Source organism: Saccharopolyspora elongata (assembly GCF_004348985.1).
GTDB lineage: Bacteria > Actinomycetota > Actinomycetes > Mycobacteriales > Pseudonocardiaceae > Saccharopolyspora > Saccharopolyspora elongata.
Genome location: NZ_SMKW01000012.1, coordinates 1 through 57,410 on the forward strand (window position 1 = coordinate 1; position 57,410 = coordinate 57,410).

General features: G+C 71.9%; 54 protein-coding genes (1 of these 54 running past the window's edge). 31 read left to right on the top strand and 23 right to left on the bottom strand.

Going from position 1 to position 57,410, the window contains the following annotated elements; genetic code table 11:
- Positions 1–334 precede the first annotated feature (334 nt).
- Entirely contained in the window at positions 335–793 is a 459-nt protein-coding gene (locus E1288_RS11515; protein WP_132484152.1) for a MaoC family dehydratase N-terminal domain-containing protein, read from the top strand.
- Here the strand turns inward: E1288_RS11515 and E1288_RS11520 are convergent, their stop codons facing one another.
- Positions 794–2,131, bottom strand: coding sequence for a carboxypeptidase regulatory-like domain-containing protein (locus tag E1288_RS11520; RefSeq protein WP_207954300.1), 1,338 nt, complete (start codon positions 2,129–2,131; stop codon positions 794–796).
- A 212-nt stretch (positions 2,132–2,343) separates the two neighbouring features.
- Here E1288_RS11520 and E1288_RS11525 point away from each other — a divergent pair, with 212 nt between their 5' ends.
- The 15 genes from E1288_RS11525 (at position 2,344) to E1288_RS11595 (ending at position 15,652) form a co-directional block, all read left to right on the top strand.
- A complete protein-coding gene (locus E1288_RS11525) occupies positions 2,344–2,970 on the top strand; it encodes a TetR/AcrR family transcriptional regulator (protein ID WP_132484154.1) in 627 nt (208 codons plus the stop codon).
- A gap of 37 nt (positions 2,971–3,007) precedes the next feature.
- Complete coding sequence (locus E1288_RS11530; protein WP_132484156.1) at positions 3,008–3,640, top strand: NUDIX hydrolase; 633 nt, start codon at positions 3,008–3,010, stop codon at positions 3,638–3,640.
- Between the two features lie 70 nt (positions 3,641–3,710).
- Complete coding sequence (locus E1288_RS11535; RefSeq protein WP_132484158.1) at positions 3,711–4,688, top strand: DUF3048 domain-containing protein; 978 nt, start codon at positions 3,711–3,713, stop codon at positions 4,686–4,688.
- 5 nt (positions 4,689–4,693) lie between these two features.
- On the top strand, positions 4,694–5,794 hold the full coding sequence (locus E1288_RS11540) for a CapA family protein (protein WP_132484373.1): 1,101 nt from the start codon (positions 4,694–4,696) through the stop codon (positions 5,792–5,794).
- Positions 5,795–5,885: 91 nt separating this feature from the next.
- The gene (locus E1288_RS11545; RefSeq protein WP_132484160.1) at positions 5,886–6,338 is read left to right on the top strand and encodes a TSCPD domain-containing protein; all 453 of its coding nucleotides are present in this window, start codon (positions 5,886–5,888) and stop codon (positions 6,336–6,338) included.
- A gap of 106 nt (positions 6,339–6,444) precedes the next feature.
- Entirely contained in the window at positions 6,445–8,523 is a 2,079-nt protein-coding gene (locus tag E1288_RS11550; protein WP_132484161.1) for a M28 family peptidase, read from the top strand.
- 145 nt (positions 8,524–8,668) lie between these two features.
- Positions 8,669–9,154 carry an NUDIX domain-containing protein gene (locus tag E1288_RS11555; RefSeq protein WP_132484162.1) on the top strand — a complete coding sequence of 162 codons (486 nt, stop codon included), beginning with the start codon at positions 8,669–8,671 and terminating at the stop codon, positions 9,152–9,154.
- A 216-nt stretch (positions 9,155–9,370) separates the two neighbouring features.
- On the top strand, positions 9,371–10,192 hold the full coding sequence (locus tag E1288_RS11560; protein WP_132484163.1) for a CoA transferase subunit A: 822 nt from the start codon (positions 9,371–9,373) through the stop codon (positions 10,190–10,192).
- Positions 10,189–10,959, top strand: coding sequence for a CoA-transferase subunit beta (locus E1288_RS11565; protein ID WP_132484164.1), 771 nt, complete (start codon positions 10,189–10,191; stop codon positions 10,957–10,959). The genes E1288_RS11560 and E1288_RS11565 overlap by 4 nt, the downstream gene beginning before the upstream one ends.
- A gap of 69 nt (positions 10,960–11,028) precedes the next feature.
- A complete protein-coding gene (pcaH, locus tag E1288_RS11570; RefSeq protein ID WP_132484165.1) occupies positions 11,029–11,781 on the top strand; it encodes a protocatechuate 3,4-dioxygenase subunit beta in 753 nt (250 codons plus the stop codon).
- A complete protein-coding gene (gene pcaG / locus E1288_RS11575) occupies positions 11,781–12,353 on the top strand; it encodes a protocatechuate 3,4-dioxygenase subunit alpha (protein WP_132484166.1) in 573 nt (190 codons plus the stop codon). Before pcaH ends, pcaG begins: the two co-directional genes overlap by 1 nt.
- A complete protein-coding gene (pcaB, locus tag E1288_RS11580) occupies positions 12,325–13,683 on the top strand; it encodes a 3-carboxy-cis,cis-muconate cycloisomerase (RefSeq protein ID WP_235883495.1) in 1,359 nt (452 codons plus the stop codon). The genes pcaG and pcaB overlap by 29 nt, the downstream gene beginning before the upstream one ends.
- Entirely contained in the window at positions 13,680–14,441 is a 762-nt protein-coding gene (gene pcaD / locus E1288_RS11585; RefSeq protein ID WP_132484168.1) for a 3-oxoadipate enol-lactonase, read from the top strand. The genes pcaB and pcaD overlap by 4 nt, the downstream gene beginning before the upstream one ends.
- Positions 14,441–14,836, top strand: a complete 396-nt coding sequence (pcaC, locus tag E1288_RS11590; protein WP_132484170.1) for a 4-carboxymuconolactone decarboxylase — start codon at positions 14,441–14,443, stop codon at positions 14,834–14,836. Before pcaD ends, pcaC begins: the two co-directional genes overlap by 1 nt.
- 15 nt (positions 14,837–14,851) lie before the next feature.
- The gene (locus E1288_RS11595) at positions 14,852–15,652 is read left to right on the top strand and encodes an IclR family transcriptional regulator (RefSeq protein ID WP_132484172.1); all 801 of its coding nucleotides are present in this window, start codon (positions 14,852–14,854) and stop codon (positions 15,650–15,652) included.
- 10 nt (positions 15,653–15,662) lie between these two features.
- Here E1288_RS11595 and E1288_RS11600 read toward each other — a convergent pair whose 3' ends face one another.
- Positions 15,663–16,412: a FadR/GntR family transcriptional regulator gene (locus tag E1288_RS11600; protein ID WP_132484174.1), complete on the bottom strand. Its 750-nt coding sequence runs from the start codon at positions 16,410–16,412 to the stop codon at positions 15,663–15,665.
- A gap of 96 nt (positions 16,413–16,508) precedes the next feature.
- Here E1288_RS11600 and E1288_RS11605 point away from each other — a divergent pair, with 96 nt between their 5' ends.
- The 6 genes from E1288_RS11605 to E1288_RS11630 all read left to right on the top strand — a co-directional run bounded on the left by E1288_RS11605 (position 16,509) and on the right by E1288_RS11630 (position 22,587).
- Complete coding sequence (locus tag E1288_RS11605) at positions 16,509–18,140, top strand: L-lactate permease (RefSeq protein WP_132484176.1); 1,632 nt, start codon at positions 16,509–16,511, stop codon at positions 18,138–18,140.
- A gap of 29 nt (positions 18,141–18,169) precedes the next feature.
- A complete protein-coding gene (locus tag E1288_RS11610) occupies positions 18,170–18,904 on the top strand; it encodes a (Fe-S)-binding protein (protein WP_132484178.1) in 735 nt (244 codons plus the stop codon).
- A 17-nt stretch (positions 18,905–18,921) separates the two neighbouring features.
- Complete coding sequence (locus tag E1288_RS11615; RefSeq protein ID WP_132484377.1) at positions 18,922–20,349, top strand: LutB/LldF family L-lactate oxidation iron-sulfur protein; 1,428 nt, start codon at positions 18,922–18,924, stop codon at positions 20,347–20,349.
- Positions 20,346–20,987, top strand: coding sequence for a LutC/YkgG family protein (locus tag E1288_RS11620; RefSeq protein WP_132484180.1), 642 nt, complete (start codon positions 20,346–20,348; stop codon positions 20,985–20,987). Before E1288_RS11615 ends, E1288_RS11620 begins: the two co-directional genes overlap by 4 nt.
- A gap of 81 nt (positions 20,988–21,068) precedes the next feature.
- Positions 21,069–22,247 carry an acyl-CoA dehydrogenase family protein gene (locus E1288_RS11625; protein WP_132484182.1) on the top strand — a complete coding sequence of 393 codons (1,179 nt, stop codon included), beginning with the start codon at positions 21,069–21,071 and terminating at the stop codon, positions 22,245–22,247.
- 127 nt (positions 22,248–22,374) lie between these two features.
- Positions 22,375–22,587 (top strand): hypothetical protein, encoded by a 213-nt coding sequence (locus tag E1288_RS11630; RefSeq protein ID WP_132484184.1) that lies wholly within the window; start codon positions 22,375–22,377, stop codon positions 22,585–22,587.
- Between the two features lie 53 nt (positions 22,588–22,640).
- Here E1288_RS11630 and E1288_RS11635 read toward each other — a convergent pair whose 3' ends face one another.
- The gene (locus E1288_RS11635) at positions 22,641–23,618 is read right to left on the bottom strand and encodes an Lrp/AsnC family transcriptional regulator (protein ID WP_132484186.1); all 978 of its coding nucleotides are present in this window, start codon (positions 23,616–23,618) and stop codon (positions 22,641–22,643) included.
- A gap of 221 nt (positions 23,619–23,839) precedes the next feature.
- On the opposite strand from E1288_RS11635, the gene E1288_RS11640 reads away from it, so the two are divergent.
- Together E1288_RS11640 and E1288_RS11645 are read left to right on the top strand one after the other, a co-directional pair.
- Entirely contained in the window at positions 23,840–25,378 is a 1,539-nt protein-coding gene (locus E1288_RS11640) for an AbgT family transporter (protein ID WP_132484188.1), read from the top strand.
- A 128-nt stretch (positions 25,379–25,506) separates the two neighbouring features.
- The gene (locus E1288_RS11645) at positions 25,507–26,718 is read left to right on the top strand and encodes a metal-dependent hydrolase family protein (RefSeq protein WP_132484190.1); all 1,212 of its coding nucleotides are present in this window, start codon (positions 25,507–25,509) and stop codon (positions 26,716–26,718) included.
- Between the two features lie 9 nt (positions 26,719–26,727).
- Here E1288_RS11645 and E1288_RS11650 read toward each other — a convergent pair whose 3' ends face one another.
- The 3 genes from E1288_RS11650 to E1288_RS11660 are packed head-to-tail and all read right to left on the bottom strand — an operon-like array spanning position 26,728 to position 29,477.
- The gene (locus E1288_RS11650; protein ID WP_132484192.1) at positions 26,728–27,291 is read right to left on the bottom strand and encodes a GNAT family N-acetyltransferase; all 564 of its coding nucleotides are present in this window, start codon (positions 27,289–27,291) and stop codon (positions 26,728–26,730) included.
- Positions 27,281–28,759, bottom strand: a complete 1,479-nt coding sequence (locus tag E1288_RS11655) for an APC family permease (RefSeq protein ID WP_132484194.1) — start codon at positions 28,757–28,759, stop codon at positions 27,281–27,283. The genes E1288_RS11650 and E1288_RS11655 overlap by 11 nt, the downstream gene beginning before the upstream one ends.
- A gap of 19 nt (positions 28,760–28,778) precedes the next feature.
- Positions 28,779–29,477, bottom strand: coding sequence for a GPP34 family phosphoprotein (locus E1288_RS11660; RefSeq protein WP_235883496.1), 699 nt, complete (start codon positions 29,475–29,477; stop codon positions 28,779–28,781).
- Positions 29,478–29,746: 269 nt separating this feature from the next.
- On the opposite strand from E1288_RS11660, the gene E1288_RS11665 reads away from it, so the two are divergent.
- Entirely contained in the window at positions 29,747–31,624 is a 1,878-nt protein-coding gene (locus E1288_RS11665) for an ABC transporter ATP-binding protein (RefSeq protein WP_132484196.1), read from the top strand.
- A 6-nt stretch (positions 31,625–31,630) separates the two neighbouring features.
- On the opposite strand, the gene E1288_RS11670 is transcribed toward E1288_RS11665, so the two are convergent.
- Positions 31,631–32,122, bottom strand: coding sequence for a MarR family winged helix-turn-helix transcriptional regulator (locus tag E1288_RS11670; RefSeq protein WP_132484198.1), 492 nt, complete (start codon positions 32,120–32,122; stop codon positions 31,631–31,633).
- A gap of 91 nt (positions 32,123–32,213) precedes the next feature.
- The gene (locus tag E1288_RS11675; RefSeq protein ID WP_132484200.1) at positions 32,214–33,203 is read right to left on the bottom strand and encodes a PHP domain-containing protein; all 990 of its coding nucleotides are present in this window, start codon (positions 33,201–33,203) and stop codon (positions 32,214–32,216) included.
- 126 nt (positions 33,204–33,329) lie between these two features.
- On the opposite strand from E1288_RS11675, the gene E1288_RS11680 reads away from it, so the two are divergent.
- Positions 33,330–34,397: a tartrate dehydrogenase gene (locus E1288_RS11680; RefSeq protein ID WP_132484202.1), complete on the top strand. Its 1,068-nt coding sequence runs from the start codon at positions 33,330–33,332 to the stop codon at positions 34,395–34,397.
- Positions 34,398–34,463: 66 nt separating this feature from the next.
- Here E1288_RS11680 and E1288_RS11685 read toward each other — a convergent pair whose 3' ends face one another.
- The 10 genes from E1288_RS11685 to E1288_RS11730 all read right to left on the bottom strand — a co-directional run bounded on the left by E1288_RS11685 (position 34,464) and on the right by E1288_RS11730 (position 45,731).
- Positions 34,464–35,810, bottom strand: coding sequence for an amidase (locus E1288_RS11685; protein ID WP_132484204.1), 1,347 nt, complete (start codon positions 35,808–35,810; stop codon positions 34,464–34,466).
- Positions 35,811–35,893: 83 nt separating this feature from the next.
- Positions 35,894–37,507 carry a thiol reductant ABC exporter subunit CydC gene (gene cydC, locus E1288_RS11690; RefSeq protein WP_132484381.1) on the bottom strand — a complete coding sequence of 538 codons (1,614 nt, stop codon included), beginning with the start codon at positions 37,505–37,507 and terminating at the stop codon, positions 35,894–35,896.
- Between the two features lie 5 nt (positions 37,508–37,512).
- Positions 37,513–39,114, bottom strand: a complete 1,602-nt coding sequence (gene cydD / locus E1288_RS11695) for a thiol reductant ABC exporter subunit CydD (protein ID WP_165968076.1) — start codon at positions 39,112–39,114, stop codon at positions 37,513–37,515.
- Entirely contained in the window at positions 39,111–39,887 is a 777-nt protein-coding gene (locus E1288_RS11700) for a cytochrome d ubiquinol oxidase subunit II (RefSeq protein ID WP_132484208.1), read from the bottom strand. The genes cydD and E1288_RS11700 overlap by 4 nt, the downstream gene beginning before the upstream one ends.
- A gap of 11 nt (positions 39,888–39,898) precedes the next feature.
- Complete coding sequence (locus E1288_RS11705; RefSeq protein WP_132484210.1) at positions 39,899–41,170, bottom strand: cytochrome ubiquinol oxidase subunit I; 1,272 nt, start codon at positions 41,168–41,170, stop codon at positions 39,899–39,901.
- A gap of 109 nt (positions 41,171–41,279) precedes the next feature.
- Positions 41,280–41,945, bottom strand: coding sequence for a response regulator (locus E1288_RS11710; RefSeq protein WP_132484212.1), 666 nt, complete (start codon positions 41,943–41,945; stop codon positions 41,280–41,282).
- Complete coding sequence (locus tag E1288_RS11715; protein WP_132484214.1) at positions 41,942–43,102, bottom strand: sensor histidine kinase; 1,161 nt, start codon at positions 43,100–43,102, stop codon at positions 41,942–41,944. The genes E1288_RS11710 and E1288_RS11715 overlap by 4 nt, the downstream gene beginning before the upstream one ends.
- The gene (locus E1288_RS11720) at positions 43,099–43,866 is read right to left on the bottom strand and encodes an ABC transporter permease (protein ID WP_132484216.1); all 768 of its coding nucleotides are present in this window, start codon (positions 43,864–43,866) and stop codon (positions 43,099–43,101) included. The genes E1288_RS11715 and E1288_RS11720 overlap by 4 nt, the downstream gene beginning before the upstream one ends.
- Before the next feature lie 9 nt (positions 43,867–43,875).
- Positions 43,876–44,850: a S1C family serine protease gene (locus tag E1288_RS11725; RefSeq protein WP_132484218.1), complete on the bottom strand. Its 975-nt coding sequence runs from the start codon at positions 44,848–44,850 to the stop codon at positions 43,876–43,878.
- A 65-nt stretch (positions 44,851–44,915) separates the two neighbouring features.
- The gene (locus tag E1288_RS11730) at positions 44,916–45,731 is read right to left on the bottom strand and encodes a TerC family protein (RefSeq protein ID WP_132484220.1); all 816 of its coding nucleotides are present in this window, start codon (positions 45,729–45,731) and stop codon (positions 44,916–44,918) included.
- A gap of 292 nt (positions 45,732–46,023) precedes the next feature.
- Here E1288_RS11730 and E1288_RS11735 point away from each other — a divergent pair, with 292 nt between their 5' ends.
- Together E1288_RS11735 and E1288_RS11740 are read left to right on the top strand one after the other, a co-directional pair.
- A complete protein-coding gene (locus E1288_RS11735) occupies positions 46,024–46,710 on the top strand; it encodes a GntR family transcriptional regulator (protein WP_132484222.1) in 687 nt (228 codons plus the stop codon).
- 6 nt (positions 46,711–46,716) lie between these two features.
- Positions 46,717–47,613: a phosphotransferase family protein gene (locus E1288_RS11740; protein ID WP_132484224.1), complete on the top strand. Its 897-nt coding sequence runs from the start codon at positions 46,717–46,719 to the stop codon at positions 47,611–47,613.
- A gap of 16 nt (positions 47,614–47,629) precedes the next feature.
- On the opposite strand, the gene E1288_RS11745 is transcribed toward E1288_RS11740, so the two are convergent.
- A complete protein-coding gene (locus E1288_RS11745; RefSeq protein WP_132484226.1) occupies positions 47,630–48,463 on the bottom strand; it encodes a class I SAM-dependent methyltransferase in 834 nt (277 codons plus the stop codon).
- Positions 48,460–49,365 (bottom strand): NAD(P)/FAD-dependent oxidoreductase, encoded by a 906-nt coding sequence (locus E1288_RS11750; protein ID WP_408013267.1) that lies wholly within the window; start codon positions 49,363–49,365, stop codon positions 48,460–48,462. Before E1288_RS11750 ends, E1288_RS11745 begins: the two co-directional genes overlap by 4 nt.
- A 65-nt stretch (positions 49,366–49,430) precedes the next feature.
- Between E1288_RS11750 and E1288_RS11755 the strand changes: the two genes are divergently transcribed.
- A complete protein-coding gene (locus E1288_RS11755) occupies positions 49,431–49,997 on the top strand; it encodes a helix-turn-helix domain-containing protein (RefSeq protein ID WP_132484230.1) in 567 nt (188 codons plus the stop codon).
- 22 nt (positions 49,998–50,019) lie between these two features.
- On the opposite strand, the gene E1288_RS11760 is transcribed toward E1288_RS11755, so the two are convergent.
- From E1288_RS11760 to E1288_RS11770, 3 genes are read right to left on the bottom strand one after another with little or no spacing between them, the layout of a single operon-like run.
- Positions 50,020–50,961, bottom strand: a complete 942-nt coding sequence (locus E1288_RS11760) for a 2Fe-2S iron-sulfur cluster-binding protein (protein WP_132484232.1) — start codon at positions 50,959–50,961, stop codon at positions 50,020–50,022.
- A gap of 42 nt (positions 50,962–51,003) precedes the next feature.
- The gene (locus tag E1288_RS11765) at positions 51,004–52,821 is read right to left on the bottom strand and encodes an NAD(P)H-dependent oxidoreductase subunit E (RefSeq protein ID WP_132484234.1); all 1,818 of its coding nucleotides are present in this window, start codon (positions 52,819–52,821) and stop codon (positions 51,004–51,006) included.
- Positions 52,812–54,734: a molybdopterin oxidoreductase family protein gene (locus E1288_RS11770; protein ID WP_132484236.1), complete on the bottom strand. Its 1,923-nt coding sequence runs from the start codon at positions 54,732–54,734 to the stop codon at positions 52,812–52,814. The genes E1288_RS11765 and E1288_RS11770 overlap by 10 nt, the downstream gene beginning before the upstream one ends.
- Positions 54,735–55,179: 445 nt before the next feature.
- Between E1288_RS11770 and E1288_RS11775 the strand changes: the two genes are divergently transcribed.
- Both E1288_RS11775 and frc read left to right on the top strand, forming a co-directional pair.
- Positions 55,180–56,880, top strand: a complete 1,701-nt coding sequence (locus tag E1288_RS11775; RefSeq protein ID WP_132484238.1) for a thiamine pyrophosphate-binding protein — start codon at positions 55,180–55,182, stop codon at positions 56,878–56,880.
- 11 nt (positions 56,881–56,891) lie between these two features.
- Positions 56,892–57,410: the beginning of a formyl-CoA transferase gene (gene frc, locus E1288_RS11780; RefSeq protein ID WP_132484240.1), read on the top strand. The gene runs 708 nt beyond the window's last position; only the first 519 of its 1,227 coding nucleotides appear in the window; the start codon lies at positions 56,892–56,894; its stop codon lies off the right edge, out of view.

The window sequence follows — 57,410 nt, forward strand, 5'->3', positions numbered from 1 at the left end:
CGGCCACCCCGCAACGCAAGCCGCCACCCCGCCAGCCCACTCCGGGCCATCCCCGCGATACAAAGCCGCCCCGGGGCTGCGGGTCGGATGTCAAGGCTGAAACCCCGAAGGGGCGGCCGCTAGGCCGGGCTTGACCTCCGGCCCGCAGCCCCACGATCCACCCATCGCGGGGATGGCCCCAAAACACACCAAACCTCTAAAAGTCCCAACCCCGCCCCACCTCCAACCAAAACCCCAGCAAAACCCCAACCCCTCCAAAGGCCCGAACCCCCCAACCCCCAAACCCCCCGTACGATCCCAACCCCAACCCCACCCAGCAAAGGACGCCCAAAAGATGGCGATCGATCCAGCGGTGATCGGCAAGCGCCTCCCGGAGATCGAGGCAGAGATAGAACCGGGCCGCCTCCAACAGTTCGCGGCAGCGATAGGCGAAACGGACCCGATCTACACCGACCGCTCCGCCGCCCGAGCCGCCGGTCACCCAGATCTCCCGGTACCGCCGACGTTCCTGTTCGGCCTAACCCTGCAAGGCCCGGATTCCTTCGGCTTCATAGCCGATCTCGGCGTCGACCTACGCCACGTCCTGCACGGCGAGCAGGGGTTCACCTACCACTCCACCGCCCACGCCGGCGACACCCTGGTGCTACGCCCGGTGATCACCGACGTCTACGCCAAAAAGAACGGCAAACTGGAGTTCGTGGTCCGCGAAACCGCCGTCACCCGCGACGACGGCAGCGCGGTGGCGGATCTCAAGGAGGTCCTGATCGTGCGCCACCCGCCGGCCGACGGCTGATCAGCGCGCACCGGCCATCCGGTGGTGCCGGGCTTCCGGCTCCAGGACGAAGTCGTAGCCGGCGATGCGTCCCGGCCGCACCGCGACCCGGTCCACCGCCGGTCGCATGCCCGGCGCGGAGACGACCACCGTGACGTACTGCCGGGGCAGATCGTGCACCTCGTACTCGCCCGAGTTCGAGGTCACCAGGTGCGCCAGCTGACCGCCGGTCGGGTCGGTGACAGTCACGATGGCGCCGGGCACCGGCTCTCCGCCGGCGGCCCGCACGGTGCCGGCCAGGGTGTGGTGGTGCTTGGGCCGGGGTGCTTCGATCGCCGGGTCCACCACGACTTCGCTATCGTCCTCGTGCTCGTAGGCGCCCGCGGTGGTCACCGCTTCCGGGTCCGCGGCCTTCTTCCGCTTCATGCGCAGCTGGTTGAACACCACCAGCAGGACGCCCAGCGCGCACCAGGCAGCCAGGCCGAGGACGGCGGGCAGGGCTCCCGCGCCGTTGAAGTACAGGACGCCGCGCATCGAGTCCACGGCCTGCCCGAGCGGCAGGAACCGGTGCAGCGACTGGAAGAACACCGGCACCAGTTCCTTCGGGATGGCGCCGCTGCTGGAGGGCATGCTCAGCAGCACGAACAGTCCCATGGCCACGCCGGGGATGAACTGCTTCACGAACGGCACGAGCCCGAACGTCGTCCACGCGACCGCCTGGGTTAGCAGGAAGCCGATCAGCATCAGGACCGGTTCGTTGTAGATCACGTCCATCGACAGCGCGGCGAAGTAGCACACCACGGAGGCGAACGCGCCGACTCCGGCCAGCGCCAGCAGTTTCTGCCGGGTGGTCAGCGCGGCGCGCAGCAGCATCATCACCGTGATGTAGGGCGGGATGTTCATCGCCAGCAGGACGTAGAAGAGGCCGGTGCCCATGACGTCGCCGGGCGCGGCCGGGGCGAGGTCGAGGAGCGCCAGGTGGTGGCCGCCGACCGTGGCGATCGGGGTGAACACCTGCTGCAGCACCATCATCAGCGCCGAGCCGTTGGCCTTCGCGTAGAACAGCTGCCCGTCCGCGGGGTCGTAGGCGGCGACGGCCTGGCGCTGCAGGATCGCGTCGCGCGCGCCCTGCTCGTCGGGTACCGCTGTGACGTCGATGCCGCCGGGCATCGCCTGGGCGAAGGCGGCGTCGAGGTGCTGCGCCGCTTGCTCGCCGACCACCGCCACCGGCATGTTGTGCGGCGCCGGGGCGTGGAAGGGCAGCAGGTAGCACACCATGAATCCGACGATGAAGAACATCGGGAACCACAGCGCCGATGCCAGGGTGCGCACCAGTGAGCTCGGCTGTGCCTCGGTCAAGAAGCCTCCTCACGACGGGACGGGGGTGCGGCGCTGCACTGGTTCGGATCGCCCGGCCGAGGGCGAGAACTACCCCATTGACGGTTAGCGACCCTAACGTATTTCTGCAGTCTGTGCAAAAATGCACGGGTGCAACATCGGTTTGTCGGAGATGCCGGAAACCGGGCACTAGGCTGAGACGGCCGCCCCGACGAGAGGAACGGACGCCCCCGATGTCCAGGACGACGGCCGCGAGCAGCGCGGATGCCGAGCAGGCGTGCGGGCTGCGCGAGCGCAAGAAACGGGCGACCCGGCAGGCCCTGCAACAGGCGGCCGTCCGGCTGTTCCTGGACCGCGGCATGGACGCGGTCACCGTCGAGGACATCTGCGCCCGCGCCGAGGTCTCCCCGCGCACCTTCTTCAACTACTTCACCGCGAAGGAAGAAGTGCTGGTGCCCTGGGATCCGGAGAGCGTCGCGAGCACCGCGCGGCGAATCCTGGCCCAGCCCGCCGAGCGCTCGCCGCTGCAGGTGGCGCACGTCGCGCTCGGCGAAGCCATCGACGCCGCGATGGCCGCGCCCATCTGGCGCGACCAGGCGCGGCTGCTGCGCGACCACCCCGAGGCGCTGCGCCGGATCGTGCTCGCCTCGCGCGCTCTGGAGGCTGCGCTCGCCGACGGGCTCGCGCAGCGGCTCGGGCGAGACCGCGCGGACCGGTACGTCCGGTTGCTGGCGGCCACCTCGATCACGGCGATGCGCAGTTCGATCCAGTCCTGGCACGAGGCCGACCCGGACACCGACCTGCACGACTTCCTGGACGAGGCCTTCGACCTACTGGGCCGCGGCCTGCCACCCGGCTGACCGGTCCCCTGGCACCCGATCGAAAGGTAGGACCGCGATGGTCGACGAACTCGCCACCCTCCCGCAGCGACCGGACGACGCGCGCCGGCAGATCGCGGCCCGCCTGGCCCGGTTCCGCACCAGGCGAATCCCGTTGCAGGGCCGCCGGGCCGCAGCGGTCGCGATCACCCTGGCCAGCGACGGCGGCGAGCTGGGCATCTGGCTGACCCGCCGGGCCGCGACGCTGCGCGCGCACGCGGGCCAGTTCGCGCTGCCGGGCGGGCGGCTCGATCCCGGCGAGGACGCACGGCAGGCCGCGCTGCGAGAACTGAGCGAGGAGCTGGGCGTGGCCGCGCGGGAGCAGGACGTGCTGGGGCGGCTCGACGACTACGCGACGCGCTCCGGTTATGTCATCTCGCCGATCGTGGTGTGGATCGGCTCCGCGCCGGAGTTGTCGCCGAATCCGGACGAGGTCGCGCGAGTGGACCTGGTGACGCTGTCCGAGCTGGACATCGCGCCCCGGTTCGTGGCCATCGCCGAGTCCGACCGGCCGGTCATCCAGCTGCCGCTGCTGGACACCCTGGTGCACGCCCCCACGGCGGCGGTCCTGCACCAGTTCCGCGAGGTCGTGCTGCACGGCCGGGACACCCGCGTCGCCGACCTGGAGCAACCGGTCTTCGCCTGGCGCTGACCCGCTTTCGCGCCCTGGCAGGCGCACTGCGGGCGTAGCCTGGAGCGCGGAGGGAATGCCGGGAGAAACGATGCGACGCGGGCGCACGCGCACGCTGTTCGCAGCGGCGCTGATCCTGCTCGCGGTGTTCGGCACGGCCGCCTGCGGCCTGTTCTCGACACCGCGCGCCGGGTCCCCTGCGCCGCCGGAACAGCAGCCCGCCACCAGCGGCACCGCCCCGCCACCCGCCGGGATCCCGCCGCCGGGCCCGCCGGTGCTCGCGGTGAAGATCGACAACGTGGCCGATGCCCGGCCGCCGGTCGGCATCGGCGCCGCCGACGTGATCTACGTCGAGCCGGTCGAGGGCGGTTACAGCCGGCTGCTGGCGATCTTCGCCTCGCACCAGCCGCCGACCATCGGGCCGGTGCGCAGCGCGCGGGAGACCGACGCCGTGCTGCTCCCCCAGTTCGGCCACCCGACGCTCGCGTACTCCGGTGCGGCTCCCGAACTGCTGCCGCTCATCGCGGCGGCCCCGGTGACCGACGCCTCCGACGGGCACCAGCCCGCCGCCTACACCCGCGACGAGTCGCGCACCGTCCCGCACAACCTGTTCCTCGACCCGGCGAAGCTGCCGCCCGGCGCGCCCTGGCCGGGTCAGAACCGGATCGTCGCCGGGCCGACCCCCGGCGGCGGCACGCCGACGGACCACTACGAGGTCACCTACCCCTCCGCCACCGTCGGCTTCCAGTGGTCCGCCGAGGAGCACCGGTGGCTGGCCTCGATGGACGGGGCGCCGTTCGCGTCGGTCGACGGCGGGCGGCTCGGCCCGCCGACGGTGGTGATCGAGCGGGTCAAGGTCCGCGAGTCGGCGATCCGCGACGCCGCGGGCAACCCGTCCCCGATCGCCGAAACGATCGGCAGCGGCGCGGTCTCGGTGCTCCGCGACGGGCGATCGTTCGAAGGCACCTGGTCCCGGCCCGCACCCGATGCCGCGGCCACCTACACCGGCCCGTCGGGCGAGCCGCTGCTGCCCGCGCCCGGTCAGGTCTGGGTCGTGCTGGCGCCGTGAACGGAATGGACCCGATCCGGCTCTTCCTGTGCGGCGACGTGATGCCAGGCCGCGGCGTCGACCAGATCCTGCCGCACCCCGGCGATCCGGGCCTGCACGAGGCGTACCTGCACGACGCGCGCAGCTACGTCGCGGCGGCCGAGGCGCGCAACGGCCCGATCACCAAGCCCGTCGGCTTCGCCTGGCCCTGGGGCGACGCACTGCGCGCTCTCGACGTCGCCGCGCCCGACGTGCGGGTGATCAACCTGGAATCCAGCATCACCTGCAGCGGCGAGTTCGCCCCGGGCAAGGGCGTGCACTACCGGATGAACCCGGCGAACGTGGGCTGCCTGACCGCCGGGCATCCGGACGTCTGCAGCCTCGCCAACAACCACGTCCTGGACTTCGGCCGCCGGGGGCTCGACGACACGCTCGATGCGTTGTCCGGGGCGGGTCTGCGCTGGGTGGGCGCCGGGCACGACGCGGCGGAGGCGCGCCGACCGGCGGTGATCGGCACGCCTCGCGGCCGGGTCGTGGTCTTCGGCTACGGCGCCGCGTGCAGCGGCATCCCGGCGAGCTGGGCGGCGACCGCGAAGCGGTCGGGCGTCAACTTCCTGCCGGACCTCTCCGACCGGCGCGCCGCCGAGATCGCCGGCGAGATCCGCGAGCGGACCCGGCCCGGCGACGTCGTGGTCGTCTCGCTGCACTGGGGCACGAACTGGCAGTACCGCGTCGGGGCCGGCCAGGTCCGCTTCGCGCACCGGCTGATCGACGGCGGGGTGCACGTGGTGCACGGGCATTCCTCGCACCACCCACGGCCGATCGAGATCTACCACAACCGGCTCGTGCTCTACGGCTGCGGCGACTTCATCGACGACTACGAGGGCATCCCGGGCTACGAGCAGTACCGCGACGATCTGCGCCTGCTGTTCTTCGCGTCGCTGGACGCGGGCGGCGAACTCGTCGACCTGCGCATGCTCCCGATGCAGGCCAGGCAGATGTGCCTGCACCCCGCATCGGCCGCCGACGCCGACTGGCTCCGCGCCACCCTGGCCCGGATCAGCGCCGCGTTCGGCACCGATGTGGTGCTGTCGAACGGGACGCTGCGCGCGCGGCGCCAGGCGTGAAGCGGCCGCCCGGGCGCGGCGGTGGCGCAGCGCTGCGGTACCGTCCCGCATTGTCCATATAGGACGACCCCACGAAGGAGCGACCCCTGGCATGGCCCGCACCGACGCCCCGGCGCGCCGCAGGCGCCGGGTCATCCGGATGGATCAGAGCGCTGCCCGGCAGCACCCGCCGCGCCGCCGCCGCGGCTACACCCTCCGGTTCGACATCGGCGGCGTCACGGGCCACCTGACCACCAACGCCTACCCGGACGGGAAGCTCGGCGAGGTCTGGGTGAGCGTGGAGCAGCAGGGCAGCCCGCTCAGCGGCTTCCTGGACAGCCTGTTCGCCGCCGTCTCGCTGGGCCTGCAGCACGGTGTGCCGCTGGAGACCTACGTGGCGAAATACGCCGGCATGCAGTTCGAACCGCGCGGCCCGGTGTCCGATGCGGACATCGGCTACGCCCACTCCTTCCCCGACTACGTCTTCCGCCGCCTGGCCCTGGACTACCTGGACGCCCCGACGTGCACCCGACTCGGCATCGTCGGTGGCCCGACCGAGGAGTAACCCGGGCAAACGAGTGGTGATCGTTGTGCGGCCGGATAGCCCTTTGTACCTTTCGTCTTGCTAACCGAATCTTGCTCGCTGCATGCCACGGCATTCAGGAGGACGGATGTCCCAGCACGCACCGCTCCGGCCCCGCAGGTGGTTGTTCGGTTCGGCGGCGCTGGCCACGGCACTCGTGGTCGGGCTCACCGCGCAGACCTCGCCGGCGACCGCGCAGGGCGGACCCGATGACCTGCGGTCCTGGGAGCGGGCGCTGCAGCGGGAGGTCGATGCCGACAGCGCGGCGCGGATGAGCGAAGCGATGTCCACCTACCCCGGCCGGGTCGGCACCGAAGGCGCCGAGCGCAGGGCGAACTACTCGGTGGACGAGCTGACCAAGTGGGGCCTGAACGCGAGACTGGAGAGCTACAGCGTCTACGCCTCGGTGCCGCAGCACATCGCGGTGACCATGACCGGCCCGCAGCGGCGGGAGCTGGAGGTGAAGGAACCTCCTTACCCGTGGCACGAGAACTTCGAGGACGTGGTCGTCGGCTACAACGCCTATTCGCCTGCCGGCCAAGCCACCTCGGACGTCGTCTACGTCAACTACGGCCTGCCGGACGACTACGCGCGGCTCGCCGAGATGGGCGTCGACGTCCGGGGCAAGATCGTGCTGGCCCGCTACGGGCAGAGCTTCCGCGGGGTGAAGTCGAAGGTCGCCGAAGAGCACGGCGCCGCGGGCGTGATCCTGTACTCCGACCCCGCGGACGACGGCTTCACCCGGGGCGAGGTCTACCCGAACGGGCCGTGGCGCAACGCCGACGGCATCCAGCGCGGCAGCGTGCAGTACATCTTCCAGTACCCGGGCGACCCGCTCACGCCGGGACGACCGTCCACACAGGACACGCCCCGCCTCGATCCGTCGGACGCGGAGAACATGACGAGCGTGCCGACCACGCCGATCTCCTACGGCCAGGCCCAGCACCTGCTGGCCGCGCTGCAAGGCCCGGAGGCGCCGGCGGAATGGCAGGGCGGCCTGGACCTGACCTACCGGGTGGGCCCCGGGCCGACCCGGGTCGACCTCGACCTGGACATCGACTACCGGCAGATCCCGGTGAACGACGTGATCGTCGAGATCCCCGGCTCGAAGCACCCGGAGCAGAAGGTGGTCCTGGGGGCGCACTACGACTCCTGGACCTACGGCACCAAGGACGACGTGTCGGGGTGGACGACGCTGATGGAAGCGGCGCGGGCGCTGGCCGAACTTCGCGACCGCGGCTGGCAACCGGAGCGGACCATCGTGCTGGCCGGCTGGGACGGCGAGGAGTACGGGCTGCTGGGCGCGACCGAATGGGTCGAACAGCACCGCGCCGACCTGCTGGAGAACGCCCTGGTGTACCTGAACATGGACGGCGCGGGCGGCGGCAAGAACTTCTCCGCAGGCTCGGTCCCCGCGCTCGACGCCGTGCTGGCCGACATCGCCAAGGACGTCCGCGATCCCGAGCACGGCACGCTGTACCGGAACTGGCAGCAGGCCTCGGGTGAGCAGGACCCGGTGCCGGACCGGCTGGGCAGCGGCTCGGACTACACGCCGTTCCTGGACCACCTCGGCATCGCCTCGGCCGAGTTCGGCACGTCGACGCCGAGCGGCGAGTACCACAGCGCCTACGACGACCTGCGCATGATGCGCGAGTTCCTCGACCCCGGTTACCGGTACCACGAGGCGTCCGCCGCGTACGCGGGCACTTTCGCGTTGCGCATGGCCGGTTCTGACATCGCGCTGATGCTCTACTCCGACTACGCGACAGCGGTCGAGGGCCATCTGCGGGACCTGGACGAGAAGCAGGCCGACGGCCAGGTCGTCGACCTCTCCCCCGCCTACGCCGCGGCGCGGGAATGGCACGCGGCGGCCAAGCGGCTGGAGAGCGAAGCGCACGGCGTCCGCGGCGAGCGCGCCGACGCAATCAACGACGCACTGATCGCCCAGGAACGCGCGTTGACCCAGCAGGAAGGCCTGCCCGGCCGGGACTGGTACAAGCACATGGTCTACGCGCCGGGCCTGTACACGGGTTACGCGGTCCAGCCGCTGTCGGCGATCGACGACGCGATCACCGGCGACGACCCGGCAACGGCCGAGAAGTACCGCGACCTGCTCGTGGACTCACTGCACAAGGCAACCGAGGCTGCACGAGGCGCCGTGCGGTAGCGGGTAGAACGGGGAGCATGCGCGCGATCGTCCTCGACACCGCAGGAGCCACACCGGCGCAGTTCGGGGCGCGGCGATCGGGGGTTTCCGGGGGCGCCTCGGCTAGGGTGATCCTTTTCCGGCTTCGTGGAAGGGACCCGCAGCGATGCCCAAGTTCACCTGGCACACCAGCGCCGTGCCCGAGGGCCTGCCGGTGCGGCAGGTGTACGGGTTCCTCTTCGTCCCGGACGGCCGGTTGCTCATCCGCCTCGACGGCAGCAAGCACTCGCTGCCCGGCGGCCGCCCGGAGCCCGGCGAGGTCGAGTACGTCGACATCCTGCGGCGGGAGACCATGGAAGAGGTCACCGTCGGCATCGGCGAGCCGCACTACCTCGGGTACCAGTGCGTGGACGACGGCATCTCGCCATACGCCCAGGTGCGGATGGCCGCGCTGATCACCACCGTGCACCCGCCGGAGCCGGACCCCGACAGCGGCCGGACCTACCGGCGGCTGCTGGTCCACCCGGGCAAGGCCGGCGACCTCCTCTCCTGGGGCGAGACCGGCTACCTCCAGGCGACCGCCGCCGCCGAAGCAGCGGTCGACGTCTTCGCCCTGCCCGGTGACGACCTGCCGGAGACCGGCTACCTCTGACGTAACCGCGCCGTGAGCACGCAACCACCTCAGGCCGCCCTGGCGGCACGCGCAGCCCCGGAACGACCGGTCGGCTGATCCCTCGTCCATGCCGGGTCCCCGCATGCCCGGACCTGGCTAAACCGCACGCGCTTCCCTTGACCTGGTTCTGCGCGCTGCCGTAGTGTTCGCAGAAAGCACAGACGTTCACTATGCGCACAGCGAGGAGTGGTCGGGGTGGCTCGCATCCTGCAGCTCGACGAGGCCATCGCGGAGCTGGTCCACGACGGCGACACGGTGGCCCTGGAGGGCTTCACCCACCTGATCCCGGTCGCGGCCGGGCACGAGATCATCCGGCAGCGCCGCAAGGACCTGACGCTGGTCCGGATGACGCCCGACATCGTCTACGACCAGCTGATCGGGGCGGGCTGCGCGCGGAAGCTGATCTTCTCCTGGGGCGGCAACCCCGGCGTCGGCTCGCTGCACCGCTTCCGCGACGCCATCCAGAACTCCTGGCCGGTGCCGCTGGAGATCGAGGAGCACAGCCACGCCGGCATGGCCAACCGCTACGCCGCCGGCGCCTCCGGGCTGCCCTTCGCCGTGCTGCGCGGCTACGCGGGCACCGACCTGCCGGCGCAGACCGACACCATCAAGATGATCGAGTGCCCCTTCACCGGCGAGCGGCTGGCCGCCGTCCCGGCGATCAACCCGGACGTCGGCATCATCCACGCGCAGCAGGCCGACCGGGCCGGCAACGTGCAGATGTGGGGCATCACCGGGGTGCAGAAGGAGACCGTGCTGGCCTCGAAGCGCTCCCTGGTCACCGTCGAGGAGATCGTCGACGAGCTGACCCCGCGCCCCGGCGCCGTGGTGCTGCCGCAGTGGGTGATCACCGCCGTCGCGGAGGTGCCCGGCGGCGCCGCCCCGTCCTACGCGCAGGGCTACTACGAGCGCAACAACGCCTACTACCAGCAGTGGGACCCGATCGGCCGGGACCGCGAGAAGTTCGAGGACTGGCTGGCGACCGAGGTCCTCAGCACTGAGAGGAGTGCCCGATGAGCTCCGCCGAATTCACCTCCGACGAGATGATGACCGTCGGCGCCGCCCGCTCCCTGCGCGACGGCGCGGCGTGCTTCGTCGGCATCGGCCTCCCCAGCACCGCCGCGAACCTGGCGCGCCGCACGCACGCCCCGAACCTGGTGCTGATCTACGAGTCGGGCACGCTCGGCGCCAAGCCCGACCGGCTGCCGCTGTCCATCGGCGACGGCGTGCTGGCCGACACCGCCGACTCCGTGATCGGCGTGCCGGAGATCTTCAACTACTGGCTGCAGCCCGGCCGCATCGACATCGGCTTCCTCGGCGGCGCGCAGGTGGACCGCTTCGGCAACATCAACACCACCGTGATCGGCGGCGACTACGCCAACCCGAAGGTCCGGCTGCCCGGCGCCGGTGGCGCGCCCGAGATCGCCGCGTCCTGCCGCGAGGTGCTCATCGTGATGCGGATGAGCCCGCGCAGCTTCGTGGAGAAGGTCGACTTCGTCACCTCCGTCGGCTACGGCACCGGCAAGGGCGACCGGGAGGAGCTCGGCCTGCGGGGCCGCGGCCCGGTCAAGGTGATCACCGACCTGGGCGTGCTGGAGCCGGACCCGGAGACCTGCGAGCTCACCCTCACCCAGCTCAGCCCCGGCTCGACGGTCGAGCAGGCCCGGGAAGCGGTGGGCTGGCAGCTGAAGGTCGTCGACGAGCCGACCGTGCTGCAGGCGCCGACCGAGACCGAGCTGACGGTGCTGCGGGAGCTCAAGGCGACGATCGGCGGCGCGAAATGACCGACGTGCACGGCCCGGGACTGGCAGTCGTCCTGCCCGCCTGACAGCTTGGACGCAAGAGGAGCTGCGATGACCACACACGAGACCCGGTCGCCGGCCGGGCTGATCCTGCCGGAGTACGGCAGCGACGACCAGTCCCACCCGGCGCTGAACACCCCCGAGTACCGCTCGTCCGCGCTGCGCTACCCGAAGCAGCCGCTGCAGTACCTGCCCCAGTACCTCACCGAGATCACCGGGCCGCTGCTCGGGCAGGACCGCTGCGGCGAGCGCGACCACGACCTGACCGTGCAGCACGACGGCGAGCCGCTGGGCGAACGCATCATCGTCAGCGGCCGCGTGCTGGACTCCGGCGGCAAGCCCGTGCCGAACACGCTGGTGGAGATCTGGCAGGCCAACTCCGCCGGCCGCTACCGGCACCAGGGCGACCGGCACCCGGCGCCGCTGGACCCGAACTTCTCCGGCACCGGCCGGTGCATGACCGACGCCGACGGCAACTACGAGTTCATCACCATCAAGCCCGGCGCCTACCCGTGGCGCAACCACGACAACGCGTGGCGCCCGGCGCACATCCACTTCTCGCTGTTCGGGCAGGCGTTCACCCAGCGGCTGATCACCCAGATGTACTTCCCCGGCGATCCGCTGTTCCACCAGGACCCGATCTTCAACTCGGTGCGCGACGAGCAGGCCCGGGAACGGATGATCTCCCGCTTCGACCTCGACACGACCGTGCCGGAGTGGGCGCTGAGCTACAAGTTCGACATCGTGCTGCGCGGCCCGGAGGGCTCGGTGTTCGAGGACGAGGAAGAGGAGGACGACGACTGATGGCTGCCCCCAAGCCCCCGGCCACCACGCCGTCGCAGACGGTCGGCCCGTTCTACGCCCTGCCCGGCGGCATCCTCTGGGACGGCGGCCAGGAGGTCGTCGCCGCCGAGCACCCGGGCGCGTTCGTGCTGCACGGGCGGCTCACCGACGGCAACGGCGATCCCATCCCGGACGGCGTGGTCGAGATCTGGCAGGCCGACGAGCACGGCCGGTTCGACCACCCCGACGACCCTCGCCCGGAGTCCTCGTCGTGGCAGGGATTCGGCCGGTGCCCGACCGACGCCGACGGCGGGTTCTGGTTCCGCACCGTGAAGCCGGGCCCGCTGCCCACGCCGGACGGCGCGACCGAGGCGCCGCACCTCGACGTCACCGTGCTGGCCCGCGGCATGCTCAACCGGGTGGTCACCCGCGTCTACTTTCCGGACGAGGAGCAGGCCAACGCGGCCGACCCGGTGCTGTCTGCAGTGGACACGGCGCGCCGCGGCACGCTGGTCGCGGCGGCCGATGACCGCGGCTACCGCTTCGACATCCGGATCCAGGGCGATGGCGAAACAGTCTTCTTCGCGGTCTGACGACCTGTTCGGGCCGATGTTCGGCACGCCGGCGGCGGCGGAGCGGACCAGCGGTTCCGCCTGGTTGCAGGCAATGCTGCGCTTCGAGGCGGCGTTGGCTTCGGCGCAGGCCGAGGCCGGGGTCATCCCGGTCCCGGCCGCCGAGGAGATCGCCCGGCACTGCCGGGCCGAGCTGTTCGACGTCGGCTCGATCGCCGAACGCACGGTGTCGTCGGCGACGCCGGTGATCGCGCTGGTGCGGGACCTGACCGCCCTGGTGGGCGCCGAGGCGAAGCCCCACGTGCACCGCGGGGCGACCAGCCAGGACGTGATCGACACCGCCGCCATGCTGGTGGCACGCGACGTCCTGGACCTGATCATCGCGGATCTGCGTGCCGCGGCGGCCGAATGCGCGAGGCTCGCCGAACGGCACCGGCACACCGTGATGATCGCCCGCTCGCTGCTGCAACAGGCGTTGCCGACGACGTTCGGTTGCCGCTGCGCCGGCTGGCTCACCGCGCTCGACGAAGCCATCGCCGCGCTCAGCCGCATCCAGGACGAGCGGCTGGCCGTCCAGCTCGGCGGCGCCGCGGGCACGCTCGCCTCGCTCGGCACCGACGGCGTCCGGGTCGTCGGGCTGCTCGCCGCCGAACTCCGGTTGGCCGAACCCGTCGTGCCCTGGCACACCGACCGGACCCGGGTCGCCGAACTGGCCGGGGCGCTGGGCACCGCGGCCGGGGTGCTCGGCAAGATCGCCCTGGACGTCGAGCTGCACGCGCAGACCGAGGTCGGCGAGCTCGCCGAGGGCAAGGCGGGCGGGTCCTCCGCCATGCCGCACAAGCAGAATCCGGTGTCGGCGGTGCTGATCACCGCCGCGACCCGGCGGGCGCCCGGCCTGGTGGCGACCCTGCTGTCGGCGATGCCGCAGGAGTACGAGCGCGCCGCCGGGGCCTGGCAGTCCGAGTGGGAACCGCTGACCGAACTGCTGCGCCTGGTCGCCGCGGCGGCCGCGCAGGCCCGGCGGCTGCTGGCGGAACTGCGCGTGCACCCCGAGAAGATGGCCGCCAACCTCGCCCTCACCGGCGGTCTGGTGATGGCCGAAAGCGCGGCCGGGGCGCTGATGGCCGGTCTCGGCCGCACCGAGGCGCAGGCCCTCGTCGCCCGGCTGTGCCGCCGCGCGGTGCAGGAGGGCACGACGCTGCGCGCGGAACTGCTGGCCGATCCGCAGGTGCGGGCGGTGCTTTCGGAAGCCGAGGTAGTCGCCGCGACCGAGCCCGCCGACTACCTCGGCGCTGGAGCCTCTTTCGTCGACCGCGCCCTAGCCGCACATGCCGAACTGGAGAACCCGTGAACTTGAACTACGAGCTGACCGGACCCGACGGCGCGCCGGTCGTCGTGCTGTCCAACTCGCTGGGCACCGACCTGACGCTGTGGGACGAGCAGGTTCCCGCGCTGGCGCAGGAGTTCCAGGTGCTGCGCTACGACCAGCGCGGCCACGGCGGCACCGCGGGCAAGCCCGGGCCGTACGCGCTCAAGCAGCTCGGCGGCGACGTGCTCGCGCTGCTGGACACCCTCGGCATCCGCCGGGCCCACTTCGCCGGGGTCTCGCTGGGCGGCATGACCGGCATGTGGCTGGCCGAGCACGCGCCGGAGCGCATCGACCGGCTCGCGCTGATCTGCACCTCCGCCGACCTGGGCCCCGCGTCGATGTGGCGGGACCGTGCGGCGCTGGTGCGGGAGAAGGGCACGCAGGCGATGGTCGAGCCGTCGCTGCCGAGGTGGTTCACCCCGGCCCTGGCCGAGCGGGCGGACGTCGTCGAGAAGTTCGGCGGCATGCTCGCCGCGGCCGACGACGAGGGCTACGCGGGCTGCTGCGAGGCGATCGCCGGCATGGACCTGCTGCCGAAGCTGGGCGAGATCACCGCGCCGACGCTGGTGATCGCGGGCGCCGAGGACGCGGCCACTCCCCCGGCGCACGCGGAGCAGATCGCCGCGGCCGTCGCGGGCGCCCGCCTGGAGGTGCTTTCCCCGGCGGCGCACCTCGCCAACGCCGAACAGCCCGAGGCCGTCAACCGGCTGCTGCTGGACCACTTCACGAGGAGCCTGTGATGCCCGAACGCCTCGACGACGAAACCCGGCGCGACCAGGGGATGCAGGTGCGCCGGCAGGTCCTCGGCGACGAGCACGTGGACCGGGCGAACACCAAGATCACCCCGTTCACCGAGGGTTTCCAGGACTTCATCACCCGCTACGCGTGGGGCGAGCTGTGGAGCGGCGACGGCGTCGACCGACAGACCCGCAGCATGCTGACGCTGGCGATCCTGGCGGCCGTGGGTTGCGAGGACGAGTTCGCGATGCACGTGAAGGCCGCCCGCCGCAACGGCGTCCCGCCGGAGCACATCCGGGAGGTGCTCATGCACGTCGCGATCTACGCCGGGGTGCCCCGCGCGAACAGCGCCTTCGCGATCGCCAATACGATCCTCGGCGACGAGCAGTCCGACTGAAGCAGGAGAAACGCCATGGAACCCGTGTCCGACACGAGCGGCGGTTACGTCCAGTCGCTGGCGCGCGGGCTCCTGGTGATCCGCGCGTTCAACGAGTCCAACCCGGAGATGACGCTGTCGGAGGTCGCCCGCGCGACCGACCTGTCGCGCGCGGCGGCCCGCCGGTTCCTGCACACCCTGGTGCACCTCGGTTACGTGTGGACCGACGGCCGGGTCTTCGCGCTCACCCCGCGCGTGCTGGAGCTGGGCTTCGCCTACCTGTCCAGCGTGTCGCTGCCGGAGATCGCCCAGCCGCACCTGGAGCGGCTGGTGACCGAGGTGCACGAGTCGGCGTCGGTGTCGGTGCTGGACGGCCCGGACATCGTCTACGTCGCCCGCGTCCCCACCTCGCGGATCATGACGGTGTCGATCAACATCGGCACCCGGTTCCCCGCCTACGCGACGTCGATGGGCCGGGTGCTGCTCGCCGACCTCGAGCCCGCCGCCCTGGACGCCTATCTGTCCGAAGTGGACCTGGAGCCGCTGGGCCCGCACACGATCACGACCCCGGCGGCGTTCGAGGAGGAGCTGGCCCGCATCCGCGAGCAGGGCTGGGCGCTGGTGGACCAGGAGCTCGAAGCGGGCCTGCGCTCGATCGCCGCGCCGATCCGGGACCGGGCGAACAAGGTGGTGGCGGCGGTGAACATCTCCTCGCACGCCTCCCGCACCAGCCCGGAAGAAGCCCGCGAGAACCTCCTGCCGCCGCTGCAGGCGACGGCGGCCCGGATCAGCGCCGACCTCGCGGTCGCCCCGCAGTCCCGCGCGGTTTCGCGCTGAGGTTCCGGCTTCAGCTCAGTTCCGGGGCCCAGCCGTCGCGGTAGAAGCCGCGGATGTGGCGTTCCACGTGGTCCTCGGCCGCGGCGGCGTCGCCCGACTCCAGCGCCTGGTGGATCAGCCGGTGGTCGTGGCGCAGCCGGTCGGCGATCGGGTACCACTTGTCGCCGAGCTCGTCGAAGGCCGCCAGCAGCGGGCGGCGCATCGACTCGCGGATCGCGATCGTCATGTCCGCGACCAGCCGGTTGCCACCGGCCTCAGCGATCCCGACGTGGAACTCCGTGTCCAGGTCGTTGAACCGCTCGCGGTCGCAGTCGGGGTCGTCCATCTCGTCCAGCAGTTCGCGCAGTTCCTTGAGCTCCGGCACGGTGGCGCGCTGCGCGGCGTTGCGCGCGCTCTCGCGTTCGAGCATGATCCGCGCCTGCACGACGTCGGCCACCGGGAAGTTCGCCAGCGCGACGTGCAGCCTCAGCAGCCGGGTCAGGGCCTGGCTCGGCAGCGCGGCTACCGTGGTGCCGGAGTCCGGGCCGGTGCCGACCGCCATGCGCAGCACGCCCTGGGCTTCCAGCGCGCGGAACGCCTCGCGCACCGCCGCCCGGCTCACGCCGAGCATCTGCGCCAGTTCCCGCTCGGGCGGCAGGCGGTCGCCGACGTGCAGCTGGCCGCTGACGATCTGCTCCTCGATCCGGTCGATGACCAGCTCGTAGGTGCGCGTGCGAGCCACCGGGCGCCAGTTCCCGCCCCGCTCGTCGGCCTCGGCCATCCGTTCCCCTTTACAAACGCCACCAGCGTTACCTATGGTACCGCCAGCCTTTGGTCCGACCATAGAATGGTCAACGGCACAGAGAGGTGTCGCGTCGTGTACCAACCCGTCACCGCCCCGATCGCGGGCAGCCTCGGCCTGTCCGCCCTCGCCGCGGCGATACCCCTGCTCACCGTGTTCGTGCTACTCGGCGTCCTGCGCGTGAAGGCGCACCTCGCCGGGGTCGCCGGGCTCGCGGCCGCGCTGCTGGTCGCCGTGCTCGGCTACGGCATGCCGGCCGACCTGGCGCTGCTCTCCGCAGGCCAGGGCGCCGCCTTCGGCGTGCTACCGATCCTGTGGATCGTCGTCACGGCGATCTGGCTCTACCAGCTGACCGTGCGCAGCTGCCGCTTCGAGGACCTGCGCGCCTGCTTCGCCCTGCTGTCGCCGGACCCGCGGATCCAGGCCGTGGTGATCGCCTTCTGCTTCGGCGGCCTGCTCGAAGCCCTGGCGGGCTTCGGCGCGCCGGTCGCGATCACCGGCATGATGCTCGTGGCGGTCGGCTTCCCGCCGCTGCGCACCGCGGTCACCGTGCTGCTGGCCAACACCGCGCCGGTCGCGTTCGGCGCGCTGAGCACGCCGATCATCACCGCCGGCGAGCTCACCGGGATCCCGTTCGAGCACATCGGTGCGGTCGTCGGCCGGCAGACGCCGCTGCTGGCGCTGTTCGTGCCCGTCCTGCTGGTGCTCGTCGTCGACGGGCGGCGCGGCGTGCGGCAGACGTGGCCCGCGGCGCTGGTGACCGGAGCGGCGTTCGCCGCGGCGCAGTTCGTCTGCGCCAACTACATCTCGGTGCCGCTGACCGACATCGTGTCCTCGCTCGTCGGGGCCGTCGCGCTGGTGGTGCTGCTGCGGTTCTGGCAGCCGGGCGGCAGCGCCGAGGCCCGCGCCCGCATCACCGGCAGCGCGGAGACCGCCGAGCCGACCACGCAGCGGTTGAGCAGCGGGCGAATTTTCCTCGCGCTGTTCCCGTATCTGCTGGTGGTCGCGGTGTTCTCGGTCGTCAAACTGTGGAAGCCGGCGGGTGCCGCGCTGGCCGCGACCGACGTCAAGATCCCGTGGCCCGGCCTGCACGGCGCGCTGCTGTCTGCCTCTGGCGCGCCGTCGAGCACCACGGTGTTCACGCTGAGCTGGTTGTCCTCGCCGGGAAGTCTGCTGCTGCTCTGCGGTTTCGGTGTCGCACTGACCTACCGGATCTCGCTGCCGGCCGCGCTGTCCGAACTCGGGCGCACCGTGGTGTCGATGCGCTGGTCGGGGCTGACCATCATCAGCGTTCTCGCGCTGGCCTACGTGATGAACCAGTCCGGGCAGACCACCACGATCGGCATCGCCATCGCCGGGGTCGGCACCGCGTTCGTCTTCCTCTCGCCCGTGCTCGGGTGGCTCGGGGTCGCGGTAACCGGCTCGGACACCAGCGCGAACGCGCTGTTCGCGAGCCTGCAGCAGGTGGCGGCGCAACGCATCGGGGTCGACCCCGCCCTGCTGGTCGCGGCCAACACCTCCGGCGGCGTGATGGGCAAGATGATCAGTCCGCAGAACCTCGCGATCGTCGCGACCGCGGTCGGCATGGCGGGTTCCGAGGCGACGATCCTGCGCAACGTTCTCAAGTGGAGCGTCGGGCTGCTGCTCGCGTTGTGCGTCCTCGTCTTCCTGCAGTCCAACGTCCTGTCGTGGATGCTTCCACGGTGAACGGACGCGAATCGAATGGAGTGATGGGTATGAGGGTGGCGTTGTTCGCTACCTGCCTCGGGGACGCGATTTTCCCGGCGGCGCCCAAAGCCACGGTGGAGGTCCTGGAGCGGCTCGGCTGCGAGGTCGAGTTCCCGGCCGCGCAGACCTGCTGCGGGCAGATGCACACCAACACCGGCTACCGCAAGCAGGCGATCTCCTCGGTGCGGACCTTCGTGGACGCCTTCGCCGACTACGACGCCGTGGTCGCCCCGTCCGGATCGTGCGTGGCGTCCGTGCGCCACCAGCACGCGATGGTCGCCGAGGGCGACAAGCGGCTCAGCCGCGCCGTCGCAAGCATCGCTCCGCAGGTCCACGAGCTGTCGGAGTTCCTCGTCGACGTGCTCGGCGTGACCGACGTCGGCGCGTACTTCCCGCACCGGGTGACCTACCACCCCACCTGCCACTCCGCCCGGCTGCTGCGGGTCAGCGACAAGCCGCTGCGGCTGCTGCGCGCGGTGCGGTCGCTGGAGCTCGCCGAGCTCCCCGCCGCCGAGCAGTGCTGCGGGTTCGGCGGCACCTTCGCGCTGAAGAACCCGGACGTGTCGGTGGCGATGGGCGCGGACAAGGCGCGGCACGTCCGCGAGACCGATGCGGAGGTGCTCTGCGCCGGGGACGCCTCGTGCCTGATGCACATCGGGGGGCTGCTGTCCCGGCAGCGCTCCGGGATCCGGGTGATGCACCTGGCCGAGATTCTGGCCTCGACGGAAGGGATCGACCGGTGACCGGCACCTACCTGGGCATGCCAGCGTTCCCGCAGGCCGCGAAGCGGGAGCTGGCCAACTCGCAGCTGCGGCACAACCTGGCGAACGCGACCTCGACGATCCGGGACAAGCGCGCCGGCGTCGTCGGCGAGCTCGACGACTGGGCGGAGCTGCGCGAGGCCGGCGCGGCCATCAAGGCGCACACGCTGTCCAACCTGGACAACTACCTGGAGCAGTTCGAGGCGGCGGTGACCGCGGCGGGCGGCACCGTGCACTGGGCGCGCGACGCCGCCGAGGCCAACCGGATCGTCGTGGACCTGGTGCGGGCCACCGGCGAGCGGGAGGTGGTCAAGGTCAAGTCGATGGCCACCCAGGAGATCGAGCTCAACGAAGCCCTCGAGGCCGCTGGGATCGACGCCTGGGAGACCGACCTCGCCGAGTTGATCGTCCAACTCGGACACGACACCCCGAGCCACATCCTGGTGCCCGCGATCCACCGCAACCGCGCCGAGATCCGCGAGATCTTCCAGCGCGAGATGGGCAAGGTCGGCGCGCCCGCGCCCGCGGACCTCACCGACGAGCCCGCCCGGCTGGCCGAGGCCGCCCGTCGGCACCTGCGGGAGAAGTTCCTGCGCGCCAAGGTCGCCGTCTCCGGCGCGAACTTCGCGGTGGCCGAGACGGGCACGCTGGTGGTCGTGGAGTCCGAGGGCAACGGCCGGATGTGCCTGACCCTGCCGGAGACGCTGATCAGCGTGGTCGGCATCGAGAAGCTGGTGCCGCGCTGGCAGGACCTGGAGGTGTTCCTGCAGCTGCTGCCGCGCTCCAGCACCGGCGAGCGGATGAACCCCTACACCTCGACCTGGACCGGCGTCACCGCCGGGGACGGGCCGCAGTCGTTCCACGTGGTGCTGCTGGACAACGGCCGCACCAACGCGCTCGCCGACGAGGTCGGCCGCCAGGCGCTGCGCTGCATCCGCTGCTCTGCCTGCCTGAACGTGTGCCCGGTGTACGAGCGCACCGGCGGCCACGCCTACGGCTCGGTGTACCCGGGCCCGATCGGCGCGGTGCTGACGCCGCAGCTGCGCGGGACGGCGTCCGAAGTGGACAAATCGCTGCCGTACGCGTCCTCGTTGTGCGGCGCCTGCTACGACGTGTGCCCGGTCGCGATCAACATCCCCGACCTGCTGGTGCACTTGCGCACCCGGGTCGTCGAGGAGCACGGCTGGCGGTCCAAGCCGATGGACGCCCTGATGGGCCTGGCGTCCTGGGTGTTCGGCGACGCGAAGCGGCTGGCCGCGGCCGAGAGGGTGGCGGCGCTGAGCCGCCGGGTCATCGGCCGCAAGGGCACCATCGGCCGGTTGCCCCCACCGCTGTCCCGCTGGACCGATGCGCGGGACGCGCCGGCTCCGGCCGAGGAATCCTTCCGCTCCTGGTGGGAGCGCAACCGAGGAGGCGAGTCGCGATGAGTGCGGGGAATTCGGCGCGCGAGGCGATCCTGGGCCGGGTGCGCTCGGCGCTGGTGCAGACGGAGCGGGTTCCGGTGTCGAGCATTCCGCGCGACTACCGCACCGAACGCCCGGCGGCGGATCTGGTGGGCCTGTTCTGCGAGCGGGTCGCGGACTACCGGGCGACGGTGGAGCGGGTCGAGCCGGGCGGGCTGCCCGCCGCGATCGTGGCCGCCGCGCGCGCCGCGGGTGCCCGCCGGGTACTCGCCCCAACTGGGGTACCACAACAGTGGTATGACGCGCTGAGCTCGGAGTTCGGGCAAGTGGACGACGGATCGGACATCGACACGGCGGGATTGGAGCGCATCGACGCCGTGATCACCACGGCCGTGGTGGGCATCGCCGAGACGGGCACCATCGTGCTCGATCATGGCCCCGGCCAGGGGCGCCGGGCGGCGACGCTGGTGCCGGACGTGCACATCTGCGTCGTCGGGGAATCCCAGGTCGCCGACGACGTCCCGACCGCGCTGCGCCGGCTGGACCCGACCCGGCCGATGACGTTCATCAGCGGCCCGTCCGCCACCAGCGACATCGAGCTCAACCGGGTCGAGGGCGTGCACGGCCCCCGGACCCTCCACGTCCTGGTCACCCCGGGCTGAGATCGCCTCCCGGACCGGCCGCACGACCGAGTGACGGCCGGTGCACACTGATCGTCGATCAGTGTGATTTGGAGGTCGACCATGGGGACCGGTGCGCGGGCGGATCTCGTCGAGCGGGCGGCGGCGCTGCGGCCGCTGCTGGAGCAGCATCGGGCCGAAGGCGAACAGGAACGGCGGCTCGCCGACGAGTCGATCGCCGCGCTCGACGAGGCGGGCCTGTTCCGCGCGTGGGTGCCGCGCCGGTTCGGCGGACTGGAAACCGACCTGCGCACCATCATGGACGCCACCGCCGAGGTCACCCGGGGTGACGCCGCCGCGGGCTGGCTGGTACTGATCCTCGGCTGTGGCGACTGGCTGACCGGCCTCTTCCCCGACCAGGCGCAGGAAGAGGTCTTCGGCGCCGACCCGGACACCAAGGTGTGCCAGGTGCTCACGCCGAAGGCATCCGCCGAGCGGGTCGACGGGGGCTGGCAGGTCAGCGGCAGCTGGGCGCCGGCCTCCGGCTGCCTGCACTCCGGCTGGGCCATGCTCGGCATGTCGTTGCCGGCGCACGGCGACGAGCCGGCGGACGCCGCGTTCGGGCTGGTCCCGATGAGCGAGCTGCGCGTCAAGGACACGTGGTTCACCCTCGGCATGCGCGGCACCGGCAGCAACCTGCTGATCGGCGAGAACGTGTTCGTCCCCGACCACCGGCTGCTGCGCCGGGGGCCGGCGACGCGGGGCGTGTTCACGCGCCGCCGCAACGATTCCCCGCGCTACCGCACCGCCGTGGTCCCGACGCTGGCGACGTTCCTGATCGCCCCGCTGCTCGGCATGGCCGAGGAGGCGCTGGACCACGTGCTGTCGCAGGCCGGCCGCAAGGGCATCGCGTTCACCAGCTACCAGCGGCAGCGCGATTCGACCGCGTTCCAGCTGGCCGTGGCGGAGGCGTCGACGAAGATCGACGTCGCCCGGCTGATCGCGGACCGGTCGGCGGCGGTGGTCGACGGCCACGCGCTGTCCGGGACCCACCCGGGCTACCTGGAGCGCGCCCGGCTGCGGCAGCATTCCAGCCACGCGATCCAGCAGTGCCGCGAAGCCGTCGACGGGCTCGTCTCCGCCTACGGTGCGTCGGCGCTGTCCGAATCGGACCCGTTGCACGCGATCCTGCGCGACGTCCAGACCGCCGCCCGGCACGCGCTCGCCCACCCGGCCAGCAACGCGGAGCTGTTCGGCCGGGCGCTCCTCGACGTCGAGCCCAACATCACCGAGATGATCTGACGACTTCCCTTCCGGCCACACGATCCAGTGACAGCAGGAACCTCGTTCCGGGCATCCTGGTCGAAGCGGTGTCGTCGCCGATGAGGCGCCGGTCACGGCATTGCTGGTCCGAAGAAGGGAGCTTCGCGTGGCAGAGATCCGGGTCCGGCTGCGCGGTGGGCCGGAGGACGGCCACGAGGTCGCCGTTTCCGCGGACGTGTCGGGCAAACCGGTACCGCGCATCACGTTCCCCGCGCGGGCCCGCAATTCCCAGGCCGTGCCGCCACTGCTGATCTACGAGCGCGGCAGGAGGCGACCGGACGGCACCTGGGAATTCGACTACGTCGGCGCGGAGACCTGAGGCGCGGCGGTTTCCGTGGGAATCGGCACTCCGGTTTCCGCCGAAATCGCCGACTACGCCAGCCGGACCCCCTCGCGGGGCAGCCAGTAGCGGGTCAGCACCCGGAGGACGACGGCCACCTCGACGGACTTGATGCCCTCCAGCGCGGCCAGGTCGCCGGTGAGCAGGCCCGCGAGGTCGTCCTCGTCGCGGAACGCCCCGTGGTAGATCATCGACGCCGTTCCCGCCACTGTGGACACGAAGCGCGCCGTGGGGTGGCGGCCCAGTTCGGCGGCGATGCCGGTGATCGCGCGCAGCTCGGTGGTCAGCGAGATCACCGCCTCCAGCGGATAGCCGAGCACCGCCGGTTCGATCTCGACGCGCGGGATCACGATGCCGCGCTCCAGCAGGGACTGGGCGATGCGGTAGGCGGTGGACTGGCTCAGGTCGAGGCGGCGCGCGATGTCGGCTGCGCTGGCCCGGCCGTCCTCCTGCAGCGCCCGCGCCACGCGCCGCTCGTCCTCGCCGAGCTCCGCCCGGACGTCCTGCCGGACGGCCGGGTTCTCCGCGCGCAGCCGGGTTTCCTGCTCGTGTGTGAGCCGGTCCAGCTGCCAGGTCGCCGCCGAGGCGTAGGAGCGCAGCGCGATCTCGGTGTGGCTGGCGGCGACGCCGGGGATGCCGCCGACGCGCTCGGTGATCAGGTCCGCGTTGGCGGCGCGGTCGGCCGGTTGCAGGATGCAGTAGACGTCGGACCGCCCCGAGGTGATCGCCGCGAACTGCGTTTCCGGCAGCGCCGCGACCTCGCGGGCCACCTGCCCGGCCGCGCCAGGCTGCGCGGAGATCCACAGGTGCTGCGGGTGCGCGGGCTGCACCGACCAGTTCAGCTGGCCGATCACCTTCAGCAGCCGCGCCTCGACCAGCCGGGTCAGCCGCCGGCTGACGGTGCTGGCCGCCATGTCCAGGACGTCGGCCAGCAGCCGCACACCGGCGCGCGGCGCGCGTTGCAGTGCCGCGACCAGGTCGAGGTCGGCGGCGTCCAGGGACTCGGCCATACCGGTGATCGTACGGCGCGGTACTCCCGCTCCCGGGACGTGCGGCGGTCGCGACACGACAACCTCCCCTCGGACGAATCATCCCCACTCGGGCGACCACGCCGAATGAATACATCGATCATAAGCTGGCCATTGACTGATTGTTCCATCGACACGTAGCGTTCCGGCCATCCTCGCCGGCGGCCGATCGCGCTCCGGCCCTCGCCCCAGGAGGTCGCAGCGTGCGTGGCACCGCCCGAACCCCCAGCCGGTCCACCGGCGTGCTGGTCCGCTTCCTCTCGGGGATCGAACGTGCCGGAAACGTGCTGCCGCACCCGTTCTGGCTGTTCGGCATCCTCAGCGCGGTGCTGGCGGCACTGAGCTGGGGGCTGCACGCGCTCGGCGCCACCGCGATCTCCCCCGCCGACGGCAAGACCGTCGCGGTCCGCAGCCTGATCTCCATCGACGGCGTCCGCACCGCGGTCTCCGGCGTGGTGGAGAACTTCGTGACGTTCCCGCCGCTGGGCACCGCGCTGGTCACCATGATCGGCGTCGCGGTCGCCGACAAGGCGGGCCTGCTGACCACGATGCTGCGGGCCGCGGTGATCCGGGTGCCCCGGCGCTGGGTGACCTTCGCGCTGGCGTTCACCGGCATGATCGCGCACGTCGCCTCCGATGCCGCCTACATCGTGCTGATCCCGTTGGGCGCCATCGTCTTCCGCGCGGTCGGGCGCAGCCCGGTGCTGGGCATCGTGGTGGCGCTGGTGGCCATCTCGGCGGGCACCGACGCCAGCCCGCTGATCACGCCGACCGACGTCATCCTGTCCGGGCTGACCACCGCGGCCGCCGGGACGCTGGACCCGGCGTACGTCGTCAGCCCGGTGGCGAACTACTTCTTCTCCGCGGTCTCCTCGGTGCTGCTGTCCGCCGTGATCACCCTGGTGGTCGAGGGGTTCCTGGCCAGGCGGGTGGAAACCGGCGAGGACGACGCCGATGTCGAGCACGACGACTCGGCGCTCGAACTCACCCCGCAGCAGCGCCGCGGCCTGCGCAACGCGGGCATCGCCGCGCTGGTCTACGTCGCGGCGCTGGTGGTCGCGACGCTCCCGACCGGCTCGCCGCTGCGCGGAGCGGACGGTTCGCTGCTGGATTCGCCGCTGCTGTCGGGCATCGCGATCGTGCTGTCGCTGCTGTTCATGATCACCGGTACCGCCTACGGCATCGCGGTCGGCGAGATCCGCCGCAGCCGGGACGTGCCGGACCTGATGACGCAGGGCCTGCGCGACATCGCGCCGATCCTGATGCTGTTCTTCGCCGTCTCGCAGTTCCTGGCCTACTTCAAGTGGACCAAGATCGGCGAGGTCACCGCGATCCACGGCGCGGCGCTGCTGAAGTCCCTCGGCGCGCACAGCCTGCTGATCTTCCTCGGCATCCTGGTGCTGGTCAGCCTGATCAACCTGGTGGTCACCAGCGGTTCGGCGCAGTGGGCGCTGGTCGCGCCGGTGTTCGTGCCGATGCTGATGCTGCTGGACATCCCGCCGGAGACGACCCAGGCGCTGTACCGCATCGCCGACTCCTGCACGAACGTGATCACCCCGATGAGCCCGTATTTCGTGATGGCGCTCGGATTCGTCCAGCGCTACCGGCGGAACGCGGGCATCGGCACCCTCGCGTCGATGACCATCCCGCTGGCGTTCTCGATGCTCGTGGTCTGGACCCTGCTGTTCTTCGCCTGGTGGGCGCTGGGAATTCCGCTCGGCCCCGGCGCCCCTGTCCGCTAGGACGCTTCCAGTGTCGTTTCTCGTAGCGGTGCAAGTAGCGGAACCTCAGATGCCGCCTCGGTCCGGGATCCCCGACTCATGTACGTCCGGATTCCCGCTGTCTCCAATCAAATGCTGAAAGGACGCTCGTGACCTCCCTGGTACTGCGCAACGCCCGGCTGCTGGACGTCGAAACCGGTGACTACCGGGAAGCCGACCTGGTCTGCGCCGACGGGCTGATCGCCGAGTCCGGTGGCCGCGCCACCGGCCCGGCCGGTGCGACCGAGATCGACCTGCGCGGCGGGTACGTGCTGCCGGGGCTGATCGACGCCCACGTGCACGTCGCGGGCATCACCGCCGACACCACGGCGTTGCGCGGCTGGTCGCCGAGCTACATCGCGGCCGGGGCGGTGCGCAACATGGGCGCGATGCTGGACCGCGGGTTCACCACCGTCCGCGACGTCGGCGGCGCGGACTACGGGTTCGCCGCCGCGCAGGTCGACGGGTTGATCCGCGGGCCGCGGCTGATCTTCGGCGGGAAGGCGCTGAGCCAGACCGGCGGGCACGGCGACAAGCGCACCGCCGGGGTCCGCGTCTACGACGACCACCCGTTCTGCGGCGGTTCCAGCCGCATCGCCGACGGCGTCGACGGGGTGCGGCTGGCCGCGCGGGACGAGCTCCGCCGCGGCGCGCACCACATCAAGGTGATGGCTTCCGGCGGGGTCGCCTCCCCCGCCGACCACATCGACTCGACGCAGTACTCCATGGACGAGCTGCGCGCGATCGTCGACGAGGCGAACGCGGCCGGCCGCTACGTGACCGTGCACGCCTACCCGCCGGCGGCGATCAACCGCGCGCTGGAGGCCGGGGTGCGGTGCGTCGAGCACGGGAACCTGCTGGACGACGAGGGAGTCCGGCTGCTCGTCGACAACGGCGCCTTCCTGGTTCCGACGCTGGTGACGTACTGGGCGCTGCAGCGGGAAGGCATGGACCACGGCCTGCCGAAGGGCAGTTGGGAGAAGGTCGCGCAGGTGTTCGAAGGCGGGCTCGGCGCGCTGGATCGCGCGGTGCGCGGCGGCGTGAACGTCGCCTTCGGCACCGACCTGCTCGGCGGCATGCAGCGCTACCAGAGCGAGGAGTTCCGCATCCGCGCCGAGGTGCAGCGGCCGCTGGACATCATCCGCTCCGCGACGGCGGTGGCCGCCGACCTGGTGCGGATGCCCGGCCGGATCGGCACGCTCTCCCCCGGCGCCCACGCCGACCTGATCGTCCTGGACACCGATCCGCTGGCGGACATCACGGCCCTGACCAAGCCGCTGCGCATGGTCGTCCAGGCGGGCGAGATCGTCCACCAGCCCTGATCGGGAGCGTCAGCTCGCGGGACGCCACATCGGGTAGAGGCTGGGGCCGCCGGGGAGGACGGTCGGGTCGCCGTGGTCCTGGAAGCCCAGGCGCAGGTAGAGGTTCCGGCTCCGGGCGCTGCTGGCCTCCAGGTACGACGGCATCCCCTCGGCGTCCCACCGGCGGAGGGCGCCGCTGAGTTCCCGGCTTCCGACGCCGGTGCCCTGCACCGCCGGGTCGACGCCGATCAGGGCCAGGTACTCGTGGGGGTCGCGCGGGTGCCGTTCCGCGCTCAGGGCGCCGAACTCCCGGAACCGGTGCGCCCGGTCCCCGGCCAGGTCGAGCAGGCGCTGAGAGTCGGCGTCGTCGAGCATGCTCGGCGGCCCGGTGCGCGCCGCGAGCCAGACCTGCACCGCGAGGCCGTCCGCGCCGCTGATCACCCGCCCGGCCGCACCGGCCTGCGCGAGGACCATGACGAACCACTCTCGGTACACGTGGTGCCGGTGCTCCGGGTCCGGCAGCAGCCACCGGGCGAACGCGTCGTCGGCGAACGCCCGCAGCAGCGTGCGCACCCGGACGTCCTCAGTGGACATCAGCGGGCTCCGCGTCGGCCTGGACGGTGGTGGCGCGGGCGCCCATCCCGATCCGCGCGTAGGCCTCCGGCCGGAACCGCTTCAGCACCGCGCCCCAGCCCGCGCCGAGCGCCAGCACGACCACGAAGCCCAGCGGCAGCGCCCACGCGGCCGGGTCGCCGTCGGGCACGCCGAGCACGGTGCCGAACGACGTCACCGTCAGGACCAGCACCACCGCGAGCACCGCGGCGGCCAGCGCCGGTGCGACGGCGGTCCGCCACCGGCCGTGCCCGTGGTCGCGTTCGCGGATGAAGTAGCCGACGACGGCGATCGAGGTCAGCAGCACCAGCGTCAGGACGCCGAGCGCGCCCACCGAGGCACCCCAGAAGAACAGGTAGGTGATCGGGTCCAGCCCGGTGACCGCCACCAGCACCACCACGACGGCCACGATCGCGGTGGTGGTCAGCGAGCCCGCCGCCGGGGCCGAGGTGCGGGAGCTGGTCGTCCCCCACCAGCGCAGGCCGACGCCTTCCCGGCCCAGCGCGAAGAAGTACCGGGCGCAGACGTGGTGGAACGACAGCGTCGCGGCGAACAGGCTCGTCACGTACAGCGCCGAGCCGATGGTCACCAGCACGCCCGGCAGCCGCTGCCCGGCGAGCACGAAAAGCAGTTCCGTGGAATGGGTCTCGGCCTGCGAGACGATGGCGTCCGGCCCGGTGGCCACCGTCATCGCCCAGGTCGACAGCGAGTAGAGGCCGCCGATGACGACCAGCGAGATGTAGGTCGCGTAGATCACCGTGCGCGGGTTCTTCGCCTCCTCAGCGAGCACCGTGGAGTTCTCGAACCCGATGAAACCGGTGAAGGCGATCACCAGGATCACCCCGGCGGCGCTGGTCATCAGCTGGGCCGGGTTGAGGGTGTCCAGCACGACGCCGGCGGCCGACGGCGCGGACACGAACGCCGCGTCGTAGACCAGGATGATCGCCACCTCGGCGAGCAGCAGCACCCCCAGCACCCGCCCGTTGACGTCGATGCGCAGCATGCCGAGCACCGCGATCAGCGCCAGGCCGGCGGCCGAGAGCACCCACCACGACACCTCGGCGCCGCTGATCTGCTGCACGAAGGCGGCCGCGCCGACGCCGAACCCGCCGAGCAGGCTGGCCAGGATCATCAGGTAGGAGACGAGCGCGAGGCCGCCGGCCGCGGTGCCGGCCACCCGGCCGAGCCCCTTGGCCACGTAGGCGTAGAACGCGCCGGCGTTCTCCACGTGCTGCGACATCGTGACGTAGCCGATCGCGAACAGCCCGAGGATCAGCGCGATCGCCAGGTAGCCCAGCGGGATCCCGGTCACCCCGGACACCGCGAACCCGCTGACGGCACCCCCTCCGACCACCGTTTCCGGGGCCGCGGCGGCGACGGTGAAGAACACGATCGACGTCACGCCCAGCCGGGCGCGGGCCAGGGCTGCGGAGACTTTGGACGGTGGCAACGCTCGCTCCTCTGCGCTCTCAGTGCCTCGGGGTTATCGCGGACTGGCCACGGGCGGCGCCCACCTCGCTGACCAGGGTCCGCAGCGGGCCCGGGATGCGCGGCTCCCAGGACTCCATCCGGTACTCGCCCTGCCTGGTGACGTGCTTGGCGAGCCGGATCTGGCGCAGCACGCCGGTTTCCCGCAGCAGCAGCGCCAGGGTGATCTCGGCGAGCCGGGCCGGGATGGTGATCATGCCGCTGCCGCTGGCCGTTTCGGCGCCGGTGAACAGCGTTTCCAGGTCCACCTCCGGGTTGCGCACGCCGTCGTCGGTGAGCCTCCAGGCCGCGGCCGACCCGCCGCGCCAGCCGCCGGACACCGGCACCTCCCGGAGCACGTCGGTGATGGTCAGCCGGGCGCGCACCTTCTCGGTGGCGGTCTGGCTCAGGTACTCCAGCCACGTCCGCACGTCGTGGCCGGACTCCTCGCGGATCTCCCGCAGGATCGCCCAGGACAGGAAGTCCGGGCAGCGGCCCTTGCCGCTGGGCCGGACGCTGGGCGTCACCGAGACCTCCTCTTCGAGGATCAGCTCCGCCAGCAGCCCGCCGGCGCAGCCGAGCGCCACCAGCGAGCCGTCGATCCTGGGCGAAAGGCGCTGTTCCCCGGTGTGCGCGGCCAGGAAGAACCGGTCCGCCACGCGCAGCGGGATGCGCGCGGGATCCTGCCCGGAAACCGTCAACGCCCACCCCCGGCCGAAGTGCTGATCAACACGCGGTCGCTCCCGTCCGACGCAGCGGCCTACCAGTCAATCCCGCGAGTTCGGACCGTGTCCGAGCCAGCGCACAGAGTAACGTACGTGAAGCATTGTTCAAGATAGCCGTCCAGCACTGCGCCGACCGACCCGCCCGCGCGGGAATCGACGCTCGTCCCGCGGCGTTGACTTCGACTTAACGCGAAGTTTCAGGATGGTGCTCGACCGCGTTGGACCGCTTGAAGAGGACTGCGAACATGACGGTGACATGGGAGACGATGCGCTCCTTCGCCAGTGACGAATCCGTGACCCGGCAACGCCTCTCGCCCGGGCTGGCCCGGCGCATCTTCCGCTACGCCCGGCCCTACACCCGCGACATCATGCCCTTCCTGGCGCTGGTGGCGTTCGCCGCGGTGCTCGGCATCGTCAACCCGCTGCTGTTCAAGGCGATCATCGACGACGGGATCGTGCCGCAGAACATGGGCGTGATCGTCTGGCTGGCGGTGGCCGTCGCCGGCGTCGCGCTCCTGGAGGCCGCGACGTCGCTGCTGCAGCGCTGGTACTCCGCGCGGCTCGGCGAGGGGCTGATCTACGACCTGCGTTCGGAGGTCTTCGACCACGTGCAGCGGATGCCGGTGGCGTTCTTCGTGCGGGCGCAGACCGGGGCGCTGGTCAGCCGGCTCAACAACGACGTCATCGGCGCGCAACGGGCCCTGACCAGCACGTTGTCGTCGGTGGTGTCCAACGTGCTGAGCCTGGTGCTGGTGCTGGCCACCATGTTCACCCTGTCCTGGCAGATCACCCTGATCGCGCTGGCGATGCTGCCGCTGTTCCTGCTGCCGGTGCGGTGGATCGGGCGGCGGCTGCAGCGGGTCACCCGGGAGCAGATGAAGGTGGACGCCGAGATGAGCTCGCTGATGACCGAGCGCTTCGGCGTCGCCGGGGCGATGCTGGCCAAGCTCTACGGCCGCGCCGACGAGGAGTCCGAGCGGTTCTCGCGGCGGGCGGTGCGGGTGCGCGACATGGGCGTGGTGTCGGCGATGTACAGCCGGGTGTTCTTCGTCGCGCTGACGCTGCTGGCGTCGCTGGCCACCGCGGTTGTCTACGGGCTCGGCGGCGGGCTGGTGCTCACCGGGGCCTTCGAGCTGGGCACCCTGGTGGCGCTGGCAACGCTGCTCAGCCGCCTGTACGGGCCGCTGACCGCGCTGTCCAACGTGCACGTCGACGTGATGACCGCGCTGGTCAGCTTCGACCGCGTCTTCGAGGTGCTGGACCTGCGGCCGATGATCCAGGAGAAGCCGGCCGCGAAGCCGCTGCCCGCCGGGGCTGCCGACGTCGAGTTCGACGCGGTGTCGTTCCGCTACCCGGCGTCCAGCGAGGTTTCGCTGGCGTCGCTGGAATCGGTGGCGCGGCAGGACAACGCGCCCGCGCACGACGTCCTGCACGACATCTCGTTCCGCGCCGCGCCGGGCCAGACGATCGCGCTGGTCGGCCACTCCGGCGCGGGCAAGACGACCATCACCAACCTGGCCGGGCGGCTCTACGACGCGGATTCCGGAGCGGTGCGCATCGGCGGCGTGGACGTCCGCGACGCGACGCTGGCCTCGCTGTACTCGACGGTCGGCGTGGTCACCCAGGACTCGCACCTGTTCCACGACTCGATCCGCGCCAACCTCACCTTCGCCCGGCCCGACGCGACCGACGAGGAGCTGACCGAAGCCCTGCGGACGGCGCAGCTCGGGCACCTCGTCGCGTCGCTGCCGGACGGGCTGGACACGGTGGTCGGCGACCGCGGCTACCGGCTCTCCGGCGGCGAGAAGCAGCGGCTGGCGATCGCGCGGCTGCTGCTGAAGGCGCCGCCGATCGTCGTGCTGGACGAGGCGACCGCGCACCTGGACTCGGAGTCCGAGGCGGCGGTGCAGCAGGCGCTGAAGACCGCGCTGTCCGGGCGAACGGCGCTGGTCATCGCGCACCGGCTGGCCACGATCCGGGAAGCGGACCGGATCCTGGTGGTCTCCGGCGGGCGCATCGCGGAGCAGGGCACGCACACCGAGCTGCTGGCCCGCGGCGGCCTGTACACCGAGCTCTACCGCACCCAGTTCGCGCAGCAGGACGACACCGACGAGGCGGCGTGAGGGTTTTCAGTCCCGTTGCGGCGGCGCGGTGGTGAGGTTCCCCTCGGGGTCCAGGTGCGCGAGCATGGCGGCGCAGAGCTCGTCGAGCTGGCGCACCTGGGCCTCGGAGAGGCCGTCGAAGATCAGGTCGCGGACCTTCTCCACGTGGCCGGGGGCCGAGGCGACGAGCTTCTCGTAGCCGGCTTCGGTGAGCTCCGCGACGTTGCCGCGACCGTCGGAGCACGCGCGCTGCCGCCGCACCCAGCCCTGCTGCTCCAGACGGGCGACCACGTGCGACACCCGGGACGGCGAGGCGTTGGACCGGGCCGCGAGTTCGCTCATCCGCAGCGCGCGTTCCGGGTGCTCGCTGAGCATCGCCAGCACCCAGTAGCCGAAGTGGGTCAGGCCGGCGTCCCGTTGCAGCTGGTTGTCCAGCGCGGCCGGGACGACGGTCATCAGGGCGGCGAACTTCCGCCAGGCGCACTGCTGGGTGTCGGTCAGCCATCGGGTTTCGGTCACCCGATCAGCATACCCGGACAGTATTTGAACTTTCAAATACCATGCGTGATCAGCTGCGGAGCGATCCGGCGGGGATCGTAGTGCGCTCGGCTCACCGCCGGGCCAGCAGGTCCTCGGCCGGGAGCGCGTTGATCACGCGGTCGGCGGGCACCTCGCACTCCTCGGCCCGCGCGCATCCGTAGGCCAGCCAGTCCAGCTGGCCCGGGGCGTGCGCGTCGGAGTCGATGCTGAACGCGCAGCCGATGTCGCGGGCGAGCCGGATCAGCTCGCGCGGCGGGTCCAGCCGGTCCGGCCGGGAGTTGATCTCGACCGCGACGCCGTTGTCCCGGCACGCCTCGAACACCGCCACCGCGTCGAAAGTGGACTGCGGCCGCTTCCTGTCGCCGATCAGCCGCCCGGTGCAGTGGCCCAGCACGTCCACGTGCGGGTCGGCCACCGCCGCGCACATCCGCCGCGTCATGGCCGGCGCGGCCATCCGCAGGTCGGAGTGCACGCTGGCCACCACGACGTCCAGCTCGGCGAGCAGGTCCTCGTCCTGGTCCAGCTCGCCGGCCGACAGGATGTCGACCTCGATGCCGGTGAGGATGCGAAACGGCGCGAGGCGCTCGTTGAGCTCCGCGACCACCTCCAGCTGCTGGCGCAGCCGGTCGGCGGACAGGCCGCGGGCCACCGTCAGCCGGGGCGAGTGGTCGGTGAGCACCATCCACTCGTGCCCGAGCTCCCGCGCGGTGATGGCCATCTCGGTGATCGGGCTACCACCGTCGGACCAGTCGGAATGGGTGTGGCAGTCGCCGCGCAGCGCCGCGCGCAGCCGCTGCCCGTGCTCGGGAAGGTCCACTTCGGACCGCAGGCGCGCCAGGTAGTCCGGGATCTCGCCGCGGTGCGCGGCCTCGATGACGGCGGCGGTGGTCTTGCCGATGCCCTCCAGCGCGGTCAGCCGCCCGGACGCCACCCGCTGGTCCAGGTCCGGGAGGTCGTCGACGACCGCGGCGGCGCGCCGGAACGCCCGCACCCGGTAGGTCGGCGCGCCCTCGCGCTCCAGCCAGAACGCGATTTCGCGCAATGCCCGTGTCGCATCCACGCCGTCCTTGGTAGCCGGTGCCGGGCCGGAGCGCCACCGGCGATTCGCCCCGGGGTCTTGGCCGCGGGCGGGCCCGCGGCGTTAGATGGCGACTGGAACGGTTCTCCGAGAGGCGCGAGGTGCAGATTGCAGCAGTACGAAGTGGCGGTCCTGCCCGGTGACGGGATCGGCAACGAGGTCATGCCGGAAGCGTTGCGGGTGCTCGAGGTGATCGGCGCGAAGTACGGGGTGCGGTTCGACTTCCGGCACTTCGACTGGAGCTGCGAGACCTACCGCAGCACCGGCCGCATGATGCCCGCCGACGGGCTGGACCGGCTGCGCGACCACGACTCGATCCTGCTCGGCGCGGTCGGCTGGCCCGGCGTGCCCGACCACATCTCGCTGTGGGGGCTGCTGCTGCCGATCCGCCGCGAGTTCGACCAGTACGTCAACCTGCGCCTGGTGCGGCTGCTGCCGGGCGTGACGCCGCCGGTGCGCGACAAGGAGCCCGGCGACATCGACTTCTGGGTGGTCCGGGAGAACACCGAGGGCGAGTACTCCCAGCTCGGCGGGCGGCAGGGCGAGGGCACCCCGAACGAGATGGTGCTGCAGACCGCCGCGTTCACCAGGCGCGGCACCGACCGCATCATGCGCTACGCCTTCGAACTGGCCCGCAAGCTCGGCAAGCCGCACGTCACCTCGGCGACGAAGTCCAACGGCATCTACTACTCGATGCCGTACTGGGACGAGCGGTTCGCGGCCATCTCCGCCGAGTACCCGGACATCACCGTCGACCAGGACCACATCGACATCCTGTGCGCGCGGTTCGTGATGACGCCGGAGCGCTTCGACGTGGTGGTCGCCAGCAACCTCTTCGGCGACATCCTCTCCGATCTCGGGCCCGGCGTGACCGGCACGATCGGGGTCGCGCCGTCGGGCAACATCAACCCGGAGCGCGACTACCCGTCGACGTTCGAGCCGGTGCACGGCTCGGCGCCGGACATCGCGGGCCGGGGCATCGCCAACCCGATCGGCCAGATCTGGTCCGCGGCGATGATGCTGGACCACCTCGGCCTGCCGGAGGCCGGGGCCGACGTGGTCCGCGCGATCGAGCAGGTCCTGACCAACGCGTCGGCGCCGCGCACCCCGGACCTCGGCGGCAAGGCCACCACCGAGGACCTCGGCAAGGCCGTCGCGACCGCTGTGCAGGGCTGACCGGCCGGCGCCGGTTTCGCGGGAGACCGACGGTTCAGTCGGTCCTCGCGAAACCGCGCCTGGCGGTCATCGTGCGGCGTCGGTGATCCTGGCCGCGACGGCAAGCAAGAGGTCTTCGTGCCCGGGTCGGCAGGCCAACTGGACGCCGACCGGGAGGTCGCCGACGGTGCCGGCCGGGACCGAGACCGCCGGGATGCCCGCCACGTTCCACGTCTTGGTCAGCGACACCAGGGCGCCGCGGACCGTCTCGGCGGCGCCGTCGATCTCGATCTCGCGCTGACCGATGGCGGGCGCGACGACGCAGGTCGTCGGCAGCGCCAGCAGGTCGACGCGGGTGAGCAGGCCGTCGATCTCGGCGCGCCACCGGTCACGGGCCGCGACTGCCCGCACGTGCTGCCAGCCCGCGGTCTTCGCGGCTTCTTCCAGCCGTTCCAGGACGTCCGGCGTGAACAGCTGCGGGTTCTGCGCCACGCGTTCGGCGTGGATCGCGTACGCCTCGCTGTACTGGATGCCCGCGAAGGCCTTGTGCAGGACGGCCGGGTCGCTCAGCTCGACGTCCCGCACCTCTAGGCCGTCGAGGTCCAGGGCGGCGCGGGCGGTCCGCGTGACGTCCGGATCAGTCGGGTGCAGCGTGCCCGGGTCGATCCAGCCGATGCTCGCGGCCTCCCCCGCTTCGCGGCTGACGGTGTTGCGCAGCCCGGCCAGCACCCGGTAGCCGGTCCGGCAGTCCTGCGGGGTCCTGGCCAGCACGCCGACGTGGTCCAGCGACTGCGACAGCGGGAACACGCCGCCGGTCGGAATCGCGTTGAACGCCGGTTTGAAGCCCACCACGCCGCACATCGCCGCCGGGATGCGCACCGAGCCGCCGGTATCGGTGCCCAGCGCCAGCGGCACCATCCCGGCCGCGACCGCGGCCCCGCTGCCGCCGCTGGACCCGCCCGTGACCCGGCTCGGGTCGTGCGGGTTGCGGGACGGCCCGTGGTGCGAGCTGTCACCGCTGGCCCCGAACGCGAACTCGTGCGTCGTGGTCTTGCCGACCAGCACCGCGCCGCCGTCGCGCAGCCGCTGCACGCACTCGGCGTCCGATGTGGAGACATTCGCCGCGAAGTGCGCCGACCCCATGGTCGTGGGCAGGCCGACGACGTCGATGATGTCCTTCACCGCCACCGGGATCCCGTGCAGCGGTCCCCGGTCGACGCCTTCGGCCAGCTCGGCGTCGGCCTTCTCGGCGGCCTTCAGCGCGCCGTCGCGGTCGACGGTCACGAAGGCGTTGAGCTCGCCGTCGAGTTCTCCGATGGACGCCAAGGCGGCCCGGGCCAGTTCGACCGCGGTCACCTCGCCGGCGCGCAGTGCGTCGGCGAGCCCGCCGATCGTGCGGTCGGCGAAGAAGCCCGCTGGACGTTGCTGGGTCAACGCGGCTGCACCCCTCTTCCCGGCTTCGGTGAACGATCATCCTGCGCCGCGGCGACAATTCAGTCAATGTTTCAACCAAATGATCACCGGGCGCCGACGAGCAGCTCCGCCTCCCAGAGATCGAGGTAGGGGCCGGGGACGGCCACCAGTTCGTCGTGCGGGCCGCGTTGCACGATCCGGCCGCGATCCAGGACGAGCACCTCGTCGAACTCCGGCAGGCAGGCCAGCCGGTGCGTGACGACGACCGTCGTGCGGCCGGATCGCGCGCGCAGGACACCGGCGAGCAGTTCGTCCGCCAGCCCGGTCTCCAGGGATTCACCCGGTTCGTCCAGGAGCAGCACCGGCGGGTCGGCAAGCAGCGCCCGGGCCAGCAGCAGGCGCTGCCGTTGGCCGCCCGAGATGTCCTGGCCACTCTCCCCGACGAACGTGTCGAAGCCCGCAGGCAGGCCGCGGATCCAGCCGAGCAGTCCGGCCTGCGCCGAGGCGCGTGCCAGCTGCTCATCGGTGGCATCCGGTGCGGCCAGCCGCAGGTTCTCCCGGATGGTGGTGTCGAAGACGTGCGCGTCCTGGGTCACCGCACGGGTTTCCGGGCGCTCGACCCGCCCGGTCGACGGCTCGACCAGCCCGGCCAGGACTCCGAGCGCGGTGCTCTTGCCCGCCCCGCTGGCGCCGACGATCGCAACCGTCCGGCCCGGCTCGATGACCAGGTCGATACCGCGCAGCGCCGGAGCCGCGTAGTGCACCGACACGTCGTGGAGGGCGAGCCTTCCCGCGTTCGCCTGCGGATCCGGCTTCGGCGCGACGGTCACCAGCTCGGCGACCCGCCGCAACGCCGGACGGTGTTCGGCGTACTTGCGCGCGGCTTCGATGAGCGGCAGAACCGGCTCGAATGCCGCCAGCGCCAGGAATCCCACCACTGCGGCCGTGACCTGCTGACGGCCGTCGAGCAGCGCGAGCCACGCCGCGCCCACCGCGGTCAGGCCCTGGACCGCGATCCCGGCCGCGGTCAGGAAGCCGGCCGCCCGGGCGGAAGCCCGCTCGCGGCGGACGATCCGCGCGGTGTGCTCCCCGGCTCGGGCCGTCGCCCCGGCGGTGGCGTTGAACGCGGCCAATTCCCTTGCGCCGTCGACGAGATCCGCACTGGCCACCGCGAGCAGCGCACGATCCTCCGCTGCCGCAGCCAGATTCCTGCCCGTCATCGGCACCGCGAGCAGCGGCACCACCACACCAGCCAGCAGCAGGCCCGCGACCAGCACCGACCCGGCCGCCGGGGCGACCGCGAGGCACACCAGCGCCGACGAAGCGCCCACGACGAGGGCTATCGCCGCTGGTGACAGGCAGCGCAGCAGCAACTCCTGCACGCTGTCCACGTCGGCGATCAGGCGCGCCAGCGCGTCACCGTCGCGCAACGGCGGTCGCCCGAGCCTCGACCGGAACACCTTCGGCCGGAGCTCGGCGACCACGCGCAGCGCTGCGTCGTGCCCGGCGAGCCGCTCCAGGTAGCGGAACGTGCCGCGCGCCAGCGCGCAGGCTCGGACGCCGACGATCGCCAGGCTCAGCGCGGACAGCGCGGGCTGCTCCGCGGCGCGGGCGATCAGCCAGGCCGCCAACGCCATCAGGCCCACGGCGCTGAGTTCGGCCACCATTCCGCACGCCACCGCGGCGAGCAGCCGAGGCGCGCGGAAGAGCCGCAGCATCGCGATCACGCCGCCACCTCCGCCGGGGATTCGACGACACCGCCGCGAATCCGGATGACCCGGTCGGCCGTCGCGAGCAGGGCGGGGCGGTGCGCGACCACGATGGCCGTGCGGCCGTTGAGCACCGTCGCCGCCGATGCCGCCAAGGCCGACTCGCTGTGCAGGTCCAGCCGCGCCGTCGGCTCGTCCAGCAGCACGATCGGCGCGTCCTTCAGGTAGGCGCGGGCGACGGCGATGCGTTGCCGCTGACCCGCCGACAGGTCCGCCCCGCGCTCGCCCAGCCGGGACCGGTAGCCCTCCGGTCGCCGTTCGACGAACTCCGCGGCGTGCGCAGCGCGGGCCGCCGCGCGCACCTGCTCCATCGATGCCTCCGGTGCGCCGAGGCGGATGTTGTCGGCCACGGTCGCGGCGAACAGGTGCGGGTGCTGCGGCACCCATGCCACCCGGCGTCGCCACCGGTCGATGTCGAGATCCCGCAGGTCGACGCCGTCGACGAGGATCCGCCCGCTCTCCGGCGCCACGAAGCCCAGCAGCAGGTGGAGCACCGTGGACTTGCCCGCGCCGCTGGGCCCGACCAGCGCGACCCGCTCCCCCGGGCGGACCACGAACGAAACCCGGTCCAGCACCGGGGTTTCCTGGCCGGGGAAGCGGACCGTCACCTCGTCGAACCTGATCTCGCCCGCCATCGCGCGGCGCCGGCCGCCCGGCTCGCCCGTTGGGCGGTCGAGGATCTCGAACGCCTCCTCGGCCACGGCCATCCCCTCGGCCCCGGCGTGGAACCGGGTGCCCAGCGCGCGCAGCGGGATCAGCGCCTCCGGCGTCAGCAGCAGCACCAGCAGGGCGGTGTCGAGGTGGAGGCCGCCGGCGAGCAGGCGCAGGCCGATCGGCACCGCCACCAGCGCGATCGCCAGCGAGCACACGACTTCCAGCACGAAGCCGGACAGGAACGCCACGCGCAGCGCGCCCATCGTCGCCCTGCGGTGCTCGTCGGCCATCCGACCGATCACCGCCGCCTGGCGCTCGGCCCGCCGGAAGACCCGCAGGGTGGTCAGCCCGGCCAGGACGTCCCGGAAGTGCCCGCCCAACCGCCGGAGGTGCGCCCACTGGTGCCGGGTGACGTCGCGGGTGCGCAGCCCGATCACCGCGCCGAACAACGGGATCAGCGGCATGGTCGCGGCGACGATCAGCGCCGAGGACCAGTCCGCGAAGCCCAGCCGCACCAGCACCAGCGGCGGCACCGTCGCCGCCACCACCAACTGCGGGACCACGCCGGTGAGCAGGGGCTCCACTGCGTCGAGCCCCCTGGTGACGAGCGTGGTGAACGATCCGCTCGACCGCTGCGAGCCCGCGCGGGCCAACAAGTCGCGGCGCACCGCCGCCTTCGCGTCCGCCGCAGCGCGCTGGATCAGCGCACCACCGGCCCACGCGGCGCAGGCCCGCAACACGACCGCACCCGCCAGCCACGGCAGGTAGCCGGGGTCGAGCCGGGCGATGGCGCGGGCCAGCAGATCGGCTTGCGCGATGATCAGCGTGCCTTGCGCCAGCGCCAGGCACGCCAGGGCGATCAGGACGGGTCGGGGCAGCAGTCCCAGCAGTCGCTTGTTCACAGGTACGACGGCCTTTCCACCCGGCCCCGGCACACCCACCACGAGTAGGCCTGCGCGGCGATCAGCAGCGGCGTGATCACCAGCATCGCCGGGAGCAGCAGGCCCAGCGTGCCGGGATCGGCGGCGTTGTCCAGCAGCGGTAGCCGGATTCCCACCACCAGGCACAGCACCACCATCGCCGCCGACGTCAGCGCGAACGCCCGCCGCTCGTCGCCGCGCCCGAACAACGCCCTCGCCCGCTGGTGCAGCGGACCGGACAGCCGAAGCGCGGCGAAGGCCAGCCCGTGCACCGCGAACACCGCCGCGATCGCGACCGCAGCCAGCACCGCGCCGGGCCCGGTGACCACGGCGTGGATCTGGCCAGCCAGCAGGCCCGAGAACATCCAGCCCCAGCTGAGCGCGACCGCCCAGCTGCCACCGATGATCGTCGCGTCGCAGATCGCCCACCAGGCCCGGGCATCCGCCCGGCCGCGCAGCCACAGCCCCATGTCGCGCAGGATCCAGCCGCACAGCAGCAGCACCACCGCCGGGAACAGGCCGCTGAGCAGTTCTCCCTCCAGTTCGGGGAAATTGCCGACGAGGACGCCGGCGGTGGCCACCAGCCAGACCTCGTTGCCGAGGAAGAACGGGGCGATGGCGGCGATCACCAGGCGGCGTTGCGCCGCGTCGCGGCCCAGCACCAGCAGCAGCATGCCCACCCCGATGTCCGCACCGCCCAACAAGAAGTAGCCGAGGGCGAAAACGCCCAACGCCACGACGGCCAGCAGTTCCACGAGCGGTCTCCTCACAGCGACGCGGTGATCGGGGTCGGGCGGACTTCGGCCTCCGGGCGACCCAGGGCGACCTGGTCGGGCGCGCGACCGGCCTGGCGCAGCAGCAGCACCCAGTTCACCACCAGCAGGAGTCCGAAGAGGACGGTGAAGGCCACCAGCGATGCCCGCATCGCCGCCGGTGACACGTCGGAGACCGCGTCCCGGGTGAGCAGGACGCCGTTGATCACCCACGGCTGGCGGCCCATCTCACGGAACACCCAGCCGGCGAGCATCGCGATGTAGGGCAGCGGGATCGCCGCCACCAGCAGCAGGTGCCACGGCCGGAACCTCAGGACCACCGGCCTGAACAGGGCCAGCAGCGCGCTCGGCAACAGCAGCAGGAACATGAACCCGAACGCCGCCATCATCACCGAACCGCCGGCGCTCACCCACGCCTCCGGCGGCACGTAATCACCGGCACCGAAGCGGGCGACCTGCTCCGCCTGCAACCAGGCGATCTCCGCCTGCCTGCCGCCCCACACCGCGAGCTTCATCGGCTGGTAGTCACCGACCACGTCGAACTGGATCCCGCCCGCGGTCGCGGTCACGAACAACGCCGGAAGCGCGGTGAACACCCCGATCCGCAGCGACTTGGTGAACAGATCCGCCTCCGGGTCGCGGCGGAACAGGCGGTAGGCGCTGATCCCGGCGACGAAGAAGCCTGCCGTGACGAGCGCTCCGCCCAGGATGTGCCAGAACGCCGCGATCGACGCCGGATTCGTCAGCACGGCCCAGGAATCGGTCAGCCGCAGCTCGTCGCCGACCCGCTCGTAGCCCACCGGGTTCTGCAGGAATCCGTTGGAGACCATGATCCAGTAGGCCGAGGCGTACGCAGTGATCGTGACGCCCCAGATCAGCCCGAGGTGCACCCAGCGGTTCAGCCGGCCCCAGCCGAAGATCCACAGCCCGAGGAAAGTCGACTCGACGAAGAACGCGACCAGCGTCTCCATCGCCAGCGACGCGCCGAAGACGTTGCCGGCCTGGTGCGTCAGCCCGCTCCAGGCCAGGCCGAACTGGAACTCCATCACCAGCCCGGTGACGATGCCGACGGCGTAGTTGATCACGTACAGCTGGCCCCAGAACCGGGTCATCCGCTGGTGCACCGGATTCCGGGACAGCGTCGCCCTGGTCTGGATGCACGCCACCAGCGTCGCCAGTCCGATGGTCAGGGCGACGAACAGGAAGTGGCCGCCTGCGGTCAGGGCGAACTGCAGGCGCGCCAGATCGAGGGTCTCGGGATTCACGCCGACAACACTGGCGGCGAGGCGCACCCCGGGTCGTCAGTCCAGAGCGGACACTTCGGCTACCGCCGCGGTTGCGCCCTAGGGGCGATCCCTTACGCCTGGAGTTGCGCTACTCCAGCCAGCCCGGCGTGATCAACGCGGATTCGTAGGCGAAGACCACCAGCTGCGCCCGGTCGCGCGCGGCCAGCTTGCTCATGATCCGGCTCACGTGCGTCTTCGCCGTTGCCGGGCTGAGCACCAGTCGCCCGGCGATCTCGTCGTTGGACAGGCCGCGCGCCACCAGCGTCAGCACCTCGCGCTCCCGGTCGGTGAGCGAGTTCAGCCGGGGGTGCGGCGCCGGCCGGTCGGCGCGGTCGGCGAACTCCGCGATCAGCCGCCGGGTGATGGCCGGGGCGAGCAGCGCGTCGCCGCGGGCCACCACCCGCACCGCGTGGATCAGCTCGGTCGGCTCGGTGTCCTTGACCAGGAAACCGCTGGCCCCGGCGCGCAGCGCGGCGTAGACGTAGTCGTCCAGGTCGAAGGTGGTCAGGATGATCACCTTCACCGCCGCCAGCTTCGGGTCGGCGGCGATCCGGCGGGTCGCCTCCAGCCCGTCCAGGTCCGGCATCCGGATGTCCATCAGCACCACGTCGGGCCGCAGCTCCGCGGCGCGGCGCACCGCCTCGGCGCCGTCCGGCGCCTCCGCCACGATCTCGATGTCGTCCTCGCTGCCCAGGATCGACCGGAAACCGGCGCGCACCAGCGTCTGGTCGTCGGCCAGCAGCACCCGGATCACGTGGCATTCCTCCAAGGCAGGCGAGCGTGCACCCGGAAACCGCCGGACGGGCGCTGCCCGGCCGAGAATTCCCCGCCGAGCGCCTGCGCGCGTTCTTCCATCCCCCGGATCCCGTTGCCCCGGTGGGTGTTCCGGCCCGCTGCGCCGGCTCCGTCGTCGTCGATCTCCACCCGCACATCATGATCGGAATACCGGATCCGCACGCAAGCCGTGCGCGCGTCGGCGTGTCGGGTCACGTTCGTCAGCGCCTCCTGCACGATCCGGTAGCCGGCGAGGTCGACCTCCGGCGGCAGCGGCCGGACCGGCCCGGCGAGTTCGGTGCGCACCGCCAGCCCGGCGACCCCGGCCTGCTCGACCAGCGCGTCGATCCGGGCCAGGCTCGGGGTGGGCGCGGTCGGCGCCGCCTCGTCGACCTGGCGCAGCACGCCGAGCGTGGCCCGCAGGTCGCGCAGCGCGTCCTTGCTGGCCTGCTTGATGGACACCAGCGCCGGTTCCGCCTGGCCCGGATCGGCGTCGAGGCGGTGCAGCGCGGCCCCGGCCTGCACGTTGATCAGCGAGATGTGGTGGCCGAGCACGTCGTGCAGCTCCCGCGCGATCCGCAACCGCTCGTCGCTGGCGCGCCGGCGCGCTTCCTCGTCCTTCTCCCGCTCGGCGGCCAGCATCCGCTGCTCGGCCTCGCGCAGGTAGGCGCGTCGGTTGCGGACCAGGCCGCCGATCGCGACCGCCGCGACAAGCCACCCGGCCAGCAGGTACGTCGAAGTGTTGTCGAGGTGCCGCCGGCCGGACCCCACCTCGCCGTAGCCGACCAGGAGCATCGCCGCGACGGCGAGGACCGCCGCCACCGCGGTGCGCCCCTCGGCCGCCACCGTGAACAGCGCGACCGCGAACGCCAGCACCAGCGGCCCGTCGAAGGTGCTCAGCGGGTAGTAGAAACCGCACGCCACCAGCGTGAACAGCGCGACCGGCACCGGGAACCGGCGGCGGAGGAGCAGGGCGGCGCAGGCGGCGGCGATCAGCAGGCCGTCCAGCAGGTGGAAGTCGGCGAACGTGGTGGGGAACCGCAGCAGCCCGGAACCCACGACCATCGCCGCGACCACCAGCGCGAGCGCCGCATCGGCGGCCCGCCCGTGCAGGGGCCATCGCCGGGAGTCCGTCATGACCGGAAGAATAGGCGCGCTCCGGTGCGCGTCAGCAGGCCGCGCGCGACGATCTCCAGCACGACCAGGATCGCCACCGACTCCACCGCCAGCAGCGCCACCAGCACGTACAGCTGGACGATCCCGGCCTGGACGGGGCTCGCGCCGCCGAGCAGCATCCCGACGAACGCGCCCGGCAGCGTCACGGTGCCCACGGTGCGGGTCTGGTCCAGCGCGGGCACCAGGGCGCTGCCGGCCACCGGCCGAACGATCTCCAGCCGCGCCGCGCGGTCCACGAGCCCCAGCGCCAGCGCGGCCTCCACCTCACCGCGCCGCTGCTGCAGCTCGTCCAGCAGCCGCCGCCCGGCCAGCGCGGTCGCCACCAGCGCGCCGCCGATCAGCTGGCCCACCAGCGGGATCAGCACCAGCCCGGTCAGCGGGACCGCGCCGGTGACGACGAGCAGCAGCACCGCCGGGGCGACGCCGGCGGCGATCGGCAGCGCCGCCCACAGCCACGTGCGGTCGCCGGTGATCCGCCGCCCGGCGGTGTGCGCGGCGATCGCGAACATCAGCACGATGAACAGCGCCGCCAGGGCGGTCCACCGGACGATGTAGGCGATCAGCAGCGATACGACGAGCAGCTGCACGGCGCCGCGCAGGCCGGCGAACAGCACGTCCCGGTACCGCGCCATCCCGCCTAGGCCGGCGACCGCCGCGGCGGTGACCAGCAGCAACGCGATGGCCACACCGAGCGCCGGCGTGACCGGGATGGATCCGGAGAGCACCGTCCGACTCTATGCTGCCGGGCCCGCTCCGCCCGCCTGGCTCCGGCCGTCCCGGAGTTCCACGGGTTCGGTGATCACGTCGACCAGCGCGCCGTTGCGGGTGACCGTGATCTGCAGCGGCCGGCCGATGGCCTCCGCGAACATCAGCCGCTGCAGGCCCTGCGCGTCGCGCACCGGGCTGCCGCCCGCGGTCAGCACCAGGTCGCCGCGGTGCAGTCCGGCCCGGGCCGCCGGGCTCTGCCGCACCACGTCGACGACCCGCAGCCCGGTGTTCTGCCCGGTGCGTTCGGCCAGGTCGTCCGGCAGCGGCGCCGGGATGGTCACCAGGCCCAGGAAGGCGCGGCGGACCCGGCCGTCCCGGACCAGCGAGTCGACGATGCGCTGAGTGGTGGCGTTGATCGGGATCGCCAGGCCCAGGCCGACCCCGGCGACCGCGGTGCTCACGCCCACCACGACGCCCCGCGCGTCCGCCAGCGCGCCGCCGGAGTTGCCGGGGTTGAGGGCGGCGTCTGTCTGGATCACGTCCTCGATGATCCGGGCCGCGTTCCCGCTGCGCACGGGCAGCGACCGGCCCAGCCCGCTGACCACGCCGGCGGTGACCGATCCGGCGAGCCCGAGCGGATTGCCCACGGCGACGACGAGCTGCCCGACCACCAGCCGGTCGCTGTCGCCGAGCCGGACCGGCGGCGGCGTTTGCCCGGCCGCCCGGACCACGGCCAGGTCGGAGAGCGGATCCGTGCCGACGACGGTGAACGGGGCGCTGGTGCCGTCGGCGAAGCGCGCGGTACCACCGCCGGCGCGGCCGATGACGTGCGCGTTGGTCAGCATGAAGCCGTCGGCCGTGAACACCACCGCCGATCCGGCGGCCTCACCCCATTCGCCGGACGAGTGCAGGCTCGCCACGCTGGGCGTGATCGCCGCCGCGACGGCCGCCACCGTCCGCGAGTAGACGTCCAGTTCGTCGAACCGATCCTCCGAAGCCATCGCGGGCCTCCAACCGGAATCTCGTGGTCCTTCCAGAACGCCGGGCGGCCCGCGCGAATTCCGGATCAGGGCGAGGGCGCCCGCGCAGCGGTGATCGCGCTCAGCGCGGCGACCACGGCGATCATCCCGAGCGTCAGCTCCGTCACCTGCGCGTCCGGCGCGGTTCCGGTCGCCCCGGCCAGCACCGCCTTCACGCCGATGAACACCAGCACCACCGCGAGCCCGGCCGAGGCGTCCGGGATCCGGTCGATCAGGCCGGCGACCAGGCGGAACAGCCGGTGGAAGCCGAGCAGGGAGAACATGGCTGCGCAGAACGCCAGGTAGGCCCCGCCGGTCACCGCCGCCGACACCGAGAACAGGCCGAGCACAGCGGCCGCCAGCACTGCCGCGGCCGGTGCGGCTCCGGATCTGCCCAGCACGGCCGGGAGCGTCGCCGCGTCGTCGTGGCGGAAGACCGGCCACGCGGCGGCGAGCACGCAGGCGCCGAACAGCGCGGAGATCCAGGCGATGACGGAGGCGCTCGGGATGCCGAACGCGATCAGCCCGCACCGGGCCAGCGCGGAAGCGGCCACGCCGAGGACCACGACTCGGCGCCGATCCCGCGCTCCGCTGGTGATCAGCACGAACACCACCAGCGCGTCGACCGTCACCGCCAGCGAACTGCCCCACCCGGAGAAGAACGCCCCGGCGCTCGGGGCATCGCCGACGGCGAGCACCGCGGCGCCGAACAGCGCGGCGAGCAGGAGGTAGCCGCCGACGGCGAGCGCGTCGTCGCGCGGCGACGGTTCAGGCCGCGCCCGCCAGCCCGAGGCCAGATCGCGGGCTACGAGCGCGAGCAGGATTCCCGCCGTCGCGAACCACAACAACGCAGGCACGTGCATGAGCGCCTCCGGCTGGGAGGATCGCTTGTCCCCCGCAGGCCGCTGTTCGGCCCAGCACCAGTGGTTCTAGCCCCGCCGCGCACGCCATGTCCAGCAGCACCAGGCCGTTCCATCCGTTCGGCCCAGCGCTCCGTCCCATGTGGACGATCACGTCAGGCGGGGCGTCGCCGCGGGTTCCGGAGTGACGCATACTGTATGCTAAAGCCATCGGGCAAAACACCCGAGCCGACCGCAAGCGCACCGATCGACCAGGACCGCCGGGCGGACCTGGCCCAGCCCCGGAGTTGACCGCATGTCGCTGACCTCGAAACTGCCGCAGGGCATCGCCGCGCGCCAGGTCGCGCGCCCGGTCCCGCTCCGGGAAACCGTCTACGAAGCCATCCTGGAACTCATCATCACCGGCGAGCTCAAGCCCGGCCAGCACCTGGTCGAGAAGGAACTCGCCGAGCTGCTCGGCGTTTCCCGCCAGCCGGTGCGCGAAGCGCTGCAATGGCTGAAGAAGGACGAATGGGTCGACCTGCGGCCGGGCTACGGCGCGTTCGTGCACAGCCCCACCCCGGACGAGGCCGACCAGCTGCTGAGCGTCCGCACGCTGCTGGAGGCCGAGTCCGCCCGGCTGGCGGCGCTGAACTCGACCAAGGAGGGCGTAGCCGGCCTCAAGCAGGTCTACAAGCGCGGCGTCCAGGCCCTCAAGGCCGACGACATCGACGAGATGGTCGCGGCCAACGCCGAACTGCACCACCTGATCACCGAGATGTCCGGCAACAAGATCCTCAAGGAGATCGCGGCCCAGGTGGCACGCCGGGTCCGCTGGTACCACACCCCGGTGGCCAAGTCCCGGGGCAAGAAGTCCTGGGACGAGCACTCGGCCCTGATCGACGCGATCAGCAAGGGCGAGGCCGACCGGGCGGCCCGGCTGATGCGCGAGCACACCGAGCACACCCGCGAGACCTACCTGGCGCAGAACTCCGAGGGCTGAGTCGGCGTGACGGTCTCGACGAACTTGACCGCGCGGCAGGTGGCTTCGCTGGTCGCGGATGCGTTGGCGCTGCGCGGCCCGCTCGAGGTACGCCCGATCGACGAGGGCGGGGAGCACCTGGCGTGGTCGGTGGGCGAACGGCACGTGGCGCGGTTCGCCGCGGACGCCGGGTCGACGCGTCGGCAACGCCGCGAGCTCGCGGTCCGCGACCTGCTCCGCCACCGCGTCGGCGTGGCGCTGCCCCGCTCGGCGGCCGCCGGCGAATGGGCACCCGGCCTGGCGTTCACAGTGGACGAACGCCTGCCCGGAACTTCCGCGGAGGCGCGGCCGGTGTCCGCAGCGGGCGAACGGGACCTGGCGGTGATGCTGTCCGGGCTACGGGCGGTGCCCATCGCCACCGCCGCCGGACTGGGTGTCCCGACTGCTGCCGAGCGCGATGTCCCCGAGCTGGTGCGCGAAGCGGCGGCCGCCGCCGGCCGGCTCGCGGCGCAGGACCGGCTGCGGGCGGAATGCGCCCCGGAGCGGCTGGCTGTGCCGGTCGGCCCGCCGCGGGCGCAGGTCCTGCTGCACGCCGACTTGAAGGGTGAGCACCTGCTCGTCGACGAATCCGGCGCGATTTCCGGCGTGCTGGACTGGACGGACGCCGAAACAGGCGATCCGGCAACGGATGTCGCGGGGCTCGTCATCTCGGTCGGTGCACCCGCCGCCGCCCGCATCGCCGAGCGAGCGGGGTACGGCGAGGACCTCGTCGCCAGAGGACTCGTGATCGCCCGTTGCGACACTGTCATCCGGCTCGACGACCTGCTCAACGGCGACGACGACAGCCCCGAGGCCCTGCTTCGCGACCAGCTCGCCCGCGCCTGGCAGCCGACCCCGCTCGACGAGCGCTCCGGGTCGCGTTAGCCACCCGGAACGCGCATCAGGATCCCGGCCTGCGGCCGAAGTGCACCGTTTTGGCGGTCAGCAGGAACAGGTCCTGCCGCCGGTCGATGCCCGCCGGATCGGCCGGGTCCAGCAACCTGTCCAACGTGACCACGTCCTCGGGGTCCAGGACCTCGGCGAAAGCCCCGCGCTGGCGCTCCAGCAACCGGCGCACGTACCGTCGCGGCCCGTCGGCCAAGGGCGCCGGGCGGTCGACGAGGAAGGTCTTGCTGCGCGCGTCGGTCAGGCCTGCCGCGCGCAGCATGCCGGGCCAGTCCTCCAGCACCCGCACCGATCCGGGCTGCTCGGCCCGCATCTGGGCGAACCGGTCCGCCGTGGCCGCGTCCAGCCGGGTCTGCAGGCCTGGACGCCCGAAGCCGAGGTCGCGCGGTAGCCAGCGCTCCGGCAGCCCGCCCTCGACGATGGTCAGCACGCCGCCGGGCGCGAGCAGCCCGGCCAGCCGGTCCAGCGCGGCCTGCTGATCGCCGACGTGGTGCACGACCTGCCCCGACCACACCAGGTCAGCCGGTTCCAGGCCGTCCAGGCCCGCCGGGAACTCGGCCACCCGCGTGCGCACCTCGACACCGGACCGCTCGGCCCGCCGCTCGGCGCGCGCCAGCAGTTCCGGCGTCCCGTCCACGGCCGTGACCTCGGCTTTCGGAAACGCCGCCGCCAGCAGGCAGGCCACCACCCCCGGACCGCTGCCGATGTCCAGGATCCGTTGCGGCGCAAGGTGTTCCAGTTCCCCGATGGCTTCCCGCACGTACGGGTCGTGCGTTTCGCCCTCCCGCTCCAGCATGTCGGCCATCGCCGCCCAGTCGACGTCCTTCACCGCGCCACTTCCAGCAGATCCGCTTCCACCAGGTCTGCGTTCACCGCGATCGCGGCCTTCCCGCCGGCCGCCGCCGCGTTCACCACCTGGGCACGCGGGTCCACCACGTTGCCGACGGCCCACACCCCCGGCACGCTGGTCAGCCCGCCCTGATCGACCCGCACCCAGCCGTCGTCGCCGCGCTCGCAGCCCAGCCCGGTCAGCAACGCGTCGTTGGGCACGAACCGGGGCGGCACGAACAACACGGTCAGCGCCTCGACGGTCCCGTCCGCCAGCCGCACGCCGCGCAACTCGTCGCCCGCCACCTCCAGGCCGCCGACCGCGCCGTCGACGATCCGGACGCCGCGCGCGATCAGCTTCGCGCGGCTGTCGCCGTCCAGGGTTTCGGCGAAGAACACCACGTCGTCCGACCACTGCCGCACCAGCAGGGCCTGGTGCACGGCCCCCTGCTGCCAGCCGAGCACGCCGAACCGCTGGTCCCGGACCTCCCAGGCGTGGCAGTACGGGCAGTGCAGCACGTCCTGCCCCCAGCGTTCCCGCAGGCCGGGGACCTCCGGGAGCTCGTCGCGCAGTCCGGTGGCCACGATCAACCGGCGCGCCCGCACCACGCGGTCGGCCAGCTCGACGTCGAACTCCCCGCCGTCGCGCCGCACCGCGCGCACCTCGCCGGCCTCGACGCGGCCGCCGTAGCTCTCGACCTCCGCTCGACCGGTGGCCAGCAGTTCCGCCGGCGGCGTGCCGTCCCGCGAGATGAATCCGTGCACCTGGTGCGCCGGCGCGTTGCGCGGCTCGCCCGAGTCGACCACGAGCACCCGGCGGCGGGCCCGCGCAAGCACGAGCGCGGCGTTCAACCCGGCGGCGCCACCGCCGATGACCAGTACGTCTACCGTTTCCGACCTCATGGCACCCACCATGCGCCCGGCCCGGCGAACTTGACAAACCTTGTTGCTGTTTCTGCAATAAGGACATGGAAGACGTCCTCGCCGCCGTCGGACCGCGGCTCAAACGCATCCGCCAGGAGCGCAACTGCACCCTCGCGGCGCTGTCGGAAACGACCGGGATCTCGATCAGCGTGTTGTCCCGGCTGGAGTCCGGGCAGCGCAAGCCCAGCCTGGAGCTGCTGCTGCCGATCGCCAACGCCCACCAGGTGCCGCTGGACGAGCTCGTCGGCGCCCCGCCGGTCGGCGATCCCCGGGTGCGGTTGAAGCCGATCCGGCAGCACGACATGACGGTGGTGCCGCTCACCCAGCACCCTGGCGGGCTGCAGGCCTTCAAAATGGTCATCGGCGCCGACCGCAGCGACCCCGATCCGCGGACGCACGAGGGCTACGAGTGGCTGTACGTGCTCAACGGCAAGCTGCGGCTGGTGCTCGCCGACCACGACGTCGTGCTCAAGGTCGGCGAGGCGGCCGAGTTCGACACGCGGCTGCCGCACTGGTTCGGCAGCACCGGGGAGGCGCCGGTGGAGATCCTCAGCCTGTTCGGGCCGCAGGGCGAGCGGATGCACACCCGCGCGAAGCCCCGCGACAAGTAGCGGATCGGGCAGGCGGACCCGGTCACGGCTCGCCCTTGCGCTCCCGGTTCTGCACGTGCTGCCAGCCGAACCGGCCCTTGATGCACAGGTTGCCGTGGCCGACCGAGCTGTCGTGCGGCGAGGTGACCCGGACTATCTCGTTGTCCTGCGTGTGCAGCGTGAGGTTGCAGCCGACACCGCAGAACGTGCACACCGTCGTGGTCTGCTGCTGCCGCGACTCGTCCCAGGTCCCCTCGCCGCGCATGTCGAACTCCGTCTTGAAGCTCAACGCGCCGGTCGGGCAGACCTCGATGCAGTTCCCGCAGTAGACGCAGGCGGATTCCGGCAGCGGCCGGGCGAACTCGGTGGAGATCCGCGCGTCGAAGCCGCGCCCGGCGACCGAGATGGCGAAGGTGTTCTGCCACTGCTGCCCGCAGGCGTCCACGCACTTGTAGCAGAGGATGCACTTGCCGTAGTCGCGGACGTAGAGGTCGTTGTCGACCTTCGCGTCCTGCCGCACGGTCGCGGCCGCGCTGCCGTCCGGCTCCTCGTGCTCTCCCGGCCGGCGTTCGTCGTGGTCGTCGGCGGGCGGCTCGGGCGGGCCGAACCGCTCCGGCCGCGCGCCGCACTCGGCCATCCACTCGCCGACCTGCGGCGTGGTCGACAGATCCGCCGAGGACGCCAGCAGTTCCAGCACCACCTTGCGGCTGCGCCGGGTGCGCTCGGAGTCGGTGCGCACCACCATGCCGGGCGCGACCTGCCGCGAGCACGACGGCACCAGCGTGCGCGAGCCCTCGACCTCCACCATGCAGACCCGGCAGGCGTTGCGGGGTTGCAGCGTGTCGCCCCAGCACAGCGTGGGGATCGAGATGCCCAGCGCCGCGCACGCGTCCAGGATCGTCGAGCCCTCCGGCACGCTGACGGTGCGACCGTCCACAGTGAACTCGACCAGGCGGCGCGGAAGCCCGATGTCGACGGCGGTCATGCCGCGCCTCCCCCGGCATCCGCCCGGGCGGCGGTGAAATCGTCACTCATGCGACCCTCCAGCTGCGAACGCGCCGAGTTGCTCCACTGCGGACTCCACCGCGTTCCAGGCCGTCTGCCCGAGCCCGCAGATGGACGAATCCCGCATCACCTGGCCGACTTCGCGCAGCAGCGCGAGGTCGTCCGCGCCGTCGCCGCGGCCCCGCGCGAGCCGCTGCAACGCCTCCTCCTGCCGCACCGTCCCGACCCGGCACGGCACGCACTGCCCGCACGACTCGTCGCGGAAGAACGCGGCGATGCGCAGCAACAACGCGGGCAGGTCGGCGGTGTCGTCGAAGACCAGCACCACCCCGGAGCCCAGCGTGGTGCCGGCCTCCCGCACGGCTTCCAGGCTCAGCGGCAGGTCCAGTCGGTCGGGCCCGACGAACCCGCCCGCCGCGCCGCCGAGCAGCACCGCGCGCAACCGCCGCCCGTCGCGCACTCCGCCGGCCAGCTCCAGCAGTTCCCGCAGGGTCGTGCCGAACGCGACCTCGTAGACGCCCGGCCGCCGCACGCTGCCGGAGAGGCAGAACAGCCGCGTCCCGGTCGACTGCTCGGTGCCGGTGCGCGCGTACTCCGCTCCGCCGCCGGTCAGGATCAGCGGCACGTTGATCAGCGTCTCGACGTTGTTGACCACGGTCGGCTTGCCGAACAGGCCGCGCTCCACCGGGAACGGCGGCTTGCTGCGCGGCTCGCCGCGGTAGCCCTCGATCGAGTTGAAGATCGCGGTCTCCTCGCCGCAGATGTAAGCGCCCGCGCCGCGGCGCAGCTCGATGTCGAAGTCGAAGCCGTCCCGGCCGAGGATGCCGCGACCGAGCAGGCCGCGCTCGCGGGCCTGGGCGATCGCGTTCCGCAGGCGGCGGGTGGCCCGCGGGTACTCGCCGCGGATGTAGAGGTAGCCGCGGGCGCAGCCGGTGGCGAAGCCGGCGATGGTCATCGCCTCGATCACGGCGAACGGATCGCCCTCCATGACCACCCGGTCCTTGAAGGTGCCCGGCTCGCTCTCGTCGGCGTTGCACACCAGGTAGTGCGGTCGCGACGGCTGGCCCGCGGTGGCCTCCCACTTGCGGCCGGTCGGGAACGCCGCGCCGCCCCGCCCGGTCAGCCGCGCCTCGGTGAGCTGCCGGATCACCTCGGCCGCGCCGATGTCCAGGGCTCTCCGGAGCGCTTCGTAGCCGCCGTGCGCCCGGTAGTCGTCCAGGCTTTCCGGGTCGACCACGCCGATCCGGCGCAGCAGGCGCAACTGCGGATCGCCGGCCTGCGGCACCGAGTCCCGCACCGGCGGCTCGCGATCACCGTCGACCGGACCGGTTCCCGCGAGATCCACAGTGGACTCGCTGGTGGCCGGGGCGACCAGTTGCGCGCGGGCCGGGTCACCGGCTTGGAACGCCAGCGCGGCCGGAGCGCGCTCGCACACGCCGAGGCACGGGCTGCGCAGCCACATCACGCCGTCGTGATCCTTGCCCGCCGCGCCCAGCGAAGCCTCCAGCGCCGCGCACACCTGCGCCGATCCGCCCGCCTTGCAAGCCAGGTCGTCGCAGACGTGCACCACCCGCGGCGGGCGCGGGCCCAGCGCGAACAGCGCGTAGAAGCTGGCCACGCCGTAGGCATCGGCAGGCGGGATGGCCAGCCGTTCGCAGATGTGGTTCAACGCGCCCGTGCTGATCCAGCCCACCCGGTCGTTGACCGCGTGCAGCGCGGGCAGCAGCTGATCCCGGCCCGCCGGCGGGCCGTGCCCGTTGCCGCCGGGTGGGCCGAGCAGCGCGTCCACCGCCGCGCGCTCGGCATCCGTCGGGGCGGCGTTGAGCAGCTTCAGATCCACAGCGCCTCCTGGTGGGCTCCGGCCGGCAGCTTGTCGACGCGGATCGCCGCGGCCTTGTACTCGGCCGTGCCCGCCACCGGATCGGTGGCCTCAATGGTGATCAGGTTGACGTCCACCTCGTCCGGGAAGTGGAACGTCATGAACGCCAGGCCCGGCCGGAGCCCGGCGTCCAGCCGGACCGGCGCGACGATAGAGCCGCGGCGCGAGGAGATCTGCACCCGCTCCCCCTCTGCCACGCCCAACGCCTCGGCGTCGGCCGGGCACAGGTCCAGGGTTTCGCCGCGCCGCATCGGCGAGTTGAAGCCCTGCGACTGCACGCCGGTGTTGTAGGAGTCCAGCCGGCGGCCGGTGGTCAGCCGCAGCGGGTACTCCTCGCTGAGCTCGTCGACCGGCGGGCTGTGCCGCACCGGCGCGAACACCGCAGGCTCGCCGCGCACGATCGGGTCGTCCGCCCACAGCCTGCTGTGCAGGTAGGTCGGTTCCAGCGAATCCTCGGAGAAGCAGGGCCACTGGATGCCGCCGAGCTCCGCGAGCCGCTCGTAGGACATGCCGTGGTGCATCGGCGAGAGCGCCCGCACCTCCTCCCACACCTGCTCTGCGGTGTCGTAGTGCCAGTCGTGGCCGAGGCGCCGCGCGATCTCGCAGATGATGTCGATGTCGTTGCGCGCCCCGCCGGGCGGATCCAGCGCCTTGCGCACCCGCTGCACCCGTCGCTCGCTGTTGGTGAAGGTGCCGTCCGTCTCGCACCAGGCCGCCGAGGCGGGCAGCACGACGTGCGCCTGCTGCGCGGTCTTGGTGAGGAAGATGTCCTGCACCACCAGGTGTTCCAGGTTCCGCATCCGCTTGAGGGTGCGACCGGAGTCGGCCTCGGACTGCACCGGGTTCTCGCCGATCGCGTACACCGCGGTGAGGTCGCCGCGATCCATCGCCTCGAACATCTGCGTCAGGTGCCAGCCGTAGCGCGGCGGGATGTTCGAACCCCAGGCCGCGTCGAACCGCTCGCGGACCTCGGGCGAGAGGATGTCCTGGAACCCGGGCAGCCGGTTGGGGATCGCGCCCATGTCGCCGCCGCCCTGCACGTTGTTCTGCCCGCGCAACGGGTTCAGGCCGCTGCCGTAGCGGCCGACGTGCCCGGTCAGCAGGGACAGGTTGATCAGCGACAGCACGTTGTCGGTGCCGTTGTGGTGCTCGGTGATGCCCAGCGTCCAGCACAGCTGGGCGCGGTCGGCGCGTGCGTAGGCGTGGGCGAGTTCCTCGATGAGCTCGGCGGGCACTCCCGTCTCCAGCGCCGCGACCTCCGGCGTCCACTGCCGCACTTCGGCGGCGTAGGCGTCGAAACCGCCGGTGGCGCGGTCGATGAAGGAGCGGTTGACCAGCCCGGACGCGATGATCTCCCGGCCGATCGCGTGCGCCAGCGCGATGTCGGTGCCGACGTGCAGCTGCAGCCAGCGGTGCGCCCACTTGGCGGTGCTGGTGCGCCGCGGGTCCACCACGTACAGCTTGGCGCCGCGGTTGACGGCCTTGAGCACGTGGTGGAAGAAGATCGGGTGCGCCTCGCGGGCGTTGGAGCCCCACAGCACGATCAGGTCGGCGTCCTCGATCTCCTGGTAGGACGACGTGCCGCCGCCGCTGCCGAAGACCTGGGCCAGGCCCGCCACGCTCGGCGCGTGGCAGGTCCGGTTGCAGGAGTCGACGTTGTTGGTGCCGATCACGGCGCGCGCGAACTTCTGCGCCACGTAGTTCATCTCGTTGGTGGCGCGGGCGCAGGAGAAGACGCCGAAGGCGTCCGGCCCGCGCTCCTCGACGGTGCGCGCGATTCCCTCAGCGGCCCGGTCGAGCGCTTCCTCCCACGACGCGGGCCGCAGGTCGCCGCCGTCGCGCACCAGGGGCTCGATCAGCCTCGTGTACCCCATTCCTGCCGCCTCCTCGATGCGGAAGATCGAGCGGGTTCTCTTCTGCAACAACGCATTCCGGCGTTTGGCACAAGCGGTCGGCGTTTCCGTTTTTCGAGCGGGAAAGCCGCTACCGAACGGCTGCCCACTGCGGGAATCCCGTGCTCGCCGGCCCGTTCGGCGGCGACGCCGGGGCAACCACCGCCAGTCAGTGTATACAGTATGTGACACTCCGGCAAGATTGCGCCACCCGCACCTCATCTGGCAATACGTCAGATTGCCACATGGCGATCCCCTGACCAGCGCGAACTCCGCCGAGAAATTCCACTGTGGACAAACACGGGGCCGCGCGGAAAGCCGAATCCGGCTATGGACACCCACCTGGTTCTGCGGTAAGCCTGAAGAGCACCTCATACGGTATGCAGTATGGAGCCGACCGTAGGCACCGGCTTGGAGGAGAGCGCAGATGGCCCAGACGACACCCGACCAAGCAGGCGAAACCGAGCTGATCTCCGGCGGTCACCTCGTCGCCAAGGCGCTCAAGGCCGAAGGCGTGGACACCATCTTCACGCTCTGCGGCGGGCACATCATCGACATCTACGACGGCTGCGTCGACGAGGGCATCGACGTGATCGACGTCCGGCACGAACAGGTCGCCGCGCACGCCGCCGACGGCTACGCGCGGATCACCGGCCGCCCGGGCTGCGCCGTGGTCACCGCCGGCCCCGGCACCACCGACGCGGTCACCGGCGTGGCCAACGCGTTCCGGGCCGAGAGCCCGATGCTGCTCATCGGCGGGCAGGGCGCGCTGTCGCAGCACAAGATGGGCTCGCTGCAGGACCTGCCGCACGTCGACATGATGAACCCGATCACCAAGTTCGCCGCCACCGTGCCGCACACCGAACGCGTCGCCGACATGGTGTCGATGGCGTTCCGGGAGTGCTTCCACGGCGCGCCCGGCCCGTCGTTCCTGGAAATCCCGCGCGACATCCTCGACGGGTCGGTGCCGCTGGAGAAGGCGCGGATCCCCGGCGCGGGCGGATACCGCGCCACCACCCGCTCCGCAGGCGATCCGGACGCCGTCGAGAAGCTGGCCGACCTGCTGGTCAAGACGGAGAAGCCGTGCATCCTGCTGGGCAGCCAGACCTGGACCTGCCGGGCGACGGACTCGGCGGTGAAGCTCGTCCGCGAGCTGAACCTGCCCGCGTTCTGCAACGGCGCCGGGCGCGGCACGCTGCCGCCCGGGGACCCGCTGCACTTCCAGCTCGCCCGCCGCTACGCCTTCGACAACGCCGACCTGATCATCATCCTGGGCACCCCGTTCGACTTCCGGATGGGCTACGGCCGCCGGCTCTCGCCCGAGGCCACCGTGGTGCAGATCGACCTGGACTACCGCACCGTCGGCCGCAACCGCGACATCGACCTGGGCATCGTCGGCGACGCCGACGCGGTGCTCACCGCGCTCGCCCAAGCCACCTCCGGGAGGCTGGACAACGGCGCGAGCGGCCGGAAGGGATGGGTGCAGGAACTGCGCGAGGTCGAGACCGCGGCCTACGAGAAGCGGCTGCCGCGCCAGCTCTCCACGGCCTCCCCCATCGACCCGTACCGGCTGGTGCACGAGATCAACGAGTTCCTCACCGAGGATTCCATCTACATCGGCGACGGCGGCGACATCGTCACCTTCTCCGGTCAGGTCATCCAGCCCAAGGCGCCCGGGCACTGGATGGACCCCGGCCCGCTGGGCACCCTCGGCGTCGGCGTGCCGTTCGCGATGGCGGCCAAGCACGCCCGCCCCGACCAGGAAGTGGTGTGCCTGTTCGGCGACGGCGCGTTCAGCCTCACCGGCTGGGACTTCGAGACGATGGTGCGCTTCGGCCTGCCGTTCGTGGGCATCGTCGGCAACAACTCGTCGATGAACCAGATCCGCTACGGCCAGATCGCCAAGTACGGCGAGGACCGCGGCCGGGTCGGCAACACCCTCGGCGACGTCGAGTACAGCAAGTTCGCCCAGATGCTCGGCGGCTACGGCGAAGAGGTCCGCGACCCCGGCGAGATCGGCCCGGCCCTGCGCCGCGCGAGGGAGTCGGGACTGCCGTCGCTGATCAACGTCTGGGTCGATCCGGATGTATACGCGCCCGGAACCATGAACCAGACCATGTACAAGTGAGGGGCCTTGACATGACTGCACTCGAAGGTGTCCGGGTGCTGGACATGACGCATGTCCAATCCGGACCGTCCGCGACGCAAATCCTGGCCTGGCTCGGCGCCGACGTGGTGAAGCTGGAGGCACCGACCGGCGACATCACCCGCCGCCAGCTGCGCGACGTCGACGACGCCGACAGCCTGTACTTCACCATGCTCAACTGCAACAAGCGCAGCATCACGCTGAACATGAAGTCCGAGCGCGGCAAGGAGATCTTCGCGGACCTGGTCGCCGATTCCGATGTGCTGGTGGAGAACTTCGGGCCCGGCACCGTGGACCGGATGGGCTTCACCTGGGAGCGGCTGCGCGAGATCAACCCTCGGCTGGTCTACGCCTCCATCAAGGGCTTCGGCGACGGCCCGTACACGCACTACAAGGCCTACGAGGTCGTCGCCCAGGCGATGGGCGGGTCGATGAGCACCACCGGCTTCGAGGACGGGCCGCCGCTGGCCACCGGCGCGCAGATCGGCGACTCCGGCACCGGCATCCACACC

Coding starts and splice junctions, on each gene's coding strand:
- E1288_RS11515 (WP_132484152.1), top strand. CDS start 335: ATGGCGATCGATCCAGCGGTGATCGGCAAGCGCCTCCCGGAGATCGAG.
- E1288_RS11525 (WP_132484154.1), top strand. CDS start 2,344: ATGTCCAGGACGACGGCCGCGAGCAGCGCGGATGCCGAGCAGGCGTGC.
- E1288_RS11530 (WP_132484156.1), top strand. CDS start 3,008: ATGGTCGACGAACTCGCCACCCTCCCGCAGCGACCGGACGACGCGCGC.
- E1288_RS11535 (WP_132484158.1), top strand. CDS start 3,711: ATGCGACGCGGGCGCACGCGCACGCTGTTCGCAGCGGCGCTGATCCTG.
- E1288_RS11540 (WP_132484373.1), top strand. CDS start 4,694: ATGGACCCGATCCGGCTCTTCCTGTGCGGCGACGTGATGCCAGGCCGC.
- E1288_RS11545 (WP_132484160.1), top strand. CDS start 5,886: ATGGCCCGCACCGACGCCCCGGCGCGCCGCAGGCGCCGGGTCATCCGG.
- E1288_RS11550 (WP_132484161.1), top strand. CDS start 6,445: ATGTCCCAGCACGCACCGCTCCGGCCCCGCAGGTGGTTGTTCGGTTCG.
- E1288_RS11555 (WP_132484162.1), top strand. CDS start 8,669: ATGCCCAAGTTCACCTGGCACACCAGCGCCGTGCCCGAGGGCCTGCCG.
- E1288_RS11565 (WP_132484164.1), top strand. CDS start 10,189: ATGAGCTCCGCCGAATTCACCTCCGACGAGATGATGACCGTCGGCGCC.
- pcaH (WP_132484165.1), top strand. CDS start 11,029: ATGACCACACACGAGACCCGGTCGCCGGCCGGGCTGATCCTGCCGGAG.
- pcaG (WP_132484166.1), top strand. CDS start 11,781: ATGGCTGCCCCCAAGCCCCCGGCCACCACGCCGTCGCAGACGGTCGGC.
- pcaB (WP_235883495.1), top strand. CDS start 12,325: ATGGCGAAACAGTCTTCTTCGCGGTCTGACGACCTGTTCGGGCCGATG.
- pcaC (WP_132484170.1), top strand. CDS start 14,441: ATGCCCGAACGCCTCGACGACGAAACCCGGCGCGACCAGGGGATGCAG.
- E1288_RS11595 (WP_132484172.1), top strand. CDS start 14,852: ATGGAACCCGTGTCCGACACGAGCGGCGGTTACGTCCAGTCGCTGGCG.
- E1288_RS11600 (WP_132484174.1), bottom strand. CDS start 16,412: ATGGCCGAGGCCGACGAGCGGGGCGGGAACTGGCGCCCGGTGGCTCGC.
- E1288_RS11610 (WP_132484178.1), top strand. CDS start 18,170: ATGAGGGTGGCGTTGTTCGCTACCTGCCTCGGGGACGCGATTTTCCCG.
- E1288_RS11615 (WP_132484377.1), top strand. CDS start 18,922: ATGCCAGCGTTCCCGCAGGCCGCGAAGCGGGAGCTGGCCAACTCGCAG.
- E1288_RS11620 (WP_132484180.1), top strand. CDS start 20,346: ATGAGTGCGGGGAATTCGGCGCGCGAGGCGATCCTGGGCCGGGTGCGC.
- E1288_RS11625 (WP_132484182.1), top strand. CDS start 21,069: ATGGGGACCGGTGCGCGGGCGGATCTCGTCGAGCGGGCGGCGGCGCTG.
- E1288_RS11635 (WP_132484186.1), bottom strand. CDS start 23,618: ATGGCCGAGTCCCTGGACGCCGCCGACCTCGACCTGGTCGCGGCACTG.
- E1288_RS11650 (WP_132484192.1), bottom strand. CDS start 27,291: ATGTCCACTGAGGACGTCCGGGTGCGCACGCTGCTGCGGGCGTTCGCC.
- E1288_RS11665 (WP_132484196.1), top strand. CDS start 29,747: ATGACGGTGACATGGGAGACGATGCGCTCCTTCGCCAGTGACGAATCC.
- cydC (WP_132484381.1), bottom strand. CDS start 37,507: ATGCTGCGGCTCTTCCGCGCGCCTCGGCTGCTCGCCGCGGTGGCGTGC.
- E1288_RS11715 (WP_132484214.1), bottom strand. CDS start 43,102: ATGACGGACTCCCGGCGATGGCCCCTGCACGGGCGGGCCGCCGATGCG.
- E1288_RS11725 (WP_132484218.1), bottom strand. CDS start 44,850: ATGGCTTCGGAGGATCGGTTCGACGAACTGGACGTCTACTCGCGGACG.
- E1288_RS11730 (WP_132484220.1), bottom strand. CDS start 45,731: ATGCACGTGCCTGCGTTGTTGTGGTTCGCGACGGCGGGAATCCTGCTC.
- E1288_RS11735 (WP_132484222.1), top strand. CDS start 46,024: ATGTCGCTGACCTCGAAACTGCCGCAGGGCATCGCCGCGCGCCAGGTC.
- E1288_RS11750 (WP_408013267.1), bottom strand. CDS start 49,365: ATGAGGTCGGAAACGGTAGACGTACTGGTCATCGGCGGTGGCGCCGCC.
- E1288_RS11755 (WP_132484230.1), top strand. CDS start 49,431: ATGGAAGACGTCCTCGCCGCCGTCGGACCGCGGCTCAAACGCATCCGC.
- E1288_RS11760 (WP_132484232.1), bottom strand. CDS start 50,961: ATGACCGCCGTCGACATCGGGCTTCCGCGCCGCCTGGTCGAGTTCACT.
- E1288_RS11770 (WP_132484236.1), bottom strand. CDS start 54,734: ATGGGGTACACGAGGCTGATCGAGCCCCTGGTGCGCGACGGCGGCGAC.
- E1288_RS11775 (WP_132484238.1), top strand. CDS start 55,180: ATGGCCCAGACGACACCCGACCAAGCAGGCGAAACCGAGCTGATCTCC.